36 protein-coding genes and 3 tRNA genes (1 of these 39 running past the window's edge) are annotated in these 57,671 nt (G+C 36.2%); 10 read left to right on the top strand and 29 right to left on the bottom strand.

From position 1 onward, the window contains the following. The 24 genes from FLS47_RS02265 to nagA form a co-directional block, all read right to left on the bottom strand. A protein-coding gene (locus FLS47_RS02265) for a RagB/SusD family nutrient uptake outer membrane protein (protein ID WP_149912773.1) crosses the window boundary here: on the bottom strand, positions 1-34 show its 5' end (the start). Its footprint begins 1,736 nt before the window's first position; 34 of the gene's 1,770 nt are visible here — the first part of the coding sequence; it begins with the start codon at positions 32-34; its stop codon lies beyond the left edge, outside the window. A gap of 11 nt (positions 35-45) precedes the next feature. Continuing rightward, positions 46-3,312 (bottom strand): SusC/RagA family TonB-linked outer membrane protein, encoded by a 3,267-nt coding sequence (locus tag FLS47_RS02260; protein ID WP_149912772.1) that lies wholly within the window; start codon positions 3,310-3,312, stop codon positions 46-48. Positions 3,313-3,798: 486 nt separating this feature from the next. Then, positions 3,799-3,873, bottom strand: a tRNA-Val gene (locus FLS47_RS02255). Positions 3,874-3,880: 7 nt separating this feature from the next. Further along, positions 3,881-3,958: transfer RNA gene (locus FLS47_RS02250), tRNA-Val, on the bottom strand. Positions 3,959-3,968: 10 nt separating this feature from the next. Further along, positions 3,969-4,046, bottom strand: a tRNA-Val gene (locus FLS47_RS02245). A gap of 147 nt (positions 4,047-4,193) precedes the next feature. Then, positions 4,194-6,179 (bottom strand): putative porin, encoded by a 1,986-nt coding sequence (locus tag FLS47_RS02240; protein WP_149912771.1) that lies wholly within the window; start codon positions 6,177-6,179, stop codon positions 4,194-4,196. A 44-nt stretch (positions 6,180-6,223) separates the two neighbouring features. Continuing rightward, on the bottom strand, positions 6,224-7,039 hold the full coding sequence (locus FLS47_RS02235; RefSeq protein ID WP_149912770.1) for a purine-nucleoside phosphorylase: 816 nt from the start codon (positions 7,037-7,039) through the stop codon (positions 6,224-6,226). A 68-nt stretch (positions 7,040-7,107) separates the two neighbouring features. Then, positions 7,108-8,616 (bottom strand): sodium:solute symporter, encoded by a 1,509-nt coding sequence (locus tag FLS47_RS02230; RefSeq protein WP_149912769.1) that lies wholly within the window; start codon positions 8,614-8,616, stop codon positions 7,108-7,110. 16 nt (positions 8,617-8,632) lie between these two features. Then, entirely contained in the window at positions 8,633-9,448 is an 816-nt protein-coding gene (murQ, locus tag FLS47_RS02225; protein WP_149912768.1) for an N-acetylmuramic acid 6-phosphate etherase, read from the bottom strand. A gap of 74 nt (positions 9,449-9,522) precedes the next feature. Continuing rightward, on the bottom strand, positions 9,523-10,182 hold the full coding sequence (locus FLS47_RS18360; RefSeq protein ID WP_223225097.1) for a polysaccharide deacetylase family protein: 660 nt from the start codon (positions 10,180-10,182) through the stop codon (positions 9,523-9,525). A 20-nt stretch (positions 10,183-10,202) separates the two neighbouring features. Beyond that, entirely contained in the window at positions 10,203-12,008 is a 1,806-nt protein-coding gene (locus FLS47_RS02220; protein WP_223225096.1) for a glycoside hydrolase family 9 protein, read from the bottom strand. A 15-nt stretch (positions 12,009-12,023) separates the two neighbouring features. Beyond that, positions 12,024-13,856 carry an outer membrane protein assembly factor BamB family protein gene (locus tag FLS47_RS02215; protein WP_149912767.1) on the bottom strand — a complete coding sequence of 611 codons (1,833 nt, stop codon included), beginning with the start codon at positions 13,854-13,856 and terminating at the stop codon, positions 12,024-12,026. 48 nt (positions 13,857-13,904) lie between these two features. After that, positions 13,905-15,368, bottom strand: a complete 1,464-nt coding sequence (locus FLS47_RS02210; protein WP_149912766.1) for a glycoside hydrolase family 10 protein — start codon at positions 15,366-15,368, stop codon at positions 13,905-13,907. A 99-nt stretch (positions 15,369-15,467) separates the two neighbouring features. Continuing rightward, positions 15,468-16,904, bottom strand: a complete 1,437-nt coding sequence (locus FLS47_RS02205; RefSeq protein ID WP_149912765.1) for a DUF4623 domain-containing protein — start codon at positions 16,902-16,904, stop codon at positions 15,468-15,470. A 32-nt stretch (positions 16,905-16,936) separates the two neighbouring features. Then, entirely contained in the window at positions 16,937-18,736 is a 1,800-nt protein-coding gene (locus tag FLS47_RS02200; protein WP_149912764.1) for a RagB/SusD family nutrient uptake outer membrane protein, read from the bottom strand. A gap of 19 nt (positions 18,737-18,755) precedes the next feature. Then, on the bottom strand, positions 18,756-22,220 hold the full coding sequence (locus tag FLS47_RS02195) for a SusC/RagA family TonB-linked outer membrane protein (RefSeq protein WP_149912763.1): 3,465 nt from the start codon (positions 22,218-22,220) through the stop codon (positions 18,756-18,758). Positions 22,221-22,318: 98 nt separating this feature from the next. Then, positions 22,319-23,557, bottom strand: coding sequence for an exo-beta-N-acetylmuramidase NamZ family protein (locus FLS47_RS02190; RefSeq protein WP_149912762.1), 1,239 nt, complete (start codon positions 23,555-23,557; stop codon positions 22,319-22,321). A 342-nt stretch (positions 23,558-23,899) separates the two neighbouring features. Further along, positions 23,900-25,693 (bottom strand): SusD/RagB family nutrient-binding outer membrane lipoprotein, encoded by a 1,794-nt coding sequence (locus FLS47_RS02185; protein ID WP_149912761.1) that lies wholly within the window; start codon positions 25,691-25,693, stop codon positions 23,900-23,902. An 11-nt stretch (positions 25,694-25,704) separates the two neighbouring features. Next, positions 25,705-28,860 (bottom strand): SusC/RagA family TonB-linked outer membrane protein, encoded by a 3,156-nt coding sequence (locus FLS47_RS02180; protein WP_149912760.1) that lies wholly within the window; start codon positions 28,858-28,860, stop codon positions 25,705-25,707. Positions 28,861-29,279: 419 nt separating this feature from the next. Continuing rightward, positions 29,280-30,146 carry a hypothetical protein gene (locus FLS47_RS02175; protein WP_149912759.1) on the bottom strand — a complete coding sequence of 289 codons (867 nt, stop codon included), beginning with the start codon at positions 30,144-30,146 and terminating at the stop codon, positions 29,280-29,282. Positions 30,147-30,189: 43 nt separating this feature from the next. Further along, positions 30,190-32,055: a SusD/RagB family nutrient-binding outer membrane lipoprotein gene (locus FLS47_RS02170; protein WP_223225095.1), complete on the bottom strand. Its 1,866-nt coding sequence runs from the start codon at positions 32,053-32,055 to the stop codon at positions 30,190-30,192. Between the two features lie 16 nt (positions 32,056-32,071). Continuing rightward, entirely contained in the window at positions 32,072-35,164 is a 3,093-nt protein-coding gene (locus FLS47_RS02165) for a SusC/RagA family TonB-linked outer membrane protein (RefSeq protein WP_223225094.1), read from the bottom strand. 925 nt (positions 35,165-36,089) lie between these two features. Further along, the gene (locus tag FLS47_RS02160; RefSeq protein WP_149912758.1) at positions 36,090-37,721 is read right to left on the bottom strand and encodes a glycoside hydrolase family 10 protein; all 1,632 of its coding nucleotides are present in this window, start codon (positions 37,719-37,721) and stop codon (positions 36,090-36,092) included. A gap of 87 nt (positions 37,722-37,808) precedes the next feature. Further along, positions 37,809-38,921, bottom strand: a complete 1,113-nt coding sequence (gene nagA / locus FLS47_RS02155) for an N-acetylglucosamine-6-phosphate deacetylase (RefSeq protein ID WP_149912757.1) — start codon at positions 38,919-38,921, stop codon at positions 37,809-37,811. Positions 38,922-39,003: 82 nt separating this feature from the next. Between nagA and FLS47_RS18860 the strand changes: the two genes are divergently transcribed. The 7 genes from FLS47_RS18860 (at position 39,004) to lipB (ending at position 46,579) form a co-directional block, all read left to right on the top strand. Beyond that, positions 39,004-39,120, top strand: coding sequence for a DUF6728 family protein (locus FLS47_RS18860; protein WP_317131674.1), 117 nt, complete (start codon positions 39,004-39,006; stop codon positions 39,118-39,120). A 2-nt stretch (positions 39,121-39,122) separates the two neighbouring features. After that, positions 39,123-39,509, top strand: coding sequence for a RidA family protein (locus tag FLS47_RS02150; protein ID WP_149912756.1), 387 nt, complete (start codon positions 39,123-39,125; stop codon positions 39,507-39,509). A gap of 161 nt (positions 39,510-39,670) precedes the next feature. Further along, a complete protein-coding gene (locus FLS47_RS02145) occupies positions 39,671-40,666 on the top strand; it encodes a hypothetical protein (RefSeq protein ID WP_149912755.1) in 996 nt (331 codons plus the stop codon). A 393-nt stretch (positions 40,667-41,059) separates the two neighbouring features. Next, positions 41,060-43,165, top strand: coding sequence for an ATP-dependent DNA helicase RecG (gene recG / locus FLS47_RS02140; protein WP_149912754.1), 2,106 nt, complete (start codon positions 41,060-41,062; stop codon positions 43,163-43,165). A gap of 49 nt (positions 43,166-43,214) precedes the next feature. Next, positions 43,215-44,540 carry a mechanosensitive ion channel family protein gene (locus FLS47_RS02135; RefSeq protein WP_149912753.1) on the top strand — a complete coding sequence of 442 codons (1,326 nt, stop codon included), beginning with the start codon at positions 43,215-43,217 and terminating at the stop codon, positions 44,538-44,540. A gap of 147 nt (positions 44,541-44,687) precedes the next feature. Beyond that, positions 44,688-45,881, top strand: a complete 1,194-nt coding sequence (hflX, locus tag FLS47_RS02130) for a GTPase HflX (protein WP_149912752.1) — start codon at positions 44,688-44,690, stop codon at positions 45,879-45,881. Positions 45,882-45,883: 2 nt separating this feature from the next. Beyond that, on the top strand, positions 45,884-46,579 hold the full coding sequence (gene lipB, locus FLS47_RS02125) for a lipoyl(octanoyl) transferase LipB (RefSeq protein ID WP_149912751.1): 696 nt from the start codon (positions 45,884-45,886) through the stop codon (positions 46,577-46,579). On the opposite strand, the gene FLS47_RS02120 is transcribed toward lipB, so the two are convergent. From FLS47_RS02120 to FLS47_RS02105, 4 genes are all read right to left on the bottom strand, one after another. Further along, positions 46,561-47,409, bottom strand: coding sequence for an MBL fold metallo-hydrolase (locus tag FLS47_RS02120; RefSeq protein ID WP_149912750.1), 849 nt, complete (start codon positions 47,407-47,409; stop codon positions 46,561-46,563). The two genes, lipB and FLS47_RS02120, sit on opposite strands and share 19 nt — an antisense overlap. 73 nt (positions 47,410-47,482) lie before the next feature. Continuing rightward, entirely contained in the window at positions 47,483-48,910 is a 1,428-nt protein-coding gene (locus tag FLS47_RS02115; protein WP_149912749.1) for an L-serine ammonia-lyase, read from the bottom strand. A gap of 111 nt (positions 48,911-49,021) precedes the next feature. Continuing rightward, positions 49,022-50,725 carry a glycoside hydrolase family 3 protein gene (locus FLS47_RS02110; RefSeq protein WP_149912748.1) on the bottom strand — a complete coding sequence of 568 codons (1,704 nt, stop codon included), beginning with the start codon at positions 50,723-50,725 and terminating at the stop codon, positions 49,022-49,024. Between the two features lie 98 nt (positions 50,726-50,823). Further along, the gene (locus FLS47_RS02105) at positions 50,824-51,366 is read right to left on the bottom strand and encodes a TetR/AcrR family transcriptional regulator (protein WP_149912747.1); all 543 of its coding nucleotides are present in this window, start codon (positions 51,364-51,366) and stop codon (positions 50,824-50,826) included. Positions 51,367-51,496: 130 nt separating this feature from the next. On the opposite strand from FLS47_RS02105, the gene FLS47_RS02100 reads away from it, so the two are divergent. Beyond that, positions 51,497-54,211: an outer membrane beta-barrel protein gene (locus tag FLS47_RS02100; RefSeq protein ID WP_149912746.1), complete on the top strand. Its 2,715-nt coding sequence runs from the start codon at positions 51,497-51,499 to the stop codon at positions 54,209-54,211. On the opposite strand, the gene pncA is transcribed toward FLS47_RS02100, so the two are convergent. Further along, complete coding sequence (pncA, locus tag FLS47_RS02095) at positions 54,204-54,794, bottom strand: bifunctional nicotinamidase/pyrazinamidase (protein ID WP_149912745.1); 591 nt, start codon at positions 54,792-54,794, stop codon at positions 54,204-54,206. The two genes, FLS47_RS02100 and pncA, sit on opposite strands and share 8 nt — an antisense overlap. A gap of 245 nt (positions 54,795-55,039) precedes the next feature. Here pncA and FLS47_RS02090 point away from each other — a divergent pair, with 245 nt between their 5' ends. Both FLS47_RS02090 and FLS47_RS02085 read left to right on the top strand, forming a co-directional pair. Beyond that, the gene (locus FLS47_RS02090; protein WP_149912744.1) at positions 55,040-56,404 is read left to right on the top strand and encodes a DUF4270 family protein; all 1,365 of its coding nucleotides are present in this window, start codon (positions 55,040-55,042) and stop codon (positions 56,402-56,404) included. 3 nt (positions 56,405-56,407) lie between these two features. Continuing rightward, on the top strand, positions 56,408-57,403 hold the full coding sequence (locus tag FLS47_RS02085; protein ID WP_149912743.1) for a Kelch repeat-containing protein: 996 nt from the start codon (positions 56,408-56,410) through the stop codon (positions 57,401-57,403). Positions 57,404-57,671: the final 268 nt, after the last annotated feature.

Genomic DNA, 57,671 nt, shown 5'->3' with positions numbered 1-57,671 from the left:
CTAGGGCTAGTATAGGATATAATATCTTTTTCATAGTAATAATCATTAAAATTTAACATCTAAACCTAATGTAAATGTCTTCATCACTGGGTAGGAATCATACATCTTTTGTTCCGGATCATGAAACTCTGTCATAGGTGATAACACAAATAAATTAGTTCCATTGAAGAATACATTTACGCTCTTTATTTTCATAGCATTTGCAATAGATTGCGGTAGCCCGTATGAAACATTAAAATCACGCAAACGCATGTAAGCACCATTTCTGATCCAGAAAGTAGATGCTACACTACCAGATTCTTGCCAATTTGACCCTACTACGCGAGGATATTGAGCATTTGGATTTTCTGGAGTCCACACATCACCAGCCCATATTGGGTAATATGGACGGAATGAACCACCATGCTGACGCATACCTGCACCTTCTTGATTACTTATAATTCTATCGTAAGCCATTACACCTTGTAATAAAGCTGAAATAGATAAACCTTTCCAACTTGCATTTAACCCTAATCCATAATTAATTCGCGGAGTATTATTCTCTGATAACAACATCATATCATTATCATCGATTTTTCCGTCAGGACCACCTGAATAATTAGCACCTTTAACATCTTTATACAAAATCATTCCTAAGTAAGGATCACGACCATACGTTTTAAAGCCTTTGCCAATAAGATCATCCAATTGAGCCTGCGTTCTTACTATATCTACTGCTTCCAAACCAATAATTCTGTTCTCTGGTCGACCTATTCTTGATCTAAAATTCTGCTCTCTTCCTGATTCATATGAAGGTTCTTCATCATAAATATTCCATTGATCGACTGCATAACCCATGTTGGCTGTTATACCATAAGAAAATTCTCCTGCACGATCATTCCATCCCAACGTAAATTCACCACCTTTATAACTTCGAGCAGCATAATTTTCAGGCGCTAATGTGCGACCGTAATTATCTGGAACGATCAAATTTCTACCACCCAAAATATCTGTCTCATCTCTTTTGAAAACATCAATATTACCAGAAAGACGATTATTTGCCATTGCAAAGTCTAGACCTAGGTTATAACTTTTTGAAGTTGTCCATGTAAGATTTTGCGTAGGATTAGAACCATAAGTTACACCATTGTAGTAGCGGTCTCCAAAAATATATCCTCCTGAAGGCGCATAGTTTTCCTGATATAAGAATTGTGCAATCTTCACCGCGCCGACATTTAAATCATTACCCGTAGTACCGAACGATGCTCTTAGCTTCAAGTCATTAAATGAGCCTTTAGCACTTTCGAAAAAGCTTTCTTCTGAAATACGCCATGCTGCAGACATGGAAGGGAAAAAGCCCCAACGCTTGTCACCAGGAAATAACGGTGAACCATCATAGCGGAATGAGAATTCTGCAATATATTTATCTGAATAGTTATAATTGGCACGACCAATAACACCACGACGTGCATCTACAGATTCGCTTGCATTAGTTGATCTGAAATTACGATCTGTAGGATAAATATACATTTGATCTAAGCTTACTATTGGATTCTCTGCTCTTGAGTTAACGTATGTGCCGCCAAATTTATATTGCTCATAAACTAACATGGCATCAATTGAATGTTTGTTGAATGTGCGATTATAGTTTAAAAACCAGTTTAATTGGTATTGCCACTCTCGCTGTGGTGTATAATCTAAGAAAGGCTGGGCTTGACTAAATGTAAAAATATTGATTTTATCTTCAGTAGGGGGTGCAGGAATAAATCTATTGTCACTGGCATCCAAAGACGTAAATGTATAGTTCTTTTGGAATGTCATGAATCTCTTACGCATATAATCATCAGCCACATAACTTCCTACTACTTTCGTAGACAAACCTTCTACTAACTTATCAAGTTTATAATTTAAGGTCATTATCGGATTCACTTGACGTACTTTACGGTCTATGTAACGATTTCCAATCACTTGATCAATCACGTTCCAGGCCTGCCAGCTGCCCATAGGTGTTTGCACCGGATATTCAGTTGGCGTGCTACTTGGTGATCCATCAGCATTTAGATAAAATGGATACATTTTTGGCCAATTGAATGTCACACGATAAAAATCTGAAACATCAAAATCATCATCTGCAGCAGATGTGCTAAACGGCCAATAAAAACGTTTTGAGTTAGTTTGATTTGCTGCAATATTTACATCAATACTGAAATCATCAGTCACACGTGCACTAACATTACTCCTCAAATTGAACTTTTCATGTTCTAATGATTTGTACGATCCATTCTCTTTTCTATAACTTAACAAATTGTAATAAGTTATTCTATCTCCACCACCGGTCAAAGAAATGGATTGTCTATGGCTAAAAGGATTACGCCAAATCATATCATTGACGCTATATACCTTATCTTTAAAATAATCAAATTCTTTTTGCGTGTTAGGTGCCACCCAAGGTGTTGATCGATCACCACGTTCCCATAAAAACTGAGATACACGATTTTGATATGTCAATTCATCAGCAGCCGTGGTAATATCCGCCAGCAATGTTTGTGTTGGTGCACCTAAAGTATAATTACTTTGTACATTAAAGACAGGCGCTTGAATCGTTCCTTTCTTAGTAGTTACGACCACTACACCATTACCAGCGCGTGTTCCATATACAGCAGCAGTTGCTGCATCTTTCAAAAAACTCATTTGATCAACTTCATTTGCTTCCAAAGCATCGAATGCAGCTTTATCTCTAACGATACCATCAATAACATATAGCGGCTCGGCAAAGCTACCACGAATACGTAAGCTGGAAGATGCTCCAGCCATACCAGAAGTATTGGTAACGTTGACACCTGGCGCACGTCCAGCCAAAGTATTAGACAAATTGGATGGGGAAATATTTTTTAGCTGATCTGCATTGACAGAAGATATCGCACCCGTTAGATTTCCCTTTCGTTGTCTTCCGTAACCTACAATAACAACTTCTTCCAGATTACCAACATCTTCTACCAATTGTATAATGTTTGCTGATGAGTTCCTAATCGTATATTGCTGCGTCTGAAAGCCTACACTTTTAAGTGTCAACACATCTCCTACTTTGGCTAGAATTTTAAATTCTCCACTAACTGATGTACTTGTGGATTTGCCATCTGAACTTGAGATAGTGACACTAGGAATAGGATTGCCCTGCGCATCTACAACTTTTCCAGAAATTTCGTTTTGAATAATAATACGCAAATTCGTCGCGGCAGATAGATGTAGGGGAGCGGCAAATATCCCACTACTTGTAAAAATTCCTAAAAATCCAATAGGAATTATTCTTTTGAATAGGTATTTTTTTTTCATAGTTTATATAAGTTAGTAGTAAATAATTCAAGCTACTAATAACCTATCACTATAGTTAACTATATTTTAAAAACAAGAAAAATTTACGAATTCAAAGAAGTGACAACTAAGTGCAATCGATAGTTTGTAAACTAAAAACAAAAAATATTTCAGCTTTAAAACACATCTTAAGGATATAGAAAACAAAAGTTCAAGCTATAAGATATGTTCTTTTATACACAAAGATAAATATGGTAAAACATACTCTAAATGAAAAGTGTGATGAGTTATCTATCTGCTAATCTGAATTACTGAGGGATAGTAAAATTATTAGAAGTTTACCTTACAGATAAAATATCCACGCTATCGGGTGTTCAAATCGGTATTATCGCACGCACACATAATACGTGTCCAATACAGAAGAACATAGTTTATAAAAAGTGTATATTTAAAAATTAGGTTATAACAGCAAAAAGCATCAATCTCTTGATGCTTTCATTTGTAGAGTGGAGGCTACTGGATTCGAACCAGTGACCCTCTGCTTGTAAGGCAGATGCTCTGAACCAGCTGAGCTAAGCCTCCGTATGGATGGTGGAGAATACTGGATTCGAACCAGTGACCCTCTGCTTGTAAGGCAGATGCTCTGAACCAGCTGAGCTAATTCTCCTTAGAATGTTTGGTGGAGGCTACTGGATTCGAACCAGTGACCCTCTGCTTGTAAGGCAGATGCTCTGAACCAGCTGAGCTAAGCCTCCAAACATTTTTGTTTTTCTTTATCAGAACTCCACAACCTTATCCCGATTGCGTGTGCAAATATAGCCCTAATTTTTAAGTTTCAAAATGTTTTTTAAACTTTTTTACTATCAAATACTGTAAATTCCTAATAAAAAGACAGATAGTTTTTAGTCATAAAATTTCCAAGATGCACCAAATCTAAAGTTGGCTGGATTCATTGGATAACGACGTACAGAATAGTATCCCTTTGGATACAAATATTGATTCGTAAAATTGTTACTAATAAAAAGATTTACACGCTTAATATTCATAGTCGCCCAAAAATCAACTATTGGATAAGTTGAAAACTCTAAGCTGGTATTTGTATTATAAAACTGTCCAGTATTAATCGAATAAGATGGAGTGACAAAAGGTGTATTAAATCGAATATCAGTACCAATTCGAATATTCAACACATCAAACCATCTCGAATCAAAATAGAAGCTATGCCAAGTATATAATTCAGGTGTCGCTATCACATCCATTGCATCGGATTTTTGATAAACAACACGATTATCCAAATGGAATTTACCAAATTTAAAGTTCTGTTCTACAGTAGCTTTTAAAAAGTTTAATTTTCCATATTGGGCAGCTTCAATCACTTTATCCAATCTACCGTCTTCATTTGGATTATCTATTTCTTTAAAATAGGTATAATTATCAATTAAGAAATATTCCACTCTACCTTTAAATCCCAACTTCGGATTGGTATATGCAAATGATAAATTCTGAGTTTTAGTCTTATCCAAATCATTATTCCATTGGTGGTATGTATAATTCATACGATTAAATACCATTTCAGGAGATTTATTTTGTGAGTATGCCCCCAATGAAATCTTACCCACATTCTCACCAATCAAAATGTCTGCTTTTGCTTCATAAAGATAATCGCCAAAATTATGTCCCAAGACAATCTGATTTAGCCCTACATTAAAATTAATACGATCTGAGAATTTATAACTTGCATCACCTTTAACGGAGGAATTTTGATAAAAGTTAGAAGAAAGACTGTCCGCCAACCATATCAAATCATTTTGAAATCCCAAATTCAATTTAGCTTCATTTTTTAAAACACTTTTTGGCCGTAAATAAAAAGCATAGGTAAATTCATTAGAAATGGTTGTTACTTTGGTTGTATCATGTACTTCCTTAAAATTGCCAAATGGAAAAGCACTAAACGTATCATCTTCATTTTTGTAAAACACAAATCGCTGTTGTCGAATATGTGTATTATGCGCAATGGCATTAGTGGGATGTATTTCCATTTCTGGCAACCCGTTATTGACCGTATCCAATCGCCCTAAAAAATATGATTGACGCAAAAAGAAGCTGTTGTCATTCCATTTATTATATGGCCTAGTTTGTCTTTGACCATTCAAACGTGTTCGCGCTGAAAACCATGAGTTTAAGTTTTTATCCCGAAATAGAGTATCATTAACAACCGAACCATTCTCAGGTGCATCAAGCTTGTTAAAAGTCATATTTGCGAGCAAATTATACCTTTTACTTGGAGACTCATACCATGTATGGACCGCACCCTTTCGATCTGAATAATCTTGATTAAAAAAATACCCCTCCGTATTGGTGGCATGATAATCAACACCTATATTCCAATTTGGTCGAATATTTTGAGCTAATTTCACCTTAAATACTTGGTCTTGGAAAAAAAAACCTACAGCATATAATTCTGAATATCTAGCTCTTGCCCGATAGTACAATACAGAGTCAGAAGTTAATAAATAACGCTCCAATGCATGAAAACCAGGTTGAAAACCTATTTTTTTTGTTGGCTGAAATAATAAATCACGAGTTGCTAAACCATAAGATCCTAAATGGATACTGGGATTCCAAGGCAAATTTTGTTGATTATAATATTGGAAATTGTAATGTGTAGTATCTATTTGCTGGGTTTGGGTCGCATTTTTCAACATCCCTAATGTGGCAAACCGAATATATTTCGCTGTAAAAACTACCGAATCCTTTTTGTTATCCTCTTTGGCTCTAGCTGAATCCAATGCCGAACTGAATTCATCATTCACTTGCGCTTGTAGTGCAAATGTCAATGTGAAAAAGAAAATTAAACTTAATAAGCTGCGTACAAAATAACTACTCATCAACTACTCAATATATACTTGGCAAAAATAAAGAAATTTAGATGTTATTGTAGTGCAATTAACTCTTTTAACACCTGCGTCATTTTGGGTTCTATTTCAGCAGCAACTTTTACAATTTCTTGCAAAGAAACAGGCTTCAAATCCGCATGAAAACCTTCATCTGTAACTACGGAAATTGCGAAAACAGGTAAATGCATATGATTTGCAACAATCACTTCGGGAACTGTACTCATCCCAACTATATCACCACCTATAATCCGCATATAGCGGTATTCAGCTCTCGTCTCTAAATTAGGCCCTGGCGTAGAGACATACACTACACGGTGCGCTTTTACCCCTACTCGCTGCGCAATTTCAATAGCCTGCTGCTGCATAGTCTTATCGTATGGCGCACTCATATCCGGAAAACGATTCCCATATTGTTCGTCGTTTGGACCACGTAAAGGATTATCTGGCAACAGATTGATATGATCATCTATAATTCCAATATCGCCCTTTTTGATATCTGGATTTAGCGAACCCGAAGCATTGGAAACGAAAAGCTTTTGTATGCCAAGATCTTTCATTACCCGTACTGGGAATGTAATTTCCTGCATATTGTACCCTTCATAGAAATGCAGACGACCTTGCATAGCTACTACTTTTCGACCATTTAGGGTACCGAATATTAACTTGCCGGAATGAAATTCAACAGTGGAAATAGGGAAATTAGGAATGTTTGAGTACATTAATTGATAGTGTACTTCGATTTCATTGACAAGCTTTCCTAAGCCTGTACCTAATATAATACCAAATTCGGGAGTGAAATCGCCAATGCGTTGACGAATAAAGGAAACCGTGTCGTCTATTAAATGATACATGTGTACAAAAAACTAATACTCAAACTTAGTGTTAATTTTTTGCACACACAAATCACTTATAGGCTTTATTATTTAGCCGACAATTGCTTATCTGAAGCTCTTCCTGGAGAAGTAAACCACAATAATATGAACGTAATTAATCCGTTGTAAACGATCAATTCGAAACCAATTTTGTATGTAGTATGTGGCAATACATATAAGGTCATTAACCAAATAAGAATCGGTGCCAACACGCAGATATATGGTACAAGATTGTCATTCACTTGACGTTTTGTCAAAATACCGAAGGCAAATAAACCCAATAATGGCCCATAGGTGTAACCCGCAATTTTGAAAATTGCTGATACTACCGAGTCATCATTGATCACATGGAATAACAAAATCACAAGCAACATCACAATAGAGAATGCCATGTGTACAATGTTTCTTTGCTTCACCAATTTAGGATCATTTGGATTTTCCTTTTTATTGAAACCTAAGAAATCCACGCAGTATGATGTCGTCAGTGCAGTCAAAGCAGAATCCGTTGTCGCAAAAGTTGCAGCCGTCAAGCCCATCATAAATACGATTCCTGGTAACAATCCTAAATGTTTCAACGCAATCTCTGGGTACAAATAATCCGACTTACCCAAATCTTTCACATTGATACCATTTGCTTCAGCGTAGAAATACAACAAAGCTCCAACACACAAGAAGAACACATTGATAACCACAAAAATGGATGTGAAAGTCATCATATTCTTTTGCGCTTCACCAATTGTTTTCATACTTAAGTTCTTTTGCATCAAATCTTGGTCAAGACCAGTCATTGCAATTGTAACAAAAGCACCACCAATAATATGTTTCCAGAAGTGTCTTGTATCACCTAAAAGATTTTCCCAAACAAAAACTTTAGAATAAGAACTATCTTTTACTTTTTCAAATGCTTCTACTACTGTAATTCCAAGTCCATCTGCCATAAAATAGATTGACAAAATTACAGCAAGCACTAAGAATGTAGTTTGCAATGTATCTGTGATAATAATTGTTTTTAGACCACCTTTGTTGGTATATAACCAAATTAACAACAAACAGCCCGCTACGGTTACGATAAAAGGAATATTCCAAGCATCAAAAATATAGCGTTGCAATACAATAGCTACCAAATAAAGACGAAATGCTGAACCGATAGTACGTGACACTAAAAAGATCATCGCACCAGACTTGTAACTTTTATACCCTAATCTTTCTTCCAAATAGGTATAGATGGAAGTTAGATTCATACGATAATACAATGGCAATAGTACGTAAGCAATAATGATAAAGCCTAGTGCATTTCCCAAAACGAATTGGAAATAACTAAAATTATTCGCTGCTAAACCAGCCGGTGCATTACCAATATCTCCTGGAACAGAAATAAATGTAACACCTGATAGTGCAGTACCAATCATTCCAAAAGCAACTAAATACCATTTGGAATTACGGTTAGCTACGAAAAAGGTGGAGTTATCTGCCGAGCCTTTAGATGTAAAATGTGAAACAGCCAATAATACAGCAAAATAAACTACTAGAAATGATAATAATATTATAGGAGACATATATAGTCTTTAATGTTTAGTATTGTTTTTGATTGAATGCTTCGATAGCTTGACGCACATTTCCAAACTTTTCCAACAATTCTGTTGCTAAAGTTTCTTCAGCGCCTGTTTCAGCCATAACCATGCGCACACCACGACCTACTAATTTGTGATTTGATAATTGCATGTCTACCATTTTGTTTCCCTTCACGCGTCCCAATTGGATCATAACAGAAGTACTGATCATATTCAACACTAATTTTTGTGCTGTACCTGATTTCATACGTGTAGAACCTGTTACAAATTCAGGACCCACAATTACTTCTACAGGATATTTTGCGATAGCCGCAATCGGTGAACCGCCATTACATACCACACAACCTGTGGCTATGCCACGTTTATTTGCCTCTTGCAAACCACCAATCACATAAGGAGTCGTACCAGAAGCTGCAATTCCTATAATAATATCGTTTTCTGTGATTACATATTCATCTAAATCTTTCCACGCTTGTTGCATATCATCTTCTGCAAACTCAACTGCTTTGCGAATAGCGGTATCACCACCAGCAATAAGACCGATTACCCAATCAAATGGAACACCATATGTAGGTGGACATTCCGAAGCATCTAAAATACCTAAACGACCGCTCGTTCCAGCTCCTATATAAAAAATCCGACCACCTTTTTTCATTCCCGCTACTGCCACATCAACTAAAGCCTCAATCTGAGGGATTGACCGTTCCACTGCTAAAGGAACTGTTTTATCTTCTTTATTTATATTAATAAGTAACTCAAGGACAGACATTTTGTCCAAATCCTGATAATTCGAATCCTTCTCTGTTGTATTAACCATCTAAATCGAAATCTTAATTTTATTTTAATATCGTAAATATGCGACTTTTTTACAAAACACGCAAAAAAACGCAATTATAAATTTTCAAGCGATACGAAATTATATTTTTTTGAGCGCAATTCATCTATGATTTGTTCCAGTTTCAAATATAATTTATCCGTACGGCGCGAATCAGTCCCTAAATGAATAAGAATAATATAACCATTCAACCCGTTTGCCTTTTCAAATTCATGTAATTGGTTCAAAATCCTAAAGGAAGACATATATCTAGCACCCATTTCTGGATAAGTATAATCAGCAGGAGTTCGCAACCCCGGTGTAAAATTGTACACCTGAAAGCCCATTTCTGTTGACCACTCTACAATTTTTTTATTGTACCACTCATAAGGCGCAATAAAAATATTTCCTCTTTCAATACCTATTTTTTCCAGACATTGTACGTTCGCTTCCAAATCATTTACAAACTCCATTTTGGTCAGCAATAAGCTATCACGATTTTCCCACGGTGAATACAATAAATGCTTATCTGAATGTGGTCCGATATAATGTCCTTTCTTTGCTAATTTTTTCAGAAGATTTACCGACTTTTTATCTTCTAAAAATTTACCTGTCACAAAAAAAGAAGCACCCACATCTTTCTTTTCCAATACGTGGCTAATATGCGGTAATCCATCTCGAAATTCATCACCTGTAAAAACGAGACTTATATTTCTATTCTCTGGATTACCGCGCACTACAGCGCCATATTCATCTGTTATCTTTTTTTTTTACTCTCTGCTTCCTTTGCTGAGAGCAGATAAATCAACGACGCCGTACCGTCCATTGTTGGCTCATTCGTGCTGTAATCACCAAAATCATCGTGGTAAACTACTAAATCACTTTGAAATTCAGCATAACCATCTGGTTTTAATAACTGAATTCCAATTAAATTATTGTATGTCCTGGCATAAACTGGTCCATCTACTAATCCACCATCAATGGTATAATTATGCAAATAAGTAAACGATGAATGTGGATATACTGGGGTATCACCATCAGCAGGTAAACCGATCACCATACTTGTTCCCCAAGGATTTACACCAAATAACCAATCAAAATTTGCTTGTTCTAATTCCTGATATTGTGCATCGCCAGTCAATTTTTTGTACCAATATGCTTGAATAGCAAAGGATGTTGTTAAATTATTGCTACACCAAATGTAAGGGACACCACGATAAAACATATTTTCTCTGGCTCTATTCCACACGTACTCTATCCCATCTTTGTAATACTTCAAAACCTCCTCCTTCTGCTTGCCTTCCATCAATTTAGCCAATTCATAATGACCCAAATTGATAAATGGATAATATTGGTAATGATTTGCCGTGTCTCGAATCATCCAAGGTGTAACGGGCTCTTGACGCGCATAATCCAAGCCTTTCGTAAGATTAGATTTGTCTTTACCCAAAGAATACATCATTGCTTCCGCTAATTCCATATCGTCCACCCAATTGTCTTCGGCATAGATATAAGGTGATTTAACAGAGACAGTTTGTGTGACACCGGGTTTGATGTGGGCGTAATCATATGCTGTTTTGGCTTTTTCCTTCAGTTTTTCTGCATAATCTTTGTGCGTTTTTTTTAACAAGTGATACCCCAATGAGAATGCACTAGTGAATTTTGCGGCAGTAGAGCTGGTGCCTGTGGTATTATTCATGAACTTGCCACGTTGCTGTGGCTTGCCATCGATAAAATATACTGGACGCTCATGACCTCTTCCATATAAAGAATCCAAGCCTGGCAACCTGTATCCAGAATGATCTCGATCATCGGCTATTTGATTGAACATCATATTTGGTTTAGGATGCATTTTTAACAACCAATCTAATCCCCATTTTGCTTCATCCAATACATCCGCAATTCCATTTTTGCCATCCAAGCCATTTGCTTGTTTTTCGTCTGAAAATACCTGCGGAAAATCGCGATATGCTGCTAACAAATGAAAAGTTGCGTTAGCAGAAGTAGTGGAATATTGCAAATAATCGGACGCATCGTGCCAGCCACCTCCAGCGTCAATATGCGTGCTATCAGGTAAACCAACTGAGGAAGCATACATCGTGAAGCCATCGTGCGTATGACAACTATCTTTTAAATAGGGATTGAATAATGTCCGTTGTTGACGCATATACCGCAATGCATAATCTGCTGATCCTTTATATACATCTTTATTTATTTTAATCACAGCTGATGAAGTTCCATCATTCGTTTTTACGATGTATGTACCCTCTTTTTTTACAGCTGAAATATCCAATCTTGCACCTTGATCAAAAGGACCATATTTTCCGAATATTTTATTGACTTTACCTTTGTAAACTGACTTATTGGTCTTGGCATCAATTACTGTAAAAGATTTAATTCTAGTATCCGTTTTGGAAACCCAAACCAACACTTTAGTACTTTCTGGCAAATAGCCAAGTTGATTTATCCGAATCCACGACTGCTGCTGCTGCTGCTGCTGCTGCTGCGCAAAAGTCAAGGAAACTATACAAAGTTGAAGGATTAAAGATATTATTCTTTTCATGACTGGTTACTATAACTAGTAAGTTAGTTTGACGATCTTACCGTCCATTGTACTTGCAATTATATATTTTTTGGTTACCAGAGTCGGATTCACCATGCCATTGGTAATTTTATATTGCCAAAGCACTTCACCAGATTTCGGATGTACTGCAGATACTAATCCAGAATTATTCGGTACCACAACCAAATCCTTATTGCTATAAATAGCCGAAGGTGTTAACTCATATGGTAATTTTAGCTTTGATTTCCAGCTCACATCCATATGATTAGCAGTCACTGGAATTCCTATTAATTCACCATCCATAGTCTTTGCGTATACGTATTTTTCATCAAAGGATAGACCCATTGATTCGCGAACACGGTATTCATCCTTCTTTTCTCTCCAAATTACTTTACCTGTTTTGAGATCTAATGCTGACATAAAACGATCTGGTGCAACGATAAACACACGATTATTAGCGACCACTGGATAACAAGCTGCTGCCGAAAACATTCTGTTGGTATGACCATTATTCCATTCCCAGACCAACCTACCTGTATTGACATCCAACGCATAAAACCCATTACCCCAAGAACCAAATATCACTTTTCCATCTGCAATGGTAGGTAATGTAGACACATAGTTTTTGACCTGATCGTATGTCCACACGACTTTACCAGATTTCAAATCAATACATCTGAAAATACCATCCGAAGCCCCGATATAAACTTTTCCTTTGTAAATATTCGGTGATCCTAATACCGCATGATCAGCTTGTACTTTCCAAATTTCTTTCCCTGTTTTACTATTTACAGCGTAGATAAAATTATCCGAAGATCCAACCATGACAATACCATTTGCTACTGCGGGAGTAGAATAAATTTTACCACCAGTTTGAAATACCCATTTTCTTAGTCCTGTTTTGATATCCAATGCGTATAATTCTCCAATGGTATTGGCTGTGAAGGCTAATTTGCCATCGGAACTAAATCCAGCCCCCAAATCACCATCATTAATATATTCCCAAGCTACTTTTGCTTTAGTCGTTGCATTCACGGAGAAATCAGGACGTTTGTAGTTGCCGTCGAATGTTAGTTTTTTTAATGGAAACTTCAACCAAGCGTTTTGTGTAGAAACTGATGGATTTCGTTCTTGAAAGAAAACAGAATCCTTCGTCAGCGTAATGATATTATAACCACCTACTTCTGCTTTAGCACGAAGATTTGAACGACTCATCACGCCCGGAATTCCATCCCAATCGTACAGCTTGTTACTATGTCCATGACCGCATAATGCAAATTGAATATTTCTTGTTTGCAAACGATCCACCAATTCGTACCAATTGTTTAGCGAAGAATCTAATGGATAATGATTAATTGAAATCATAGGTATCTCTTTATTTGGATGTGCCTTAAAAATACTGTCTATCCACACTAAATTTTCACGTGGAATCTGACCTGGACTCATGCGCATATTAGGTCCAGAGGTTGTACCTAAAAACTGAAAACCTTTATGTTCAAAAAAGAAAGTTTCTCCACCAAATACTTTACGAAAAGAATTCGCACCACTTTCTGACCAATTGCTATCATGATTTCCTGGCACGATATACAGGGGCAATTTAAGTCCATCCAATATCCTTTTGGCTAATTTCAACTCCTCATCCGAACCAAATTCAGTGACATCGCCTGAAAGTATTACAAAGTCAATATCAGTCTGACTATTAAGATCTTCTACCGTTCGACGCAAATCCTCTTCACCAGAATGACCTCCGATGTGCGTATCTGTGATTTGTGCAAATTTAAATGCGGACTGAGCTAATACTGCCGAAAGACATAAACTGAAAGTGAGTGCTAAAAATATTTTTTTCATAAGTATAATTAAAGGGCATCTAAAGATACCCTTATTGGTATTTATTATTTATTTCTTCTCTACTGTATTTGAGGGTTTACTTTCTACGTGATCTTCGTTCAATGCAGTTACAGCATAATGACCATTTTTAGTAACATTAATTTTATTAGCAGCAGTAACACCAACTAACTCACCCTCTGCAGTAAGGCTACTGAAATAATAAACAGCAAAACGAATATTATTACCTGAGCCAACCCAGTTCAACTCGCTGCCTGTTAACTTTAGATTACTTGGAACAACTGGAGCAGTAGCTACTTCGCGACCTGCAAAAGGCATCAAAACATCTTTGGCGTATAGTTCAGCTAATTTGTCTGTGATTCCAATTCTATTCGCAAGTATATCTCTGGAGGAATATATAGCAGAACCTACAGTATACCTGTTATTTCTAACCAGGTTAAATTGATTCTCCAGCTCTTGTACATTTTGAAATTTTGCACCACCGTCAGTTGCTCCAAACTTATAATACCCGTGACCAATAACCACTTTAGATTTACCTCTAAACTGCGTCCAATCAGCTAAATTACGTTCGAAGGGATTAGAGGAATTACCTATCTCTTGATATAATTGAGGGATTAAAATATCCACCCATCCCGCTTGGGTCCATTTAGGTAAGTCTGCATATAAGGTATTATAATTATAGCTTCTACTAGCTGCTGGAGAAATAGAAAATACAACTGACGGCTTATGTGTTTTAATAGTATTATATATTAACTCAATAGCTTTATCGACATTATCACGTCTCCAAGCATTTTTATCCGTAAAATTACCTTTTAATCTATTAAAGTCTTCATCATCTGATTTCATGGTACCTGCGCTAGAAGGATCTGGATAAAAATAATCATCCATGTGTAACCCATCAACATCGTATTTTGTAACAAGATCCTTCACGATATCCGATAGACGCTGTCTTACCTCTGGCAAAGCAGGATTGTAAATCTGAATCTTTTCGTGATCTACTACCCAACTTTGTTGAATAGAACTATGTAATGCAGGATAAGATGTATTACTGCCTGCACGTGTAGCAATACGATATGGATTTATCCATGCATGAAATTCAATGCCGCGTGCATGTGCTTCATCCAACATAAATTTTAACACATCATATCCAGGGTCCTTGCCGCGAGTTCCTGTGATATTACCACTCCATGGCTCATATGGAGAATTGTAAAATGCATCGCCCATACCGCGAACCTGTACAAAAACGGTATTGAACTTCAATTGTTTTAATCTATCCAATAGATCAGTATATTGCTTTTTCTGCACAGCCATCTCTTTAGAAGTAGGCCAATCTATTCCCCAAACGGTAGCCATCCAAGCAGCACGCATTTCTTTACGTGGGAATTTTAATTCTGAGGAGGGGGGATCAGGTGTAGGCTGAGGAGAAACACTAGGACCATCTGATTCCTTGCTACAGGAAGTAAATAATAATATTACACTACAAAGTAATAATAAATAATTTAAAATTATTTTCATTTGGAAAGTAAAATTTATAACGGTTAAAATAATGAAAGGACATCTAATTCTTATTAGGGATAAGTTTTAGATGTCCTTTATAATTGTCTACTTTAAAAATTAATCTTCAGCAACAGCTACACCAAACTCAATGATAGCGAAACCTCCTTGAGAAGTTGCTCCATATAGCATTAACTTTTCATCTTTACCTGAAGCATCTTTTATAATATGATATCCAGCTTGAGTTCCAGGTGAAATATTTACGGTTGTGCCTACTTCGAATGAAAATATATGAGGTGCCACTTTCCCGTCAATAGCCGTTTGTTCTAAAGCAGTCAGCGCATCAACAATGTTACTACCTCTATTAATATTATAAAGGTACATTGTCGCTGAAGTTCCATTAGGCGCACCTCTAGGGACAGTAATACCTAATAAGTATCTCGTACCATTAAATGTAAATATTTTAATATCTGTTAAACTTTTCGGTAAAGATTCTACTTTCATAGTATAAGAAGCAGATGCTCCATTATTCACTAATGAGAAAGGCTGAGAGTGTCCTGAAATAATATAAGATTCAGTTGTTCCTATTTGAGAATAATGTCCCCACTGCTCATAATTAATTCGTGAAGTAATAACTGTGGGTTCAGAACCTTCCTTAAAATTTGTTATTTTCAAACGAATTATCTGAGAAGAAGCCATAAAGTACGCATATCCATTACCATTTTTATCAATGTTGATGGAAAATGTATCACCGTGACGAACAGCTGCACCAGCTAAACTACCAACGTTGATATTTGCAACAACATCTGGAGCTTTTGAAGGATCAGACCAATGGTATAATTTCAATGGAGATGCATGAGCGCCAGAAAGATTCGCAACATAAGAGTGACCATGAGCTTGAGCCCCCATATTTACAGTTAAAGTACCACCAGTAACTCCTTCCATATTTAATGGGATACGTTCTATTACATTATTTTTAAGTTTATTAACTTCTAATAAATGAACACCTGCACCCCCTCTTTCTATGATCAGAACATGATTTCCATCAAAACCTGTACCTCTCGTATTAGCCGTTGCTAAAGAAGGGTAAATCGGATTTCCTAATGCATTAGAAGAATAGTCATAGTATGACGGTGCATCTAAATTAGCGCCATAAACGGGTACTTTAAATCGAATTATGGCCTTATATTCTTTAAAACGAGGTAAATTTGTTACTTTCAAAATGATTTCCCTTTGTGTATCTCCGCTTTGATAAGGAATTTCAAAAATTTCTTTTTCAAGTTTTGAGCCTTCAGAAGTAATGGCTTCGAATTTGATATTTTCAAAATCGGACAAAGTATCGATCCTTGGAAATGTAATTGATTTAGTATTCTGATTAATTTGACCTTCTAGAATTTCCTGACCAGATGCACCAGCATTTACTATACGTATAGATTTCAAATCTGTATATTTATCTGATTCTACATTTCCTGGGAAATCCTCCGTACATGATATAAATGAAGCTATGCTGATAAAGGCAAGCAATAATCTACCAATAGTATGCTTTGTAATTTTCATATATGTATGATTAATATATAATGAATTCAAAATTAATTTTGAGCCCACCCTTCTGTTTGTGATAATACATAACCACGAGACTGATACTCATTTATTTGGTTTCTTCCAATAGGCGATAAATATGGATTAACATTACCTAAGCCTAAGAATTGTTGTCTTGAACGATTCAAACTATAACGGTAGAATCCAACCATTTTTGCTGCACTTTCTGGATTGTCTGGATTAAAAACTTCGATTTGTCCATTAAGCTTAACTACTGAAATACCTGATTTAATTTCTCCAGGAATTTGATTTGGGAAATCAACCCAACCTCCTGCTAATAAATCAGGATTAGCATCGGTATCCATATAATCTAGTTTTTTCCAACGTTTCAAATCTGCTAAGCGATTAAACTCGAATGTCATCTCCATACGACGTTCTCTACGAATCTCCCACATAAGCGGAGAAATAGTAACGTCTCTTTCTGGATCAGAAGGTAACATACCTAAAGTCATAGGTGCTGTTTTCTTAACTCCTTTTTGTATAGCTTCAGCAGCTAATGGTCTGTTACGAATTTTATTAATTGAACGATCGATATCTGATTGATCCACTGCGGCTGCACCCAAAGTTGATAATTCAGCTTTGGCTTCTATCCAATTTAGTAAAACTTCTGCATATCTTAATACAGGGGCGTCCGTAGTATTATTAGCACCTGTAAACGCTGTACCCGCAGCACCACCTGCAGCTACACGTGCTTCAACATCACGAGGAAGGAACTTCGTAATATACAGGAATGAACCTCTATTTCTTGCAGTTGGTTTTTCATGAAACACCGCTTCAAATCTAGAATCTCTTGTTTTGAATAATTGTGATGTTACAAAATTATTAGCATTAGTTTCAGATGAATTTTGCCACACAGAACCATCCACGCAAATAAAAGACTTAATTAAGTCCGATGATGGTCCATATGTCACATTATCGGCTAAATTATGGGTAGATAATAATGCATGCTTTACATTAATAGATTCATTATATTCTCTATAAAGAATCATATCCTTATTTCCACTGAGATTCTCTGAAGTAAACTGGGATCTATAATCCGTGACTATATCATATTTAGAACTAGAAATCACTAGTTCTCCAGCTTCAAGAGCTAGTTCAAAGAACTTTTTAGCTTGATCATCATTTTCATAATAATATTTTTGCCACGAGCCTTCTGATAAAGCAATTCGAGAAATAAAACCTGCTACTACATAACGGTTAACAGATTGTACACCATCGCTCAAACGTACATTTTCTAAAGCAAATTTTAAATCTTCATAAACTGCATCCATTACTTCATTTCTCGGAGTACGGTTTTTGAATAATGCGTCGAAATCAGTATCACTTACAGGTTTGTCATAATAAGGAACATCCCCATACGCAAGGACTAGATCAGAATAGGCCATTGCGCGGAAGAATCTTCCAATCCCAATCCAGTGATTATATGCCTCAGGTGTTAATATCGTTGACATGCGAGTTTCAACACGATCCAACATAATGTTAATGGAGCGAATGTTTGTGTATGACCAAATTCCACTATTAGGTACAGCTAAAGTAAATTCAGCTTGGTTACCCTGTCTTACAACATCATCGCTGAAGGATAATAAGTAGGAGCTTCCTAAAGAAAATCCTGAACCATATCCTTCAAAAAAATCAGTATAATATTTATTTGCATAAAGACGTACGTTTTCTTCTGTCGTCCACGCATTGTCATCATTTGCAGATGTTAGTTGCGGCCTATCTAAGAACTTCTCGCAACTTGAAAACATCAGGGTAGCTGTTAGAAGAGCTATGCTATATTTAATTTTCATAATTTCCCTTGTTAACTAATTAAAAACCAATTTGAATACCTAAAGAAGCAGATTTGAAAGTCGGTGTTCCAGAACCTGTTCTACCTAAATTGTAATTTGTAGTAGTACCTTCGGTCAACGGTCCTCCAGTTCCCGACACCGCTTCTGGGTCGATCGGTAATCCTCTTAAATTATCAAAAACAAAGAAGTTTTCTAATGACACGTAAATACGTGCATTTTTTAATTTTGCTTTACGTAATACATCTCCTTGCAATCCATAACCAAAAGTGATATTCTTAATTTTAAAATAAGACATATCTAATAGGTATCGTGATTGTGGCACCATAGTTTGACCACTAGCCTCACCATTCAAGTTCCAAGCACGTGGATAAAATGCATCTGTACGATCTTTTTTCCAAAAATCACCAGCAAATGTTTGTGGCATAGCACCATCCTTTACATGGAAACCAGGAATTGCCAATTGGCCAGCACCCCAAATTTCTCGTTGTCCGACACCTTGTAAAAACACAGACATATCAAAACCTTTATAGTCCGCTCCTAAACGGAAACCATATTCGTAGCGAGGCGTTGAATTTCCGATTTTCACTCTATCTCCAGCATCTCCATTTGTGTTCTTACCATTTGTTATGTATCCATCTCCATTAACGTCAACAAATTTAACATCACCCGGAGAAATATATCCCCAAGATGCTGTACCTGTTTGAAGTTGTGTTTGATAGATTGGGTTATCGCCAACTAACTGGTTGGTTTGCCTTGTAGCACCTTCATGAATTATAGTGGTTACAACGTGATTTCCATTTGCATCATAGACAAAATCATCTGCTTGATATAGGCGATCGGTAACATAACCAAAAATATCACCATAGGTTCTGCCAGTAGAATATGCGTTACTTAGTAAACGATTCTCCCATGGAGTATTCCAATCAGCACCTTTAGTAATTTTAGAAATTGCATCTGCTAAATTAGCATTTGCTGTTAATTTTAGACCATTATCAAATGTATGGCTGAAGTCCAGATTTATCTCCCAACCCTTAGTTTGCAAAGTTCCAAAATTGCCTTGAGGTGCACTGGCACCGAAAGTGTTTGGCAATGACTCGCCAGGTATTATCATGTTATTTGTATTTCTTTGAAAATACTCTAATGTTACACCCAACTTATTAAAGAATCGTAAATCTGCTCCTATGTTGGAGTGTTCTATATCTTGCCACGTAATTGCAGTTGAGACTGCTCCAGGAGTACCTAATTGGAAGAACTGTTGACCTGAACCATTTAACCAATTATTTTTACCAATAGCCATAGTAGGAACATATAACGAGTTGGATACAGATTGATCACCTATATTACCCCAAGAACCGCGAATTTTAGCAAATGATAATACATCTGAAATATTTTCCATAAAGCCTTCATTAGATATTACCCAACCAGCAGAAACAGATGGGTACCATCTCCATTTCAAATGAGGAGGGAATTTAGATGTTCCATCATATCGCAAATTACCTTCTACTAAGTATTTTCCTTTGTAAACATAATTAGCGCGACCAAAGAAACCTACTTGCGAATCCCAATTTTCATTTGCTCCATTTGTTTCAATTCCTGTCGCAAAATTAAATTGAGGGTTTTCTTCATTAATTAAGTTAGTTCTTCTGGCCCAAGTATCGTTCCACTTATACGCGACAACGTTAGTTCCTAACATTAATTTCACATCATGGTCTTCATTAAATGTTTTACCATAGGTAGTGAATGCATTGAATGTATGTCGTTTAGAATTTAGTGAACGCTTATAAATATTTGATTGCTCTTTCGTAATATATGTTTCTACTGGGAAACGATATCCTGGAACACCTCCATTATCGGTAGGAATACCATTTTCATCTACATATACTTGTGAACCATTTTCATTCCATGCAACAGGAGCATACCAATGCCAAGCACCTCGGAAAGATGGCATAGAAGATCTATCTGAATCATTTTCGGTACTATATGCGTAGTCAGCCTTTAAATCCCAGCCTTTCATGATATCAATAGTAGTACCTAAATTCAAATTGGTATAACGGTCTGTTTTGTAGGCTGTATGAGCATTTTTTGTATCAAAATAAGGGTCTCTTACATCGGTACCATGTTCTTGTGCTGCTATTGGGAACAATCTAGACCAACGGTATAAATATAACCAAGGATCCGCGCCAAATCCCGTTGCTGAATTAGGATAACGCTTTGTACCATCCGAATACATAGCTCCTCCTCTTAAGGTTAAAAAGTCATTAACTTTAGTAGATAAGCTCAATGTAGCATTATATCTAGTAAAATCATCATGTTGAGCAGGCCTCATCATACCTTGCTGCCCTAAATAACCTACACCTAAGTTATAATTAGTGTTACCAGACTTTCCACTTAACCCCAAATTGTGTAAATGAGAAAAAGCATTATCTTTTATCATAACTTTAGCTGGATCATATAATCTAAGACCAAACTTATCTACTCCATCAAAGTACCAGTCACGACCATATAAAACCGGATCATAATCACCAACAACACCGCCAAATTTTTGTTGCCACTCCTTAATACGTTCTAAGCTTTCACGATTTACACGCCAAAACCCTCCTGCAGGACCAGGTTGCTGCTGATTTTCATGTGCTTCTAGTGTATACTCTAACCCATCAATTCCTGCAATATCAATAGGTTTCATTGGAGATTGAAGAGATAGGTTATTGGAATATGAGACATTATGAGAATCCGTCTTAGATCCTTTCTTTGTAGTAATTAAAATAACACCAAAAGCAGCTTTTGCTCCATAAATAGATGATGAAGCAGCATCTTTTAATACGGATATCGATTCAATGTCATTGGGGTTTACAAGATTTATACTTGGAATTTCTACGTTGTCAACTAAAATTAGTGGATTACTTGATCCAGCAATAGAAGCTATTTGACCACGGATTTTCATTACTGGATCAGATCCAACTTCGCCCGTTGGAAGCGTAACGGATAATCCTGGTATCGTACCTTGCATACCTCTACCAGCATCTGGTATGGGACGAGATCCCATAACTTCGCTTACATTTATTGAAGATACAGCTCCAGTTAAATGCTCTTTCTTTTGTGTACCATATCCAACCACTACAACCTCTTCCAAAGAGTTATCTTCTTCCAAAAGCGTAATATTAACGGTATTAGATGTTACTTTAACATCTTGACTAACATAACCAATACTTGAGAACCTCAAAGTAGAACCTAATGGTGCGTTTATCGTAAACTTACCATTTGCATTGGTACTTGTTGAACCAGGAATACCTATAACTGAGACAGTAACTCCTGGAAGAGGACCACTCGCATCAGAAACTGTTCCTTGCACAGAATTTTGAACCAACCTATTATTTAAATAGGAAGTAGCAGCACTAAGATTCGCGTTATTAGCTACCTTTGCGCTATTCGCATGGGCAGACAAAGTTAATCCTAGCGCCATTGAGAATAGTAATGTATTTCTCATATATAGCATATTAAATAAATGGAATTATCATAATTTTATGGCATTTGCATTTGCTATTGGGCATGACTACCATAATTAGTTTGTTTTAAATAAAAAGCTTATTCAAAGTCTTTGTATAGCAAATACTTCTTACGCATTTTCTTATAATCAGCTAATTCTTTCGCCCAAGATGCGCGAATTTCTTTTTCTGTTTTCCCAGCTAAAATTTGTTTACGCAATTCATCCGTTCCAGCTAATTTGTCGAAGAATTCAGCACGAGTAAAGAATTTTGTCTTATCTGGCATTTTTTGATAAAAATCAAGAATATATTTTAGTGTAAATTTTTGCTTATCAGCGTCCAATTGACGTAAATCCAATCCATACATGGTTTGACCTTTACCCTCAACATGTTTTACCATCCCTTCCTTCTCACCTGGATTATATGAGAAATTACCATAAACTGGATTATTATATCCAACTACTTGAAATGGCCAATCAGTTCCACGTCCTACGGAAATCTCAGTACCTTCAAAAAGGCATAATGATGCGTAAAGTCTAACCGAAAGATGATTAGGTAATGAAGGAGAAGGAATTACAGGTAATTCATAAATTTTAGAATGATCCCAGTTTTCAACTGGGATTACAGTCAATTTACATTGACGCCCGTTTTCTAACCATTTTTCGCCATTGATCATTTTGGCCAATTCACCAACAGTTAGACCATGCACCATAGCGATTTTATGGTAAGAAACATTGGATTTGAATTTATCATCTTTGCGCACTGGTCCATCTACTTGATCACCACAAGGATTCGGACGATCCAATACGATTAATTCTTTATTGTGTTTAGCACACAACTCCATTACACGATGCAAAGATGTGATATATGTATAAAAACGCGCACCTACATCTTGCAAATCAAATATCATTACATCAATAGACTGTACGATTGAATCTTGTTTTTCGTTACCTCCATATAATGTATATAAGGGTAGACCTGTTTTTGAGTCTTTATCATTATCTACTTTCTCGCCACGTTCTATAGTTCCCCTAAAGCCGTGCTCAGGAGCAAAACCAAACTTCAAATCAACACCTTCTCTAAGTAGTACATCAACTAAATGTTCCTTTCGATCACCGACAATAGTCGTTTGATTGCCCATAAGCCCCACTTTCTTTCCTTTTAAAAAGGACAGGTAATTAGACACCTGATCAGCTCCAGGGATGATTTTATTAGTAGCGTATTCTCTACTAGAAGCAGCTGTGCTTTTCTTATTTTCTTTAGATGAGTTGCAGATACCGCAGCTCACTACTATAAGACATAATAAGGTAAATGAAATTAGAATATTGGTCTTTATCATTTTAATTACACTAATTCTTTAATAATTTATAATAGATGATTGATAGGTATAAAAATACAACAAAAACGCACAAAAAAGCAAGATATCTATAGTTTAATTCATTTATGTGTGGGGTATCCACCAACAAAACGCATAAAAACGATAGTTGTTAAGGCAACAATAAGAAATCATTAAATGTAAATTAATGTTAAAAAACCTGATTAAAACAACTATTTCTATAAAAAACGTCAGGGATATAGTGTACTAAAAACACTATTTAGTAATTTTTATGTTACACAAATGTTTTCAGCATAAAAAAGCCTCCAAAAATTGGAGGCTAATAGAATTAAAATTTTGGATTTATTATTCTTCAATATCCCACCATACAGGCTGAGACCAGATATCATCATTTAAAGCTCGAGGATGAGAAGCCTTAACATTTTCAGCATTATAATTAAACTCGTGATTCACCTGCATTACTCGTCGAAAATATTTTCCCTGTGGAATTTTATTTTGTGCCGACGCGGTAACCGTATATTCGTAAGGAACTTTCCATCCATTATATATTGATGGATTATAATTATTCCTTCTCATATCATTCCAGTTCTGATGTGAATAAGATAGTGCAATATACTTTTGCGTCATAATCTTACTTAGCGTCAAATTTCCCGCTGTACCAATACCATTCTCAAGGAAATTAGTGATTGAAGCAGCGCTCATTGGGGATTTGCTAGGGTTAACTGATCCATATTGATTCAGTTTTGCATTCATCATATCAATATGTGCTTTGATACCCGCTTTATACGCCTCAAAGGCCATAGTATTATTGCCTTTCTTAAAATAAATCTCAGCCTTAATAAAGCACATTTCTGCATAAGTCATCACAAAGGTAGGCGCATCTGGTCTTGCATTAAATATACTTGTGCCCGCAGAGCTACCATCAGCCCAAACATATTGGTCATTAGCTGCTTTATTGTAACCAATCGAATTACTTTTTGTGGAAACATATAATGTATCGCCATAACGAGCGCTATTTGTTCCTGCTATATAGTTAGCATAAGGAGCTATTTTGCGTTCAGCTGCAGTTCCCGCGTTCAACGTTAATACAGACGCACTATTGTTAAAAGATGGCGTAATAGGACCTGCATTCATCCGTATATCAGACGACATGTCTACACCCTTTGAACGTTTGAATATTTTATTCTGAATACTTCCACTTCCAAACTGGGCCCAAGGAATCATTTTATCTGCTCTAGGATCTGAAACACTTGGATTAGACGTATTAGTTAAAATATCCTCATACCACTTAGTAATTCTAAAGTTTGTATTCATACCCATATTAGAAAAGATTACCGAAGCTTTTAGCGGGTCACCAAACAAAACATCACCTACAGGTTCAACAACATCCACGTGATTTACAACTGTACTAGTTGCATTATTAATTGGCGCTTTGTATAATAGAGCTAATATTTCATCGGGATTGTAGATGGATTTTTTTGATAGATTATTTAACCATCTGGCTTTTAATCCATTTGCTAATCGTTTCCATTTATCTACATCACCACCATTCCAACTATCACCTGCACTCAATGCTGGAGCTCCTACTGCTTGTGTCATTTCAAAATACGCGACAGCTTGATCGATATCTCTTATACAACCTTCGAAAATTGTTTTTCCATCATCAAATTTTGGAGAAATATTTTCACCTAAAGCCTCTGTATAAGGAATTTCTCCCAACCAATCTACCATAAGCATGAATCCCATTGCTTTAATAACTTTAGCCGCTCCAAGATAATGGAACGCTCCTTGCGCTTCTGCAGCTTTCTCAAGATCAGCTATATTAGAACCCACTGCAACGAAGAAAAACTGGTAAGGAGTAGTTGACATACCTTGTATAGGATCCCAACCGGCAGACATACTTTGTTGCGATGTGTTTTTTATAAAAGTCAAATTTTGTGTGATCAACGCCGATCTAACTCCAGCTGCTGCATGAGCATAAAGTAAATGATGCTGCATCCAAGGCAATCTATTTTGCATGGGCGCCACAACGTTAGTTGGATTACTAGGATCGACATTAATATCCAACCAACTTTCTTTACAGCTATTAAATAATAAAATAGCCGAGACGAATAGTATAATTTTGTTAAAACGTTTCATAATGCGATTTATTAGAATTTTAAGTTAACACCAAACATAAAACCAGCTGTACTTGGCACACCATTGAAATCAATACCAACCGAACTAGAACCAACAACACCACTACCGGCCGCTGAAGCCTCTGGATCCATACCTTTATAATTTGTAAATAACAACAGGTTTGTACCTTGAGCGGTTGCTGTAAGACCTTTTACAACTCTATTAAGTGAAGCATTCTTCACGATATATTTAGTGAAATCATAAGATAAAGAAACCGTTCTTAAACGAAGCCAATTTGTATTTGTCTGGAAATTAGCACTCTCTCTAACATAGAAATCTGAATAATAGTCTTGTATTATCTTACGACCACTTGTGTTTACATTTCTGATCATGTAAAATTGATCTGCCTCAAATGTAAAACTACGGTCTTCATAAGTCGCTACACCATCCACCGTACCGGTTTGCACCGCACCGTTTATTGTTAGGCTTTCTCTATCCATAGTACGCTTACTCATACCATTGACAGTCATAAAATAATCTGTACCATTGTACACATCTCCTCCGATTCTAAAATCCCATAAAAATGAAAAGTTCAAATCTTTGTACTGCAAGCTATTGTTAAAACCACCTGTTAATTTTGGCTCTCTATTACCAACTTGGTAAGTTGTAGCATTATCACTAGTTGGCATGCCAGTATTTGCATCGAGCACCACCTTTCCATCTGGAGTACGCGTCCATCTAGAACCAGAAATTGCCATAAAGTCGCCACCATTAAATGAAGCTGCCTTTGCATTTCCTACCTGAACATCAGTGACATATAAAATTTCATTACCTTTTATTAAGTTATCTAATGTACCCTTATTTTTAGCCATATTTATAGTTGCCTCCCAAGTAAAATCCGAAGCAACAACAGGTTTACCCGTTAAGGCTAGTTCCATACCTTTATTATAGATATCTCCGGCGTTTACAGAAACCAAAATATATCCAGTTGTTTGCCCCATACGTGGAGAAACAATTTGATCGTATGAATTATTTGTATAATATGTGTAATCAATTCCTAAGCGATTATTTAAGAACCTTAACTCAGCTCCGACCTCAAATGAGGTTGTAGTTTCAGGTCTAAGACCAGGATTACCACGATTCCAAAAGTTACCCGTTCCAACAAGTCCACCTAAAAACTCTCTTGAAGGCCACAAAGTAGTTGCTGTTAAGTAAGGTGATGCATCTTTACCAACTTTTGCCCAAGATGCTCGTAGTTTTCCATAGTTCAACCAAGAAAAATCTTTAGTCAATTCAGAAAACACAAAGCTTCCACCAACAGATGGATAGAAATAAGAACGATTCGCAACAGGTAATGTAGAGGTCCAATCATTACGACCTGTTACATTTAAGAATAACATATTTTTATATCCTGCTCTTAATTCACCGTAAAGACCAAATAATCTTCTTTTTGATTCAATAGAATTAAACCTCTTATTGGCATCAACAATATTTTCGAAGCTGTAAAAATTATCTATTACAAAATCAAAACCTACTCTTCTTTCATTGCTCACTTTTGTTTGCTCCGAGAAAAAACCTACCAATGCACCTAAATCAAAGTCACCAACCTTCTTATCAAAATTGGACATTAAATTAGACGACCAATAATTAAATCTATAGTCGCTTGCGGACATCATACCGTTTTGCCATTGCGGTCTTACTGCACCACCAGCAGAAACCAATGTATTATTTCTAGTCAAATAACTATCTGTCCCAACACGATAGGATAGATTCCACCAATCAGCTAACTTCATATTAGCATTCAAATTAGCAGTGAAGCGCTCCGTTCTATCGTCCAATAAGTTTTTGTTAATTGTCCAATATGGATTTTCAATGTCATCCTCAAGTTTTTGTCTATCACCAAACATTCTATATTTAGTACCATCCTCATTTAGATATTTGGTCATATCATCATTTCTAGACCAACGATACACAGAATTCATTGCGCCAGTTCCACCAGAATTATATAATCCTGCAGACGTTAAAGTTTTATCTGTATTTGCTAAAGAGTAAGCCACATTGGTACCTAAGGTCAGTCGACCATACTTTTGATCACCATTAAATCTAAACGTAGTTTTATCATATCCTGTGGAGGGCACAATACCTGATTGGTCAAAACGAGATGCCGAAACATAAAATGTCGTGTTAGCACTACCTCCAGCCAAACTTACTGTATTATCATAAACTGTGGAGTTATTAAAAAAGTTCTTTATATTATCATACATCACATCGTTTGCACCAAAACTCTCTCCCCAGGATTGCATTGTATAATCATCCAAAACCCCTGCAGCATTGTAGTAACCTCTTTTGTATTTACTTTGCTGTTCCGGCAAGCGATTTACCCAATTGGTAGAAGCACGAGAAGAAAATGCGACCTCTGCTCTACCCTCTTTACCTTTTTTAGTAGTAATAATAATCGCCCCCGCTGCTGCCCTTGATCCATAAAGTGCTGCCGCAGCCGGACCTTTCAATACAGACATACTTTCCACATCTTCGGGATTAACATCCATTATACGATTGCTATTAGTTGATGAAACGGATTGAGCTCCATCAAAACCACTATTTCCTCCCAAAACCGTAGAGTTGTCATAGATGACACCATCTACTACAAATAATGGCTGATTATCACGTTCAAGGGATGTACCCCCTCTTAAAATAATCTGTGCTCCTGCACCTGCCGAACCCGAAGTCTGTGTCACGTTTACACCAGCTACTTTACCAGCCAAAGAATTAACAATATTTGCAGTTTTGTTTTTCATAAGCTCGTCAGCCTTGAGATCCTGCACTGCATAACCTAGCGCTTTCTTCTCTTTGCGGATTCCTAAAGCAGTCACTACCACCTCTTCTAATGCCTCTTCAGAATTTGTTAATGTGATATTATACACATTTCCATTTCCAACTACTTGAGTTAATTCAGTACTTCCTAAAGATCTAAATAATAAAATTTCACCAGGAGATGCCTGAATCGTAAATGATCCATCTGGATTGGTTTTGACAGTCCGATTCGTACCCTGAACCTCTACTGTTACATTGCTCAGTGCCTCTCCAGAAGGCCCAATAACCTTTCCGGAAATAGACTTTTGTTGAGCCATCAAACAGGATGCATAAACTGCTACCCCGAAAAATGTGAGAAGTAATCTTCTTTTCATAAGTTTGATAGTTGATTAATTAACGATTTTTGAATTATATAATTATTTTAAATAGGTTATTTAAATAAGGTTGTTTCACTTTAAATCATAGACACATATCGGTTCGTTTGCATTTATGAATGAAAATTGAATAAAAACGCAAGAATTAAAGCAATATTATAAAAATGTTAGCGTTTTATATAATATTATTTGCAATAATACGCGCATTCCATTTCGTTAGTATTAAAGTTTAAATTTACCTTTTATTTAACTAAAAAAGTAGTATACAAGCAAACTATAATATTGGTAAATTACTGTTAGCAAATATCCCAAAAAAAATAATTACATATAAAAAAGAGAGTCCAACTACATGAACTCTCCTTTTATAGTCTCAAGATTATTTTATTAAAAAATAAATATAATCAATACTTGATTTATCCCTATTTAGCTGTAAAAGCTCTAACCGAAGCAATTGGAGTTGCTGCTCTGAAACCTGCCAAATTATGATGATATATACGTCCAATTTGGGCATTCCACCAATCCGAATAATTCACCATATTACCTGCCGAATTTCGAACGACTAAACTTCCTTGGTCAGATCCATCAGCTCCTATTACTCGTATTCTATAATCTATACGTGCTGTACCAGCTGAAATCTCAATAGTTTTATTTACAGTAACTGGTTCCCAACCAGTAGATTCTCCAAAAGCAACCGGCTTACCAACATTTGCCCATTCACTTTTTTCTGCCGTAGCATTATCCACAGTATATTGCCATTGGTATTGCAATTTTTTATCTGTCGGAATACCTGCGGTTTCATACAAAAAGTTTGAGAATTTCACCCATGCGGTTGTACCTGTAAATTCCGTTGTCGTCGTCGGAAATGGTAGTTGATGTGGTATCAATACAGGAGGCTTACTAAAGTCATGAATAACCAAATTATACCTTCCTGTGGGAAGATCAAAATTTTGATCATAAGCAAGTGTAAGATTTGCAACAGGGCCTCTATGTAACTTTAAATTCACATTCCCTGATTTAGTGGTAAAAAATTTACTTACTGCGCCGCTAGGAATAAAGTTATAAGTGTTAAGTGGTGTTGTTTCATTAGTCAACAGCTCTCCATTTAATTCTACTTTATTAATATTATTAGCAGCTCCTGTTGCCAAAGGAACCATATAATATATTTGAAATAAAGTTGTATTCTCTTCTTCAAGAGGATCAGCTTTGTATTCCACTACATTTTTCTCACAAGACGCAAATAGAAAAATGCTTAGAAAGACTAGTAGTATATTATTTATTTTTTTCATCTCTTCAAATTTGTAAACGGATTTTATTCCGTAATTATTTATTCTATTTAGGCATCTCTCCTGGATACGCAAACCAAGGGATTGAAGTTTGATAATTATCAGCAGTACCTGCTATAGGTTTTAAGCTTTCAAGAGCCGGTAGATTCCACATATACTCAGAATTGTAACGAGGTCTTAACCTATAGCTTGGAGATCCTTCGTTACGAATATCATAAGATCCTTTTCTGTTTTGCACTTGCGCAGGAGCCAAATAAAGTCCTTTGTAAACTTTATCAACGTCAGTATCAGCTTTTTGTTCTAATTGCGCTTGCACCCATCCATTACCATTACTTGGATATTCTCCAGTATATTCGATATCATAATGGTATTTACGCATATCAACCCAAGCCTCAGATGCTCCCCATGGATATAGCGCTACCCACTTCTGCATCATAATGTGCGACAGAGTCAAATCATTTAATCCATTCACGAATGGTCCGTTGGCATATTCTGCAGCCAACGAATTAAATAATTCCTTAGTAATTTTATCCCCACCTGTAGCACTACCTTCTTTACCAGGATAAATATATCGTGCAGTTGTTACAAGATCGGCATTAACTCCCTTTTTGAAAGCTTCAAATGCATCGGCTTTACGCCCTAACTTCCAATAAGTTTCTGCTAAACAGAATTGCACTTCAGCATATGTGGTTAAGATATAAGGAGCATCATCACGATAGATCCATCTTCCGATTCCATCATGTACTGTTCCTGTAAAGGTAGATGCAAGGTTTCTGCCATAAAATGATGGAGCGGTACCAATTGGCCCTACAGTACTTGTAAATGCACCTCCATAATATTTATAAGATTTTACGTTTTCAGCGTTGTTCAAATTTAAAAACGTATTATTACTAGTTGTCCCTAATTTAACGGCAACACGTGGGTCATAATGTCCCCCAATATTTACCAATGTATCAGTAATTATCTGCTTACTCGCTAATTTAAACGGATAATATGGGTTTGCCCCTTCTCTAATTTTGTCACCTGTGGCTGGGTCATAATCAGGAACTGTACCTGTAAATACTTGAACAGCGTAATCATGTTGGAAATAAGAATATGTTAGGTTCGGACGTGCTGTTCCCCAAAAATTGTTATAACTAGCATAAGGTGCACTTTGTGAACCACCTGTTAACTTCAATGTAGCGTCATCATCTGGACTTTGAAAAGATTTACTTGCCGCATCAATTAATTCTTGTGCATATTTCGTCGTAAAATCTTTTTTATTAGTCAAAGATGAAAGATTGCGTACAATTACTGCGTTGGCAAACTTTATCCATTTAGCTTTATCTCCGTTATAGATAAAATCATTACTACTGATTTTCGTTCCGTAATTGTGGTTATCTTCTCTTTCTAACAACTCAATAGATGTTCTAGCCCATTCACGTACTTGCTCGTATACAGCATCTTGATAATCATAGTTGTGCGACAATAACCCCGGCACGAAAGCATCTTTCATGGGTACTTCACCGTGAATCTTTGTCAACGCATCCCAACTAAAAGCTTTTATAGCGTAGCCAATACCAGCAAGTGTCCAATCTTCTGCTTCCATAGACTGGTTGATCATATTCTCAAGGTTCATCCCTTGATTCCAGTAAACCATACGCCATGTTTCCCCCCCAGCATCTGAAGCCAATGTATAGAAATGGTTGGCAAATGAGGTGTAGGAAGTAGTTCCCATCATTTGGGTCATTGGACCTAACGCTCTAATATCCCAGTATAACCCCTGATATTGTTGTGTGATATTCGCTAAATATAAATACCCTTCTACTTTATCAGGTGCATCAATATTTTTATTTACATCTAAATACTTTTCACATCCACTTACTAAACCAAGCAGAGGCAAAAGCATATATAAAAATTTCTTTTTCATCATTTCTAAATCTAACCGGTTAATTTAATGTTAAACTAAATCCAACAGAAAAACCACGTGGATTAGGAATTGACCAGACATCATACCCCTCTCCTCCAGTTCCTCCAGCTGCAGCTGAAACCGTATTACCTACTGCATCAATCCCAGAATAGTTCGTCCAAGTCAGCAAATCATTTCCTACTGCATAGATATCCATAGCAGAGAACACTTTGCCCTTTGCCAATAGAGATTTTGGTAATCTATACGATAATCTCAACTCTTGTAGTCGTAAGTAATTAACATCTTTCTCTAACCAATCTTCATCGCCACCACCAAAAGTAGTCGCACCATATGCTCTATAATCTACAGCTATTGTGTTAAATGTTGGATTATCTGTATTCTCATTTCCGTCACGTAATACACCTTTAAATACAACAGGTCCACTTTCTCTTAAGCTTACTGATTCCCAACTAGTACCATTCGTCATCATTGTACGCTTAGTACCATTTACTACCGTTGCTCCCAATCTACCCGCAAATAACCCAGATAGACGAAAATCTTTATAGCTCAATGCCGTGGTCACTCCAAATCTCAATTTAGGCTCACGATTACCAATTACAGACCAAGTCGCCTTTGTAATTGGCAAACCTGTACTAGGACTTATCAAAACATCTCCCTGCTCATTTCTATCGTAGGCTAAACCTGTAAGTGTTGTGATTGGATTCCCAACCATAATACCATTACGAATATTACCTGAATTCCAAGTATATGCATTATAATATTCCGTCACGTTTTCTGGTAAGTAGAGTACTTCCGAATCACCTTGAGAAGCATTAATACCGACATTCCAAGTAAGCCCTTGAGCTTGCTTAATAATATCACCATCTAAGTGTGCCTCCCAACCCCAAGTTTTGAATGTACCCACATTCATATTGTTCAACACGAATCCTGTTGCATAGCTTAAACGAAATCCTTTAACTATCTGATCTGCATTGCGCGTCGTGAAGTATGTAAAACTACCATTTAATCTATTATTGAATAATCTAAAGTCCACACCAGCTTCCTTAGCTGTGGTCATCTCTGGTCGCAATTTTGGATTTGGCCCTGTAAAACCATACTTAAATCCACCACCCGATTGATCACTATATTCTAATTGAGGGTCAATTTCTAAAGGTCCTGCATCCTTACCTACCTGCGCAAGAGATCCACGTATCTTTATTTGGTTGATAGAAGAAATATCTTTTAAAAATTTCAAATCTGACACGATGAATGATCCTTCAATAGCAGGATAAAAATATCGATTATTAGCGACTGGCAAAGTAGAAGACCAATCATTACGCCCACGTAAAGTAATAAAAGCTAAATTATTGTAACCAAACTCAAACTGAGCTGATAATGCTTGGATTCTTCGTCTTGTATTACGTTGTGAACTTGTCTGTGATAACGGATCTGTATTATTAATAGACTGAAAATCAGGAACCAAGAATTTCGTGCCGTATGTAGCAGATCGTGTTACCCTATTTTCCAATTGGTGATAACCAACTTGTCCAGAGAACGATAATTTATCTTGTAAGAATTTATCATTATATCCCGCTAAAATATTAATTGTAGGATCAGAGAAATTGGATTGTACAAGGTTAAATTGTCCCTCACCTGCATTCTTATTCGCATAATATGGATGTGTAGATGTTTCAAAAGTCTGCATACCTACATCCCATCCTACCTGCGCTCTCAAGAAAGCATTTTCTATAGGAGTAAAGTTCATGGATACGTTACTTAAAAAACGATCTGACTTATCATAGAACTTGTTTTTATTCATTGCAAACAATGGGTTTAATAAGTCTTCATCAACATAGTAATCAGGCTTTTTCATATGACTACCATCTGGCGCATAATAAATACTCATGTCGTCGACTATAGGCCATAACATTGCACGATACAAAGGACCATCCGTTCCTCTTAATACTTTATCATTATCTGTTTTCGTATATTGCATAGAACCATCAAACTTCAAGTAAGGAGTAACAGTAGCCTGACCTGACAAACTAAGATTTGTGCGATCATATGCTGTTGATTTTAGCACCCCTTTTTGATTCAATTGGGAGAATGCTCCACGTATAGTTGCCTTTTCCGATCCTGCATCAACAGAAATATTATGTCTTTGTTGCGCGCCTGTTTGTAATATTGATGCGATATTATCGTATAATTTCATACCATCTGGATATAACCCTCCAAATCGCGATGTATAGTAGTAATTTGTTGTACCATAGTTACCATTCGCATATTTTGTTTGCATATCTGGATATCCGTAAGCCTCATCCCACTTAAAGTAATTACCATACGTAATAGTACCTTTTCCTGCTTTACCTTTTTTAGTGGTTATAATGATCGCTCCATTGGAGGCATCAGAACCATATAAAGCTGCAGCTGCCGCTCCTTTCAATACCGTAATCGATTCGATATCCTCCGGATTAAAATCATTACCTCTCGAGGAATAATCTAAGTTTCTAACAGAATAAGTACTACCCCCAGCTCCCGCCATGCCTATTGGATCAAACGATGAGTTGTTCATAGGAACCCCATCTACAACGTATAATGGTTGGTTATTACCCGAAATAGACGTGATATTTCTTAACACAACAGTAGTCGATGACCCTGGTGCCCCCCCGGTAGACGTCACATTTAGACCTGGCACACGACCAGCTAATGCAGAAACAAAATTCTCCCTTCCAGACTCACTTATTGTCTCTCCGTCAATATGTTGCACGGAAGAACCGACGGCTCTTGCCACGCGCTTCATTCCGAATTCCGCAGTAACTAAGACTTCATCAAGTGCGGCCTCTGTACTTTGTAAAATCACATTGTACACTGTTCCATTACCTACAGTCTGTAGTGTTTCTTTACTGCCAACGGCTCTGAACAACAATTTTTCCCCTGGCGCAGCTTGAATAGTAAAAGATCCATCTGCATTGGTTGCTACAGAACGATTGGTTCCTTGAACCACAACTGTAACGTTACTCATCGCATCTCCCGTCGAAGAAGTAACTTTACCAGAAATTGATTTTTGTTGAGCCATCAAACAGGATGCATATACTGCTACCCCGAAAAATGTGAGAAGTAATCTTCTTTTCATGTTTGATAGTTTATTATAGTGAATTGATTAGTATCCTATTTTATAAACAAAAAAATCAGAAACAATAATACCGCATAAAAAGGCATTCGATTAAATCATTTAAATTAGTATAACGAGTACTGAAATGTGGTTTTATATATTGTTCCTATAGGTTATAATATTGGGTAGATAAATTTTATACAATATTTATTACAACAAGTCTAATTAAAAAAATGCAGATTTAATAATTTTTTTAAAAAAATCAGAACAAAAACGCATAAACATCAATTTCCCACGAAATATTATGTAACAAATAAGTTTTTCACATGGATATAATTCGGATAGGAGAACGAAAAAAAATCCGTACAAATTTCCAAAGCAGCGTACCTACCGATTGGTATTCGACGCTTAATTAAATTTTAACTCAAACTCGCTTATATTCTGCACATAAAAACGAGTATCACAGAGGGTTAAGATAATCGATGCAAAGGACTGTTTTTAGCATCCCATTTTGGCTGTATGTCAATAATTTTTCCTTGTGTTTGTCCATCCATTATCTTTTACTTTTTAATTATCCCAATAAAATGGCTACCTTCCCCATAGCCTTCGGCTTCCCCACTATTCTTTTATAGATAGGTTCATAAGCCTTATCAAATTTGTTCATTCTATATGTCATCAGGTATTGTCATGTATGGATTCTTATTTACCGTATAGGAAATTAGTTTACGTTGTACCTAGTTCTTTTGTGTAGTTTCTGTCCGTCTAACCGATAGTTTACCTAATGCTTCCTTAGGATTCCACCTCACGATGGACACCCTTGCCTTCGGCTAACACCATCTGTAATGGCGTGTTCGGGACTTACACCCTAGAGTTATCGCACATGCCAGGCGTACAACAACAAAAGGTCAGAATTTTCATTCTGACCTTTTGTTAAATTTCTACTATTTTAGAATACCTTTACTTCATATTCACTTTCATTACCTAATCGATCGACAGCTTTAACTGCAATTGCGGATAGCTTTTCGCCGCTTTTATTACTTGCAAATTCCTTAGCAGAAATATTGCTATCTACAATATCCCATTCCCACTCACTACCGTATTTTGCAAATACAATAAAATGTCTCACCTGTTCTGGTTGTTGGTGTAGCCACTTCGCAAATACTTTTCCTTTTTCAGGAGTAACTAACAATGTAGGAGCTAATAAAGGATTAGCTTTTAACCAAGGAGACTTTGGTACTAAGGATTTCTGTTTATAAGGTCCATTATTAAGTGTAGGCAACATTTCTGCATTTTTTGTCAATCCAGCGATGCTCCAATGTACTACACCAGGACTTTTAGGAACTATTGAACGAGTTGCGTTGATTTGGTTGACGATTTCTGTCGGTTTGTGTGCAGCTTTAACTTCTACTGTATTTAAACCTGGCCACAAATGTCTTTGGAAAGTATTTTCAGATTCCCACCATTTCAATAAAGCTGTAAAACTTTGTCTCGCAGGCTCGATTGGCCAATACAATTGTGGTGTAAAATAATCTATCCACCCTTTGTTTAACCATAATTTTGCATCAGCATACAATTCATCGTATTGCGAAGAACCTGTTACTCCAGCAGGATAACCTGGTTTCCAAATACCGAATGGACTTAAACCAAATTTTACAAATGGTTTTTCGGCTTTAATTTCTTTATAAATACGTTCGATGAAGTTATTCACATGCGATCTTCTCCAATCTCCTCGTGACAACTCGCCACCATTAGCTTTGTAAACATTCCAAGTTTTAGAATCTGGGAAATCTGCGCCACCATTATAACTTGCATACGGGTAGAAATAATCATCAAAATGTACGCCGTCTATATCATAACGTGTCACGATATCATTCACCACACGAGATGCATGATCTTGCGTACGTTTGTCCGCTGGATCAAACCAATACATACCATTCTTTAAACGAACAATGTAATCCGATGCCGTATTCACCATAGATTTAGACGTCACTTGACCACCATTAGTATGGTGAGCACGGTATGGATTCAACCAGACATGCAATTCCAGGCCACGTTTGTGTGCTTCTTCCACCCAAAATTCTAATGGATCATAATATGGTTCGGGACGCTTACCAATTTCGCCCGTCAAGAAGTAAGACCAAGGTTCAAATTTACTATCGTATAAGGCATCCGATGACGGACGAACTTGAAAAATAACAGCATTGAAGTTGTTATTTTTTAATATATCCAAAAGATGAATAGCTTCTTCTTTTTGCTGAGCAGTTGTCAAATTACGCTTTGAAGGCCAATTTATGTTTGCAACAGTTGCAATCCATGCAGCACGAAATTCGCGCGGAACCTCAGGTAATTGCACTTTAATTTTTTCTTCTTTTTTAGGTTCTTCTGCTTTTTTCCTTGGTTCTGAAGCCACTGAAGTTGCAGTAGTTTGCGGTAATACTGGATTTTTTTCTTTTACAACTTCAACTCCCGATGAATGTGTTGCAGCTTTCAATTCTTTCGATTTTCGGGATTTGCACGACACAGCAATAACAACAATAAGGCATAAAAATGCTATAGTACGTAATACATTTATTCTCATAGGACACAAAACTACTGTATATACTTTTATTTTTTACATTGTATATGTTAAAAGTACGTTTGGCAATATTTTTTTTACGTTCAAAGATTATTCTACTAGCTTACCTTCGAAATAAACCGCATCTACATTGAAATCTGCATCAAATACTAGCACATTTGCTACTGATCCTTCATCCAAACGTCCTAAATCTTGACGTTCAATCAAATTAGCCGGATATAACGTAGCCATTCTTAATGCTTCATCTAACGGAATATTGACTTTTTGCACACAATTTTGAACTGCTTTAAGCATAGTAAGCGCCGAACCAGAAAGCGTACCATCTGGCAAAACATAGTGATCTCCATTCAAAATATGGTGATAAATATCTTTCTCACATATCGCTACAGCGTCGGTAATCAAGAAAAGACGTTCTTTCATTATTTCTTTACTAATCTTTACCGCTTCATAATCCACATGAATTCCATCGACAATTATAGAAGCGCTAACAGACGAGTGTGTATAAGTCGCTCCTGGCAATCCGACATTACGGTGATGAAGTGGAGACATGGCGTTCCAAAGATGTGTAACAGTTTTTATTCCTTTATCAAAGGATAATTTTGCTTGTTCGAAAGTTGCGTTACTATGTCCTGCACTTAACAATATATTTTCTGCTTGCAGGTATGCCATGCATTCATCTTGCATCAACTCAGGGGCAACGGTAATCATCTGAACAGCTCCATTATTATTGGCTAAAAGATCTTCCAAAATTGGCAATGTAGCTTCTTTAATCAACTCTGCTGGATGCGCCCCTCGTTTACTTGGATTAAGAAACGGACCTTCCAGATGCAACCCCAGAGAGACTTTTGGTTCAGCAGTTTGATAAACTTTAATAGCTTTTTTAAAAAGATCGATGCTATTGGTAGCCAAGGTCAGGTAAAATGAGGTACAACCTTGTCTTAAAAGCAACTTTTCAATTTGATGTATAGACTCGATTGTTAATTCTGCTGAATACAACTGATCTCCAGCACCATATATTTGCAAGTCAATCAAGCCAGGACAGATATTTTTGCCTTCAACATCAATTTTTTCATAATCGGCAGGAATAGCATGGTCTTCTATTACTGCTGATATTTTCTCGTCCTCGATTAGTAATGCTTTGTTGATAAAAGTATTTTTACCTGTATATATAATACCATTGGTTAATGCAATTTTGCTTTTCATAATGTTGCAATAATACTAAAAGCTTTTGGAATTTGTATTTACACCTGTTGGATTGTAACTTAGACCAATCATAGTTTTAGAAATGAAAAAAGCGGACAATACTAAACCAACTTCCATACGCGTAATGTATATTATCAACGCGATTGCTATCATTCTATTTCTACTCGGAATTATTTATAAAATATTTATAGACAAATAATCATGTCACAAAAAGTTATTATCAATACAGACAAAGCCCCTGCGGCTATTGGGCCTTACAATCAAGCCATAAAAGCAGATAAAACATTATTCGTATCCGGACAGATTCCTTTGATTCCAGAAACGATGGAATTAATTAATACAGGAATTCAGGACGAAACACACCAAGTGTTTAAAAATATCCAAGCCATTCTAACAGAAGCAGGTTATGCTTTCGAAGATGTGGTAAAAGCTTCTATCTTCCTAAGCGATATGGGTGATTTTGCGGCTGTGAATGAAATTTATGCACAATACTTTACAACAAATCAACCTGCACGTGAATGTGTAGCGGTGAAGACATTACCGAAAAACGTAAATGTAGAAATCTCTGTAATTGCTTGGAAAGCATAACCAAAACATACTTTTCTGAAAAGCTGCTTTGTTTCAACACCAAAGCAGCATTTTTATTTTTTCTACTTTTTCTAAAAAAATCTCTTCTTCCCCGGTAACAAAAAAATAAACCTGTTGATATACTATTGAAACTGATTGTAAAACATTTAAAATTCAATAGTATGAAAACGAAATTAAACTCAAAATTATTTGCACTTGTAGCTTGTGCAACTATTACATTCTCATCATGTAAAAATGAAACAGAATCTGTATCATTACTAGCAAACCCATCTGCTGTAGGCTTCGCTGATCTTCGCAAAAATGCATTAGCAGACATTACACTTTCTAAAGCTTTTAAAGCTGAAGATGGAATTACTTTTGAAACAGATAAAGGAACAGAAGTAAGAATCTCACCTAACTGTCTGAGAGACAACATTGGAAATGTGGTGACTGGTGATGTGAACCTTTCCTTTGTAGAAATGTATGACCGCGGCAATATGACCGCGACAAACAAACCATTGATGGGTAAAAATAGCACTGGAGAATTATTACCATTGGTGACTGGTGGTCAATTTAATATTGAAGTAACGAAAGGAAATCAAAAATTAAGATCAGGATGTCCATTCTTTGTTGATATTCCAGCGACTCTTACAGGTGGAATCGACCAAGACATGAAACTTTGGAGGGGTAATATTGATGAAGAAGGAGAACTTGCTTGGGATGAAGTGAAGCGTGATGCTGGAGGCCAGGGTAAAGAAGCGGGTATCAATGTAAATACTGAAGCAGCCACTTATCAAGTATGGGCTTCAGAATTTGGCTGGACAAATGTAGATCGTTTCTATAACGACTCTAGACCAAAAACTCAAATCAAAGTTACTGTTCCTGCACAATATAATATGTCTAATGCAGCGGTATACCTATCATATGAAGGTGAACGAAATGTATTAGCACGTTTGGATACATATGATTCAGTTGAGAAGTTCTTTAGCGAGCATTACGGTTACATCCCTGTCGGGCTAAATCTTCATGTGATATTCACTTCTGAAAGCAATGGATCATTGGTATACGCAATTAAAAAAGTAACGATTGTTGATAATAGTGTAATCAATTTCTCTGAAAGTGATTTGGACATTACTTCAAAATCTAACTTGGTAAATATTATTAATAATTTGAACTAATCCCAATATATAATAGTATCATTTAGTGAGAGCCATTCTTCGGAATGGCTTTTCTTTGTAGCAATGTACCTTAAATTTCGTTTTATAAATCATTACATTGACACACCTTGCTCTAATGTCAATGATTGGCAAGGGGTAATTCTATATAATGGTGAAAACAAAGAAGCTATAGCTATAAAAAACACCGATAATAGTTTTTACCAAAAAATCTCACTCTATAATCAATTAAATAGTAGAAAATTAATATTTGAAATTAAACAGTTCCCACAGATACATAACAAAAAAATCATTCTTAACTGCGAGAACAGAAGAATAAAGGCAGAATTTGAATAATGTTAAAAGTAAATCAAAGATTTACCTCTAATATTTTTTGTAATTTAGCCATTCTTAGGAATGGCTGATTTATCTTTAATTACTCCCATAGAATACCTCAAAGGTGTAGGTCCTCAAAAGGCCGATGTACTCAAAAAAGAGTTGCAGCTATTTACTATTGGTGATTTATTGCAATATTATCCATTTCGCTATATTGACCGTACCCAATTTCACAAGATTCGTCAGTTGCATACCGATTTAATTGGTGCGCAGGTTTTAGGCCGATTAATTGAGTTAAAAGAAGTCGGTGAAAAAAGAGCAAAACGACTTGTCGGTATTTTCAAAGATGAAACAGGCTCGATGGAATTGGTTTGGTTTCAAAGCGTCACGTTTATACAGAAAAGCCTAAAAGTTGGGGCTGCTTATATTATCTACGGAAAACCAACGGAATTTAATGGTCAAATTTCCATTACACATCCCGAAATCGAATTGTACAATTCGCAAGAGAAGAAAATCGGTAATCTGACAATGCAGCCCGTCTATTCTTCAACAGAAAAATTGAAGAAATTCAATCTTGACACAAAGGGAATTCAACGATTGCAACAAACGGCACTTGAAACAACATACAGAAGTTTTAGAGAAACATTGCCTGACTATTTGGTCGATAAACACAATCTTTTACCCTATCCAAAAGCTTTACTTTCCATTCATTTTCCACAAAATGTGGATGATTTGAATGCTGCTATTCGAAGAATGAAATTTGAAGAATTATTCTTTATTCAACTTCGATTATTACGCAACAAACAACTAAATACGCAAAAATATAAAGGCCATCGATTCAATAAAGTTGGCGAAAAATTCAATACTTTTTTCAATACCAGATTACCATTTCCACTCACAAATGCACAGAAACGTGTAGTAAAAGAAATTCGTATTGACACCAATACAGGTGCGCAAATGAATCGCTTGGTGCAAGGGGATGTTGGTTCAGGAAAGACTGTTGTCGCGCTGATGAGTATGTTGATTGCAATTGATAACGGCTATCAAGCCTGTATGATGGCACCCACAGAAATTCTAGCTACACAGCATTACAATGGGTTGAAGGAATTGTTAGGTGAGGATATTTGCAATATCAAATTGCTTACGGGGTCGACTTCAACGAAAGAACGTCGAATAATCCACCAGGAACTGGAAGAAGGCACATTAGATATTTTAATTGGAACACATGCGTTGATTGAAGATAAAGTAAAATTCAAGAATATAGGTTTTGTGGTGATCGATGAGCAGCATCGTTTTGGTGTAGAACAGCGCGCAAAATTATGGCGCAAAAACACGATTCCACCACATATGTTGGTGATGACAGCCACGCCGATTCCACGAACTTTGGCGATGACGCTGTACGGGGATTTGGATATTTCTATTATTGACGAATTGCCAGCGGGTCGTAAACCAATTAAAACTGTTCATTTTTTCGAAAATCAGCGACTGCGTGTTTTTGGGTTTATGCGCGAAGAGATTGCCAAAGGTAGACAGGTCTACATCGTTTATCCGTTGATAAAAGAAAGTGAAAAGCTTGATTTATTGAATCTAGAAGCAGGTTTAGAAAGCTTACAAAAGGAATTTCCGCTTCCACAATTTAAAATCAGTATTGTGCATGGCAAAATGCCAGTGAAGGATAAAGATTTTGAAATGCAACGCTTCGTAAAAGGCGAAACGCAGATCATGGTAGCTACAACGGTAATTGAAGTTGGGGTGAATGTTCCGAATGCTTCAGTCATGGTCATTGAGAATTCCGAAAGATTTGGTTTATCACAATTACATCAATTGCGTGGTCGTGTAGGTCGTGGCGCTGAACAGTCGTTTTGTATTTTGATGTCTGGTAATAAGTTGAGCAAAGAAGGCCGTACGCGATTGGAAACCATGGTGCGTACGAATGATGGTTTTGAAATTGCCGAAGTGGACTTAGAATTACGTGGCCCAGGTGATATTTCAGGCACGCAACAATCAGGCGTATTAGACATGAAAATTGCTGATTTGGCTAAAGACCAAAAAATCTTAGCAGAAGCCCGAAATTCTGTTATTGAAATTTTTAAAACTGACTCCAATCTGGCCCTTCCAGAGAATCAAATTTTATTGAATTACTTAAACCAACGCAATCCTGGAATCTCTTGGGATAAGATTTCGTGACATTTCTATTTCAAGCGGCTATTATGGATTTCTTATATTTGTAAGGTATATGCAAAATCCAGATTTAACGAATATTGCGTCCGAGCAAATTCATGACATTTACCAAAAAACGTATAATTTGATTCTCTTTCTCGGTGGATCAGTCAAAGTAACACACGTTTTGACAACAATATCTTTATTGTTAGTTGTTCTTTTAATATTACTGATTGCGGATTTCGTTTTCAGAAAAGTTTTAAAAACTCTTTTTATCAAAATCATTAGCAGTTCCAAAACCATTTGGGATGACAAGCTTTTAGAAAACAAAGTCTTAGATGATTTAAGTCATTTGGTATTAATCGTATTCGCGCAGCAAACCGTTCCGCATTTATTTGTCGGCTTTCATTCTTTTGAGAATATTTTGATAAAATTCTTAGGTGTATTAGTTGTCATCGCTGTTTATAAACTCTCTAATGCTTTACTAAAAACGCTTAGAGACATATTAAAAACCTCAAAAGCTTTTTTTGACAAGCCCCTTGATAGTTATTTACAAGTCATTCAGATTTTCCTAATATTTGTTGTATTCACTGTTTCGTTTTCTATCATTACAGGTAATTCGCCGTGGTCATTTTTGGTTTCATTAGGTGCAGCTTCAGCCATTTTGATGTTGGTTTTCAAGGACACGATTTTAGGTTTTGTAGCAAGTATTCAAGTTTCTGCGAATGATTCTGTGCGCGTGGGGGACTGGATTGAAATGCAAAAATATGGTGCTGATGGCAGTGTTGTTCAAATAAATTTGAATAATGTGAAAGTTCAAAACTTCGACAAAACCATCGTCACACTTCCTACTCATGCCCTGTTAAGTGATTCATTCAAAAATTATCGTGGCATGCAGCAATCTGGCGGCAGACGAATTAAACGCGCAATTTTCATCAAGATATCTTCTATTCGCTATTTGAATACCGATGAAATCGAAGAGTTAAAAAAGATTCATTTACTAAAAGATTTTATAAGTACGCGCGAAGAAGAAATTGAGAAGTACAATGCATTACATGAGGTAGACCAAAGCGTGAAAGTAAATGGACGCAGAATTACGAATATTGGTTTATTTAGGGCATATATCGAAGCTTATTTAAAGAATAATAAGAATATTCACAAGGAATATCCACTAATGGTGCGTCATTTAGCACCAACGGAACATGGATTGCCACTGGAGGTATATGCTTTTACACAAGGCACAGAGTGGTTGTACTTTGAAGGCGTAATGGCGGATTTGTTTGACCATATATTCGCTGCTATCAAATACTTTCACTTGGAGATATTTGAACTTCCAGCTTCGGATGATTTAAGAGCTAGAGTAATGCAATTACCAAATTTCGATAAACATATTATCAACTAAGTTGTTAATATTTAAGATTTATTACGGCAAGGAATAGCGTCTACATTTTTATTTATTGCCATCTAAAAAACTATCTTTGTTTATCATATGTTAGGACAAAAGCGAAATTTTGAGTTCATTGTTCTTATATCAGTTTAAAAAATATTTATGTCGAAAAGATTCAAATTAGTAGATACAGCACCCAAGAAAGAAACAGCAATTTTAGTGTCGGTAATTACGCCTGATGTATCCGATCAAATGGCTCAAGATTACTTGACAGAATTGGAGTTTTTGGTTCAAACTGCAGGTGCGGAAACTGTAAAAGTATTCACGCAAAAATTGCAAAAACCAGAACACGCTACTTTTGTGGGAACAGGAAAATTAGAAGACATCAGGGAATATGCTGAAGCGGAAGAGGTGGATATGGTCATTTTTGACGATGAATTGACACCTTCGCAATTGCGTAATATTGAGCGTGAATTGAAACGTAAAATATTAGACCGCTCGAGTTTAATTTTGGATATTTTCGCGAGCCACGCACAGACAGCACAAGCAAAAACGCAAGTTGAGTTAGCGCAGTTGCAATACTTATACCCAAGATTAACACGTATGTGGACCCACTTGGAACGTCAGCGTGGTGGTATCGGTATGCGCGGTCCTGGTGAATCACAGATTGAGACGGATAGACGTATCATTTTGGATAAGATTTCCTTGCTAAAAGAGAAACTGAAAACCATTGATAAGCAAAACGCAACGCAACGCAAAAATCGTGGCGACATGATTCGTGTTGCCTTGGTTGGTTATACTAACGTCGGAAAATCGACAATTTTGAATATGATTTCAAAGGCTGAGGTTTATATCGAGAACAAACTATTTGCTACGTTAGATACGACAGTTAGAAAAGTAGTAATTGATAATCTTCCTTTTTTACTTTCTGATACTGTAGGTTTTATCCGCAAATTACCTCATCATTTGGTAGAATCTTTTAAATCGACACTAGATGAAGTGCGTGAAGCTGATGTTTTGATTCATGTGGTGGATATTTCACATCCGAATTTTGAGGATCATATTATAGCAGTAAATGAGACTTTGAAAGACATTAATGCGCTTGATAAACCTACTATCACTGTTTTTAATAAGATAGATGCGTTTAAACCAGCGGTCGAAGTCGACGAAAATGGTGAGGAAATAAAAGTGACGTTAGATGATTTTAGAAATTCTTGGATGGCTAAAAATTCGGATCCTGCGATTTTCTTATCTGCTACGAACAAAACCAACATCGAAGAATTTAAAGAAAAGCTTTACGAGATAATCTCTAAAATGCACAATGCACGTTATCCGTATAATAATTTGTTGTATTAGCAATGAACAAAAAAGTACAATTTATAGATTGGGGATTGGTAGATTACCAAGAAGCGTGGGATAGACAAGAGAAGGTATTTTCCGAAACTTTAGCTATAAAACAAGATAATAGAACAAATAATTTACAAAATCCGACACCGAATTATTTAATATTTACGGAGCATCCACATGTGTATACTTTGGGTAAAAGTGGACATGAAGAATATTTACTATTGGATGAAGAAGGATTAAAAGAAAAAGAAGCCAAATTCTACAAAATTAACCGTGGGGGTGATATTACGTATCATGGCCCTGGACAAATTGTAGGTTATCCCATCTTGGATTTAGATAATTTTTTCACAGATATTCATCTTTATCTGCGGACTTTGGAAGAAGCAATAATTTTGACATTAGCAGATTATGGGATTCAATCTGGACGTTATGAAGGTTTTACAGGCGTATGGTTGGATGCGGACAACGATAAAGCACGAAAAATTTGCGCTATGGGTGTACGTGCTTCACGCTGGGTGACTATGCATGGATTTGCTTTTAATGTGAATGCGGATTTAAATTATTTTGGAAATATTATTCCTTGTGGAATTGATGATAAAGACGTCACTTCCATGGAACGCGAATTAGGGAAAAAGCTTGATATGGTAGAAGTGAAAGAAAAGTTAAAGAATCATATTGCTGACCTTTTTCACATGGAACTAGTATAAACCTCTGTTTCACTATAAGTCAAAGTAGTTTGGACATAAATCGATGTTGAAGCTACTTTGATTTCTTTATGTTCAGAAATCTGATAAATTGGAGTTTCTTCAGTACGTGTTGCTATAGAGAACTGTATACCTTCACAATGTGGTCTAAATACAGAATCGACTAATTCTACTGTATTATTTTGTCCTGAAAGATGGCCTAAAATCAAATGTTTCAATCGCGGAGAACGATTCTCAAGTAACAATTCTAAGGCTGTAGTATTCGAAATATGTCCCCAACCGCTACGTATTCTGTTTTTTAAGAAATAAGAATACCGTCCATTTTGTAACATCTCTTCATCAAAATTACTCTCCAACAATAACACATCCGAATGTTGGATAACATGCTTTACATTGTCACAGCCCCTGCCCAAATCCGTCAGAATACTGACATTCACTTCTCCATCTGTTACCACAAAACTGCAAGGCTCTTTAGCGTCATGATATTTAGGAATTCCGATTACAGTTAGTTCACCAATTGACACACGATCATTAGGTTGAATGAAATTAATCAGATGTTCAGGCATATGCAGTTTCGACCCCTCGTAACTTCCCTTTGTAAGATAAACTGGAATCTGAAAACGCTTGCTAAAAACAGATAGACCGCGTATATGGTCGGTATGTTCATGCGTAATGAAAATAGCTTTGATGCTGCATGGGTCAATTCCTAAACGTTCCATGCGAATCAATATATGCTTCGTATTGATCCCAATATCAATTAATACCGCATCGTCGCCTTTAGCGACATAGTAGCAATTCCCATTAGATCCAGAAGCAATTGAGCAGTATTTCATATCGGGAACAAAGGTAAAGAAAAAGCTCTTGCCAAATGAGACAAGAGCTTTGAATTTTTTAAAGAGAGCAAAATTAACATTCTGGCAAGCTCAATGGAACTTTGACCGCTAATCCACCGTCTGCTGTTTCTTTGTATTTCACATTCATGTCTTGGGCTGTTTCCCACATGGTGCTTACGACAGCATCAAGACTCACTTTAGCTTTATCTGGATTCGATTGCAAAGCTAGCTGCGCTGCTGTAATCGCCTTTATTGCCCCCATTGTATTGCGCTCAATACAAGGAACTTGCACCAAACCACCGATTGGATCACAGGTTAATCCAAGGTGATGTTCCATCGCGATTTCTGCAGCCATCAGAACTTGTCTTTGTGAACCGCCTAGACATTCCGTCAATGCGCCTGCGGCCATAGCTGAGGAAACGCCAATTTCAGCCTGACAACCACCCATTGCTGCGGATATCGTCGCACCTTTTTTGAAAATAGAACCTATTTCGGATGCAGTCGCAATGAATTGGATGATCTTATTGTCCTCATAAGCATCATAGAACGCAACGAAATATTGCAACACCGCAGGAATTACGCCAGAAGCACCATTAGTAGGCGCTGTTACCACACGACCAAAAGAAGCATTTTCTTCATTAACAGCCAATGCAAAGCAACTTACGCAATCCAAGATATAACCAAAATCTTTACCTCCAGCACGAATAGCTTCGAGCCACGAATCGTAATCCGAATAAGTCCTGCCTTTTAGCATTCGCTTATTCAATTTCGCTGCTCTTCTTTCGACATTTAAACCTCCAGGCAATATCCCTTCGGTATGACAGCCTTTATAGATACATTCTTTAATGACTTGGAAAATATTTAGAATACCTTTGCGTGTTTCCTCTTCTGGACGCCACGACAATTCATTTTCCATGACCAATTCCGAGATCTTCAGACCTGTGCGCATACATGCACTAATTAATTGCTGCGCTGTATCTATAGGAAAAGGTAATTCTACCTCACTCAACACCGATACTGAATCATTCTCTTGCACAACAAAACCACCACCAATAGAATAATATGTTTCTGAAATAGCTTTCCCATTATTTAGAAAAGCTTGAAAAGTAACGGCATTGGGATGAAAAGGTAAGCTCTGGTCAAATAAAAAAAGTAGTTGTTCCGTAAAGCTAAACGAAATAGTTTTCTTACCACCAATAACCAACGAATTACTGGACTTAATATGCTCGACCTTTGGCAACACCTGATTGACATCAAAAGTAACGGGATCATCTCCGCTCAACCCCAGTAAGATAGCGATATCAGTGCCGTGACCTACTCCAGTTTTCGCAAGAGATCCATACAACAAAACAGTAATTTGGTCGACTTGATCAAGCGCACCCACTTCCTCCAACTTATTGACAAAACGTTGTGCAGCACGCCAAGGCCCCAAGGTATGTGAACTAGAAGGACCTATACCTATTTTGAACATGTCGAAAACAGAAATTTGCTCTGATGCCATAATCAACTGAATTTTTGTATTATATTTTGAAACAAAGTTAGGATTATAAATGACAAAAAAAAGCCAAGCTGATATTTCAACTTGGCTATTATATTTATGATTCTCGTCTAATTATAGCCCTTTACCATAAGTAAAGTTTTTGTCAATCGTAACCGGCAACTTACCTTTTGATTTAATGTCTTTTAAAATCACTTTTACTGCAGCTCTTTGCATGAAAGCTTCATTTTGATACCCCATCACAATTGATGCACTGCGGTCGACATTCACAGAAGTCAACGCATAAGGGTTTGTCAACATTACCGTGATAGTACGACGTCCAGCGATTTTATCGATAAAAGTTCTCACATCATCCGAAAAATCCAACGTAGGTCTTGGACGAGATCTATCATCATGTATAGCCAAAATAATTTGATCGTGGCTTCTTACTTCTTTTACTAAATCTGCTAATTGCGACTCCGTTTCTTTACCAGTAATGTAAATGTTTTTTACATTTGTCAATCTAGAGGCCAAACCTTTTTCAAAGTCTTGTGCTTTATTGATACCCACACTTACTACTACAGTTTCTTTTTTAGAATCAAAAGATTGGATACGGCGATTAGATTTTAATACCGTAACAGAAGCATCTGCCATACGTTGAATCAATGATTTAGTCTCTGGTCTATTCAAATCTTCAAAAACTCTATTTCTACTTGTTGGGGTGTATTTATCTAATCCAAGCCACAATTTAGCGGCTAAAATTCTTTTTACACGCGCATCAATATCTGCTTGTTTCAAACGTCCACTTTGAATTGATTTTTCAACCAACGCAATTGCTCTAGCACTATTTTCTGAAAGTTCTAACAAATCATGTCCAGCTTCAATAGCTAAAATATCGGCCTCTCCATTGGGAAAAAACTTAGTAACACCTTTCATATTCATTGCATCAGTTACAGTCAACCCTTTGAAACCCAACTCATTTCTCAATAAATCAGTAACAACTTTCTTAGAAATAGAAGAAGGTAAATTTGGTGTATTGTCTAAAGCTGGAATATCCATGTGACCAACCATTACCGCTGATGCTCCTTGTTTAATTAACTCTTTGAAAGGATAAATTTCCAATTCATTTAAACGCTGACGTGTAAAACTAAGCTTTGGTAAATCGTAATGTGAGTCAACGTCTGTATCGCCATGACCTGGAAAGTGTTTGATAGATGCCAATACGCCACCATCAATCATACCTTTCATGTAAGCCGCAGATTTTACAGTTACGTTTTCTTTGTTATCACCGAATGAACGAAATCCAATCACAGGATTTTTCGGATTGTTATTGATATCTACTGTTGGTGCGAAATTAAAATGTATGCCTAAGCGTAAGAAATCCTTTGCAGCATCTCTACCCATATCATATATTAGTGAGTTATCTTGCAATGCGCCTAAAGTCATTTGATATGGAAAAGATTGTGTTGAATCTGGTAAACGCATTCCTAATCCCCATTCTCCATCTATAGTAACTAACAAAGGAACTTTAGATACTTTTTGGTAATTATTAATCATATCCAAGTGACGCACTGGACCACCTTGAAATACAACCAATCCTCCAACCTGCTCATTTTTAACGACAGTACCTACTGAATCAATAAATTTTTGACCCAAATTCGTGTGTGCACGCACTAAAAACAATTGACCAATACGTTCTTTTGGAGTTAGACTATTAAATACTGAATCGACCCATTTGTGATTGCTGTTGATAAATTTCACAAAATCAGGTCTTTTCTGCGCCATTGCTCCATATGAAGTAAAAAGAGCTAGCGAAAAAGCTAAAATAGGTTTCAGCATAATGTTTTATTTATAAGTATATATGCACGAAAATATAATAATATTTCGATAATTCAATGTTTATGCAAAATTGTTACAGCAAAACGCACAAAAACGCACTATAGCAATTGATATTTTTGCTCTAAGAGCAAGGCTAAGTCTAAGGAATTTTCGATTTCACCGCAAGCCTCCTTTTTCCACAACATATCGATTACCAATAGCAAATACTGCGCCTCAATTTGGGGATTGGCGTAGCCCAATTCTCTAAAAGCCCGAATAATAATGGAATGTACAGGCTTCATAAATTGTTCATGTTGTGATTTTGAAAATGGGATATGCGATAGACGCTCTTGCAATTTCCAAAACATAGGCTCTTCGGCTACTAATTTGCTGGGTAAGAAAATCATATTTTTCAAAAAGTCCTTTGCACTTTTGTACGTCATCATGCCGCGATGATGTTGTAACACACGGCGGTAACCCGATTTAATAAGTTGCGCCAATAAGGTATCCTTATTCCCGAAATGTTTAAAAATAAGCGCCTCGGAAACACCAGCATTCGCTGCGATTTCTTTTGTAGATGTATCAGCATAACCATTTTTGGCAAACAACACTAAAGACGCCTCCAAAATCTTCTCTTTTCTACTTAACAGGGAACTTTTCATATAAACACGAACAATCAAGCAAATATATCTATTTTGATACAATATTTGAAGTTTAACGACTTTAAACTAATATTGTATCACATACCTAATTTCTACTGTGAAACCCATTATCAAACACCTGCTTATATTTTTGTTTTTAGGACTCGCTTATTCATCTGTTGCGCAACAAAAGATTAGTGGACGTATCGTGAATAGCGCAGATTCAACAGCAATAATGGGGGCTACAGTGCGACTGATTCCAATTAATCACAACTCAGTAATTCAATCCACATCTTCCGATAAATTAGGCAATTTTCTGTTTAACAACTTAAAAACAGGTAGCTACAATGTTAGTATTCAAGCATTGGGATTTCAACAGAAAATAACTCCGCTGCAAATCACTTCTTCGAAAAACGAAACTATAAGTATTCACTTGGAAACAGATAATATTGGTATCGATGAAGTAGTAATTAGTGCATCGCCTGCTGTTATTTTAAAGGGAGATACCATGGAATACGATGCCAACAAATTTGTAGCACGCGAATTTGCTGATGCAGACGAGGTCGTGTCACAAATTCCAGGTGTTTTGATTGATGAAGACGGCAATGTCACAGCACATGGAGAACAGGTAACACGTATAATCATCGATGGAAAAGAATTTTTCAGTTCAGATCCTAAGATTGCTCTTAAAACCCTCCCCGCTGATATCATTGCTAAGATCCAACTGATAGATGAGAAATCGGAGCAAGCTCGATTTTCAGGATTTGACGATGGGAAGAGAAATAAAGTCATAAATATTGTAACCAAACCCGACAAGAAAGTGGGCTTCTTTGGAAAGTCTGCCGTAAGTACAGGCAATAGCGATAAATTTTCTATCAATTCTTCAACAAATAGCTTCAATAAAGACAAGAAATATGCGATTAATCTATTAGCTAATAATATAAATGAAACCAATTTTGGAGAACAAGGTCGAGGTGGCGCAAGAAGAGGTAATAATAATACCGACCGAGGGCTGTCAGACACTTACGCTGGCGCAATTACTTTCAGCAATGTCTATCCAAAAACCAACATGGAATTGAGTTCTGATTATAGTTTCAATTCATCTACTACTGTAACCAATTCCTTATCCAATATTCAATATTTATCAGAAGGACAAGCCAATCAATTCAGAACACAAACCCAGTTATCCGACGCAAATAACACAGAGCATGTACTAAACGGAAGATTAAAATGGCAAATCGATTCCACCAATAGGTTTGACTTCACTCCAAATATTCGATATTCATATAGCAAACGCGAGAGCGCCACAGATTTTAACACGATCAATGTGAGCGAAAGCCCAATTAATAAATCCGTCCGATCTTCTGATGGTGATAATAATAATTTGAGTTACGGTGGATCTTTCACCTATATGCTGAAATTTAAAAAACAAGGCAGAACAGTATCAGTCAATGCCAGCGCAAATAAAAATTCCAATGATGCTCATGCATTAAATCTAGCCGTAACCGAATATTACAGAAATGCACTTTTGAACAGAATTGACACAAACAATAACACCAGTTCAACAAATGGGTATGGTTCAGGAATAAATAGCAGAATATCATTTACAGAAAGTATATCTCAATACAGTAGATTACAGGCGCAATATAATTTTCGAAATAATGCCTCTTATTCCAATAGGGAAACGTATGATTTTCTGGCAGAAACAGGGCAATCGGGAGAATTGAGAGATCGTCTATCCAATGAATTTCGTAATGATTTCAATTACCAAAGCGCTGGGATGTCTTACATATATGCACTCAAAGATTCCATTAGATTTCAGGTTGGCTTTCAATATCAGCATGGCGTACGCAAAAACGATAGAATAGTTCCTATTAACCTAAAGACTGTAGCAGATTTCTACAGCTTTCTCCCAGATCTATCCGCAAAATATAAGTTTTCACGAACGAAGGATTTAGAATTCAATTACAATACGCAAACCAATACGCCATCAATTAATCAAATACAAGATTTCATCAATAACCAAAACGAATTGCGTATCACCAATGGTAATCCAAATTTAAATCAAGAATACGCGCATAACGTACGATTACAATACAAAGATGTAAATAGAAAAACAGGTAGATCATTGACGACCAATGTGAACTTTGAATATACTCAAGACAAGATTATAAATAGCATATTACAAACAGATAGTAGTATTTTTCTTTTTGAAGATGTTCGACTTGGCGCAGGTGGCCAGTATATCCGACCTATCAATGCGGATGGAGCATACGCTGTTAGACTTAATAATAGTTACGGCGCTCCTATAGAGAAATTAAAAATTAACATCAATCTAAATACAAGGTTATATCTAAACAACGAATTGGCTGAAATCAATGATTTACCGATCAAAAATAAGACATTTGGATATGGACAAAGTGTTGGGTTGAATTCAAAGTTTTCAAAGAGATATATTATCGGATTATCCTACCATATTGATGGGCGTGAGACATCAAATATCATGACACAGACAGCACGTTATCATGTTCTAAATCAACGTTTGAGTAATAATATTTCGATTGAACCAATCAAAAACATAGTTTTCACGAGTAATCTTATGTACTTAAACAACGGTGGAATATTGGATTACCCGAATATCGAAACTATGATATGGAACGCTTCAATTGGGAAAAAACTATTTAAAAACAACAATGGTGAAATAACCTTGAAAGGTTTTGATTTACTCAATAAAGCACAAAATATTAGTCGACGTGTTACGGAAAATAATATCTCTGATGTGTCCTCAAACACGTTGAACCGCTATTTCCTGTTATCATTTACTTACAATTTAAGAAAGTTTGGTACTACTAATATATTTAAATAAATAGTCCTCCTTTTTGTAAAAACGATTCCTTCTTTCTCATATAAGCTTCCTTATCGATAGCCTTTGTTCCTTTTGAAATAATAGCTGTCTTATATCCTAAATCTAAAGCATCCATCGCGGTGAAGTAAACACAAAAATCTGCAGCCAGTCCGCAGACATGCACTTCCGAAACTTTTTTATCCTGCAAATACCCATGCAAACCAGTATTTCTGATTCGTTGGTTATCAAAAAAACCGCTATAGCTATCTGCTTTTTTATCTAACCCTTTTCGAAATATAGCATGAATTGAATTTGCAGCTAATTCTTTCGACAATTCAGCACCTTTAGTTCCCTGTACACAATGATTTGGCCACAGCGTTTGAGGATAGCCGTTCCATTCGATAACATCAAATATTTGGTGTCCCGCGTGCATAGCAGCAAAACTTTTGTGATCAGCGGGGTGCCAATCTTGCGTTGCTACAACGAGTTCGTAATTAGGAATTATTCTATTTATTAAAGGAATTATTTCGTCCCCATTCGAAACTTCTAAAGCACCACCTGGTAAGAAATCATTTTGAACATCGACTATAATTAGAGCTTTCATATGGTAAATTTTAAAATAAATATATAAACTTTAATTAGCTTCTTATGTCTATTTTAGCTTTATGACAATGTAGCAAACTAACTTATATTAACGTGTTATTAAGGTGCTTTTTATGGTTTTTCGAATCAGTAAAACAAAATTAAATTATTAGATTTGCACCTCGTATCTATATAGCGTAGATATTTAACATATTATAACACATTTAACAGTAGGTAATACTTACATTTGCATGTCAACTAATATATATGAGTCAATTTTTACAATTTAAATATTTTAATTTTCTGTCTATTTTTTCTGCATTACTTCTTTTGGGTAGTTGTAATAAAGAGATTAGTATTTCTCTAGATGAAATAGACGAAAACATTGCTGTAACTTTCATTGACTCTTTCACTGTTAGTACATCTGCTTATCAGCTAAACTATATGCCTGCCGCGGCTACTGGAACGGTGTTGGTGGGTAAGGTTAACATCAATGATTTGGGATCGGTAAAATCATCTTCATATTTAAAGCTGTCACTTGATTCATACACCGATAATATTCCAGAGAACGCTGTGTTTGATTCCGTAAATGTTGTATTGAAGCCAAATGCTGCAAAATATTATTATGGTGATACTACGCAAAATCAACAAATTTCTATTCATAAAGTAACACAAGAAATTGTCACTGAAAATATTCTAACCTCAATTGATAGCTATAATGCGCCAATTTATGTAACTGGACCTACCATTTTTGGAGACAAGAAATTCAATTACGAATCAAATGCACTGGGTACAACGACATTCAAACCTTATGTTCGTTCAATGGATACACTAAGTGTAAGAATTGATGACTCTTTTGGTAAAGATATTTTTGATAAAATCAACACCAACGACTTTAATGTTAATAACCTAGAAGCTTTTCAAAGCTATTTAAAAGGTATTGTTATAGTCCCAGGGGAGAACAATACAGCAGTGATTGGATTTAATGATACTTTGAATATTCAAATCAATTATTCATACATTGGTTCTGATGGATTTAAAGTAACAGGTAAAAAAGTTATTGTAAATAGCTCTCCTAATTTTCAATTCAATAACATTGAATTCGATCGTTCGGGAACGCCATTCGCTAATTTAAATGCTAATAATAGAGAATTGACATATGAGCAAACGGACAAAAAAGCTTACATTCAATCTGGCTCTGGTCTAGTAACAAAAATAAAAATACCATCGCTTAGAGAGTTTATGAGTAATGAAAACATAAGCGTTAATAAGGCAGAATTATTTGTTGAGACAGAATCCCTAAATTATGGGCCGTATTACGCTCCTTCGAGCTTAATGTTGATGGTGACTAACAAAAATGGCTTACCAGTTAATTTTGTTCCAACACCATTTACCACAACTATTCAACAGTCTGGATATATCGCAGGAAATGATGTGGGTGAAAATGGAAAATATGTATTTAACTTAATTGACTATTTGAAGAATATAAATTCAAATCAATATATTGATACTGACTTATTAATAACAACTGTATCTCCAAGCATATTTAGCACTGTCAATACGGCTAAAATCGCAAAGGAAAATGGAAAACCAAAGATTAAATTAAACATTGTATATACTAAATTCAAATAATTTATGAATAAGAAAAATTGGCTATGTATTGTTTTAGCCTGTGCTTTTACACTTTCAGCATTTAATTCTTGTAAAAAAGACGAAGACAACGATAACACTACTGACAACGGTCCTACTGAATGGGTTAGAGCATCTGCTTTCGATGGTGACCCAAGAAGTAATGCTGCTTCATTTCAGATTGATAATAAAGGATTTTTAGCAACTGGTATTTTAACAACAAATGAAAGAACGAAAGATGCATGGTCTTTCGAAAACAATGTTTGGAAACGTATTGCAGATTTCCCTGGTGCTGCTCGTAATGGTGCAGTAGGTTTTGCTATTGGTGAAAACGGTTATGTAGGATTGGGTTATGATGGAACAGAAGTATTGAAAGATTTTTATAAATACAATCCTTCAACAAATACTTGGACTCAAATTGCTTCATTGCCAGCTAATGCTGAAGCGCGCTATGGTGCTGTTGCATTTACATTAGGAAACCAAGCTTACGTTGGATTAGGTGCCACTAAAACTCAAAAAACATTAAAAGATTTTTGGAAGTATGATGCTACTACTGACAAATGGGAACCTGTAGGATCAGAGTTCAAACAAAAACGTGTAAACGCTTTTGCATTTGTTATCGGAAATAAAGCTTATGTAGGTGGTGGTTTTGATAATAACCAATATCCTGAAGACTTCTATTCTTTTGATGGCACAAAATGGAGCGATGAAGCGCCACTAAAAGATACTGACAACACGTATGATTTAACACGTCAAGGTGCTTCTGCATTTGTAATTGGTAATTTTGGATATGTTGTAGGTGGCAAAAAGAATGCTTCTTTGAACACTGTATGGAAATATGATCCTGCAGCTAGAAAATGGGAAAGTAAACACCAAGCTCTTCCGCAAAACGCTAGAGATGGTGCTGTAACTTATTCGATTGGCGGTAAAGGATATTTAGCAACTGGTGCTAATGGTTCAATGAAATTTGACGACAACTGGGTATTTACACCAGTTAGATAATCTATAAGATTTAAGAATTTGAAAAGGCTCTGCATGTAGTTGCAAAGCCTTTTTTTGGTTATTATATTTAAAAAAAATGAGGCCGTCTCAAAATAATTGAGGCGGCCTTTTTTAGTTTGACAGGAATTTGTCAGTGTTTAGCCACTGTGTGAGCTACAAGTTCATAATATTTCAATATTTTGTTTAAAACGATGAAAAAGCGGTCTTTTTAGGCCGCTTTCTTTCTTAAATTCTGTGCAATTGCCAATAATCCCCATTCTATGGACAC

The organism is Sphingobacterium cavernae, assembly GCF_008520265.1.
GTDB classification, from domain to species: domain Bacteria; phylum Bacteroidota; class Bacteroidia; order Sphingobacteriales; family Sphingobacteriaceae; genus Sphingobacterium; species Sphingobacterium cavernae.
The sequence above is the reverse complement of the archived record's forward strand: the minus strand, read 5'-3'. Positions and strand labels throughout refer to the sequence as shown.

What these genes read in the sequence shown, in the direction of transcription:
- FLS47_RS02120 (WP_149912750.1), bottom strand. Translation starts at nt 47,409, where the DNA reads ATGAAATACTGCTCAATTGCTTCTGGATCTAATGGGAATTGCTACTAT.
- FLS47_RS02150 (WP_149912756.1), top strand. Translation starts at nt 39,123, where the DNA reads ATGTCACAAAAAGTTATTATCAATACAGACAAAGCCCCTGCGGCTATT.
- lipB (WP_149912751.1), top strand. Translation starts at nt 45,884, where the DNA reads ATGAACAAAAAAGTACAATTTATAGATTGGGGATTGGTAGATTACCAA.
- FLS47_RS02200 (WP_149912764.1), bottom strand. Translation starts at nt 18,736, where the DNA reads ATGAAAATTAAATATAGCATAGCTCTTCTAACAGCTACCCTGATGTTT.
- FLS47_RS02090 (WP_149912744.1), top strand. Translation starts at nt 55,040, where the DNA reads ATGAGTCAATTTTTACAATTTAAATATTTTAATTTTCTGTCTATTTTT.
- FLS47_RS02165 (WP_223225094.1), bottom strand. Translation starts at nt 35,164, where the DNA reads ATGAAAAGAAGATTACTTCTCACATTTTTCGGGGTAGCAGTATATGCA.
- murQ (WP_149912768.1), bottom strand. Translation starts at nt 9,448, where the DNA reads ATGGTTAATACAACAGAGAAGGATTCGAATTATCAGGATTTGGACAAA.
- FLS47_RS02115 (WP_149912749.1), bottom strand. Translation starts at nt 48,910, where the DNA reads ATGGCATCAGAGCAAATTTCTGTTTTCGACATGTTCAAAATAGGTATA.
- FLS47_RS02105 (WP_149912747.1), bottom strand. Translation starts at nt 51,366, where the DNA reads ATGAAAAGTTCCCTGTTAAGTAGAAAAGAGAAGATTTTGGAGGCGTCT.
- FLS47_RS02160 (WP_149912758.1), bottom strand. Translation starts at nt 37,721, where the DNA reads ATGAGAATAAATGTATTACGTACTATAGCATTTTTATGCCTTATTGTT.
- FLS47_RS02135 (WP_149912753.1), top strand. Translation starts at nt 43,215, where the DNA reads ATGCAAAATCCAGATTTAACGAATATTGCGTCCGAGCAAATTCATGAC.
- FLS47_RS02085 (WP_149912743.1), top strand. Translation starts at nt 56,408, where the DNA reads ATGAATAAGAAAAATTGGCTATGTATTGTTTTAGCCTGTGCTTTTACA.
- FLS47_RS02240 (WP_149912771.1), bottom strand. Translation starts at nt 6,179, where the DNA reads ATGAGTAGTTATTTTGTACGCAGCTTATTAAGTTTAATTTTCTTTTTC.
- FLS47_RS02205 (WP_149912765.1), bottom strand. Translation starts at nt 16,904, where the DNA reads ATGAAAATTACAAAGCATACTATTGGTAGATTATTGCTTGCCTTTATC.
- FLS47_RS02210 (WP_149912766.1), bottom strand. Translation starts at nt 15,368, where the DNA reads ATGAAAATAATTTTAAATTATTTATTATTACTTTGTAGTGTAATATTA.
- FLS47_RS02235 (WP_149912770.1), bottom strand. Translation starts at nt 7,039, where the DNA reads ATGTATCATTTAATAGACGACACGGTTTCCTTTATTCGTCAACGCATT.
- FLS47_RS02230 (WP_149912769.1), bottom strand. Translation starts at nt 8,616, where the DNA reads ATGTCTCCTATAATATTATTATCATTTCTAGTAGTTTATTTTGCTGTA.
- FLS47_RS02170 (WP_223225095.1), bottom strand. Translation starts at nt 32,055, where the DNA reads ATGATGAAAAAGAAATTTTTATATATGCTTTTGCCTCTGCTTGGTTTA.
- FLS47_RS02180 (WP_149912760.1), bottom strand. Translation starts at nt 28,860, where the DNA reads ATGAAAAGAAGATTACTTCTCACATTTTTCGGGGTAGCAGTTTATGCA.
- nagA (WP_149912757.1), bottom strand. Translation starts at nt 38,921, where the DNA reads ATGAAAAGCAAAATTGCATTAACCAATGGTATTATATATACAGGTAAA.
- FLS47_RS02260 (WP_149912772.1), bottom strand. Translation starts at nt 3,312, where the DNA reads ATGAAAAAAAAATACCTATTCAAAAGAATAATTCCTATTGGATTTTTA.
- pncA (WP_149912745.1), bottom strand. Translation starts at nt 54,794, where the DNA reads ATGAAAGCTCTAATTATAGTCGATGTTCAAAATGATTTCTTACCAGGT.
- FLS47_RS02185 (WP_149912761.1), bottom strand. Translation starts at nt 25,693, where the DNA reads ATGAAACGTTTTAACAAAATTATACTATTCGTCTCGGCTATTTTATTA.
- FLS47_RS02145 (WP_149912755.1), top strand. Translation starts at nt 39,671, where the DNA reads ATGAAAACGAAATTAAACTCAAAATTATTTGCACTTGTAGCTTGTGCA.
- FLS47_RS18860 (WP_317131674.1), top strand. Translation starts at nt 39,004, where the DNA reads ATGAAAAAAGCGGACAATACTAAACCAACTTCCATACGCGTAATGTAT.
- FLS47_RS02220 (WP_223225096.1), bottom strand. Translation starts at nt 12,008, where the DNA reads ATGAAAAGAATAATATCTTTAATCCTTCAACTTTGTATAGTTTCCTTG.
- FLS47_RS02175 (WP_149912759.1), bottom strand. Translation starts at nt 30,146, where the DNA reads ATGAAAAAAATAAATAATATACTACTAGTCTTTCTAAGCATTTTTCTA.
- FLS47_RS02190 (WP_149912762.1), bottom strand. Translation starts at nt 23,557, where the DNA reads ATGATAAAGACCAATATTCTAATTTCATTTACCTTATTATGTCTTATA.
- hflX (WP_149912752.1), top strand. Translation starts at nt 44,688, where the DNA reads ATGTCGAAAAGATTCAAATTAGTAGATACAGCACCCAAGAAAGAAACA.
- recG (WP_149912754.1), top strand. Translation starts at nt 41,060, where the DNA reads ATGGCTGATTTATCTTTAATTACTCCCATAGAATACCTCAAAGGTGTA.
- FLS47_RS02110 (WP_149912748.1), bottom strand. Translation starts at nt 50,725, where the DNA reads ATGCTGAAACCTATTTTAGCTTTTTCGCTAGCTCTTTTTACTTCATAT.
- FLS47_RS02215 (WP_149912767.1), bottom strand. Translation starts at nt 13,856, where the DNA reads ATGAAAAAAATATTTTTAGCACTCACTTTCAGTTTATGTCTTTCGGCA.
- FLS47_RS02195 (WP_149912763.1), bottom strand. Translation starts at nt 22,220, where the DNA reads ATGAGAAATACATTACTATTCTCAATGGCGCTAGGATTAACTTTGTCT.